At 73.2% G+C, this 56,465-nt stretch carries 48 protein-coding genes and 2 pseudogenes (1 of these 50 cut by a window edge); 14 read left to right on the top strand and 36 right to left on the bottom strand.

What is annotated here, in order from left to right; translation table 11 throughout:
* From ACZ6NC_RS01550 to ACZ6NC_RS01540, 3 genes are all read right to left on the bottom strand, one after another.
* Nucleotides 1–820 carry the 5' portion of an AAA family ATPase gene (locus ACZ6NC_RS01550; RefSeq protein WP_465727773.1) on the bottom strand. It extends 368 nt beyond the left edge of the window, so only the first 820 of its 1,188 coding nucleotides appear in the window; the start codon lies at nt 818–820; its stop codon lies off the left edge, out of view.
* Between the two features lie 142 nt (nt 821–962).
* Nucleotides 963–1,619: a GPP34 family phosphoprotein gene (locus ACZ6NC_RS01545; RefSeq protein ID WP_465727771.1), complete on the bottom strand. Its 657-nt coding sequence runs from the start codon at nt 1,617–1,619 to the stop codon at nt 963–965.
* A gap of 135 nt (nt 1,620–1,754) precedes the next feature.
* Entirely contained in the window at nt 1,755–3,077 is a 1,323-nt protein-coding gene (locus tag ACZ6NC_RS01540) for a YhgE/Pip domain-containing protein (RefSeq protein ID WP_465727769.1), read from the bottom strand.
* A 241-nt stretch (nt 3,078–3,318) separates the two neighbouring features.
* Here ACZ6NC_RS01540 and ACZ6NC_RS01535 point away from each other — a divergent pair, with 241 nt between their 5' ends.
* Entirely contained in the window at nt 3,319–4,329 is a 1,011-nt protein-coding gene (locus tag ACZ6NC_RS01535; RefSeq protein ID WP_465727767.1) for an NADP-dependent oxidoreductase, read from the top strand.
* 13 nt (nt 4,330–4,342) lie between these two features.
* Here the strand turns inward: ACZ6NC_RS01535 and ACZ6NC_RS01530 are convergent, their stop codons facing one another.
* From ACZ6NC_RS01530 to ACZ6NC_RS01490, 9 genes are all read right to left on the bottom strand, one after another.
* Nucleotides 4,343–5,812 carry a glutamate synthase subunit beta gene (locus ACZ6NC_RS01530; protein WP_465728303.1) on the bottom strand — a complete coding sequence of 490 codons (1,470 nt, stop codon included), beginning with the start codon at nt 5,810–5,812 and terminating at the stop codon, nt 4,343–4,345.
* A 164-nt stretch (nt 5,813–5,976) separates the two neighbouring features.
* Complete coding sequence (locus ACZ6NC_RS01525; RefSeq protein WP_465727765.1) at nt 5,977–6,504, bottom strand: hypothetical protein; 528 nt, start codon at nt 6,502–6,504, stop codon at nt 5,977–5,979.
* Nucleotides 6,505–6,632: 128 nt separating this feature from the next.
* The gene (locus ACZ6NC_RS01520) at nt 6,633–8,039 is read right to left on the bottom strand and encodes a DUF58 domain-containing protein (protein WP_465727763.1); all 1,407 of its coding nucleotides are present in this window, start codon (nt 8,037–8,039) and stop codon (nt 6,633–6,635) included.
* Nucleotides 8,040–8,221: 182 nt separating this feature from the next.
* A complete protein-coding gene (locus tag ACZ6NC_RS01515) occupies nt 8,222–9,298 on the bottom strand; it encodes an AAA family ATPase (protein WP_465727761.1) in 1,077 nt (358 codons plus the stop codon).
* Between the two features lie 112 nt (nt 9,299–9,410).
* On the bottom strand, nt 9,411–9,908 hold the full coding sequence (locus ACZ6NC_RS01510; protein ID WP_465727759.1) for a hypothetical protein: 498 nt from the start codon (nt 9,906–9,908) through the stop codon (nt 9,411–9,413).
* A complete protein-coding gene (locus tag ACZ6NC_RS01505) occupies nt 9,905–10,888 on the bottom strand; it encodes a DUF4129 domain-containing protein (protein WP_465727757.1) in 984 nt (327 codons plus the stop codon). The genes ACZ6NC_RS01510 and ACZ6NC_RS01505 overlap by 4 nt, the downstream gene beginning before the upstream one ends.
* 160 nt (nt 10,889–11,048) lie before the next feature.
* Nucleotides 11,049–12,110, bottom strand: coding sequence for a phosphatidylinositol-specific phospholipase C domain-containing protein (locus tag ACZ6NC_RS01500; protein ID WP_465727755.1), 1,062 nt, complete (start codon nt 12,108–12,110; stop codon nt 11,049–11,051).
* Nucleotides 12,111–12,284: 174 nt separating this feature from the next.
* Nucleotides 12,285–14,771: a hypothetical protein gene (locus ACZ6NC_RS01495; protein ID WP_465727753.1), complete on the bottom strand. Its 2,487-nt coding sequence runs from the start codon at nt 14,769–14,771 to the stop codon at nt 12,285–12,287.
* 43 nt (nt 14,772–14,814) lie between these two features.
* Nucleotides 14,815–15,060 carry a hypothetical protein gene (locus ACZ6NC_RS01490; RefSeq protein WP_465727751.1) on the bottom strand — a complete coding sequence of 82 codons (246 nt, stop codon included), beginning with the start codon at nt 15,058–15,060 and terminating at the stop codon, nt 14,815–14,817.
* A 115-nt stretch (nt 15,061–15,175) separates the two neighbouring features.
* Here ACZ6NC_RS01490 and ACZ6NC_RS01485 point away from each other — a divergent pair, with 115 nt between their 5' ends.
* Nucleotides 15,176–15,841 (top strand): response regulator, encoded by a 666-nt coding sequence (locus ACZ6NC_RS01485; RefSeq protein ID WP_465727749.1) that lies wholly within the window; start codon nt 15,176–15,178, stop codon nt 15,839–15,841.
* A gap of 7 nt (nt 15,842–15,848) precedes the next feature.
* Here ACZ6NC_RS01485 and ACZ6NC_RS01480 read toward each other — a convergent pair whose 3' ends face one another.
* From ACZ6NC_RS01480 to ACZ6NC_RS01455, 6 genes are all read right to left on the bottom strand, one after another.
* Entirely contained in the window at nt 15,849–17,081 is a 1,233-nt protein-coding gene (locus tag ACZ6NC_RS01480; protein WP_465727747.1) for a sensor histidine kinase, read from the bottom strand.
* A 106-nt stretch (nt 17,082–17,187) separates the two neighbouring features.
* Nucleotides 17,188–18,579: an FtsX-like permease family protein gene (locus tag ACZ6NC_RS01475; protein ID WP_465727745.1), complete on the bottom strand. Its 1,392-nt coding sequence runs from the start codon at nt 18,577–18,579 to the stop codon at nt 17,188–17,190.
* Nucleotides 18,580–18,764: 185 nt separating this feature from the next.
* On the bottom strand, nt 18,765–19,517 hold the full coding sequence (locus tag ACZ6NC_RS01470) for an ABC transporter ATP-binding protein (protein ID WP_465727743.1): 753 nt from the start codon (nt 19,515–19,517) through the stop codon (nt 18,765–18,767).
* Nucleotides 19,518–19,690: 173 nt separating this feature from the next.
* Nucleotides 19,691–20,131: a nuclear transport factor 2 family protein gene (locus ACZ6NC_RS01465; RefSeq protein ID WP_465727741.1), complete on the bottom strand. Its 441-nt coding sequence runs from the start codon at nt 20,129–20,131 to the stop codon at nt 19,691–19,693.
* A gap of 36 nt (nt 20,132–20,167) precedes the next feature.
* Nucleotides 20,168–20,962, bottom strand: coding sequence for an MBL fold metallo-hydrolase (locus ACZ6NC_RS01460; protein ID WP_465727739.1), 795 nt, complete (start codon nt 20,960–20,962; stop codon nt 20,168–20,170).
* Between the two features lie 52 nt (nt 20,963–21,014).
* Nucleotides 21,015–21,590 carry an NADPH-dependent FMN reductase gene (locus ACZ6NC_RS01455; protein ID WP_465727737.1) on the bottom strand — a complete coding sequence of 192 codons (576 nt, stop codon included), beginning with the start codon at nt 21,588–21,590 and terminating at the stop codon, nt 21,015–21,017.
* Between the two features lie 159 nt (nt 21,591–21,749).
* On the opposite strand from ACZ6NC_RS01455, the gene ACZ6NC_RS01450 reads away from it, so the two are divergent.
* Both ACZ6NC_RS01450 and ACZ6NC_RS01445 read left to right on the top strand, forming a co-directional pair.
* Nucleotides 21,750–22,670 (top strand): pirin family protein, encoded by a 921-nt coding sequence (locus ACZ6NC_RS01450; protein WP_465727735.1) that lies wholly within the window; start codon nt 21,750–21,752, stop codon nt 22,668–22,670.
* 110 nt (nt 22,671–22,780) lie between these two features.
* Nucleotides 22,781–23,458: a TetR/AcrR family transcriptional regulator gene (locus ACZ6NC_RS01445; protein WP_465727733.1), complete on the top strand. Its 678-nt coding sequence runs from the start codon at nt 22,781–22,783 to the stop codon at nt 23,456–23,458.
* A gap of 35 nt (nt 23,459–23,493) precedes the next feature.
* On the opposite strand, the gene ACZ6NC_RS01440 is transcribed toward ACZ6NC_RS01445, so the two are convergent.
* Complete coding sequence (locus ACZ6NC_RS01440; protein ID WP_465727731.1) at nt 23,494–24,132, bottom strand: maleylpyruvate isomerase N-terminal domain-containing protein; 639 nt, start codon at nt 24,130–24,132, stop codon at nt 23,494–23,496.
* Nucleotides 24,133–24,277: 145 nt separating this feature from the next.
* Here ACZ6NC_RS01440 and ACZ6NC_RS01435 point away from each other — a divergent pair, with 145 nt between their 5' ends.
* Together ACZ6NC_RS01435 and ACZ6NC_RS01430 are read left to right on the top strand one after the other, a co-directional pair.
* Nucleotides 24,278–25,144, top strand: coding sequence for an alpha/beta fold hydrolase (locus ACZ6NC_RS01435; RefSeq protein WP_465727729.1), 867 nt, complete (start codon nt 24,278–24,280; stop codon nt 25,142–25,144).
* Nucleotides 25,145–25,357: 213 nt separating this feature from the next.
* Nucleotides 25,358–25,972 (top strand): thiaminase II/PqqC family protein, encoded by a 615-nt coding sequence (locus ACZ6NC_RS01430; RefSeq protein WP_465727727.1) that lies wholly within the window; start codon nt 25,358–25,360, stop codon nt 25,970–25,972.
* Nucleotides 25,973–26,007: 35 nt separating this feature from the next.
* Here the strand turns inward: ACZ6NC_RS01430 and ACZ6NC_RS01425 are convergent, their stop codons facing one another.
* From ACZ6NC_RS01425 to ACZ6NC_RS01415, 3 genes and pseudogenes are all read right to left on the bottom strand, one after another.
* Nucleotides 26,008–26,829, bottom strand: a complete 822-nt coding sequence (locus ACZ6NC_RS01425) for a hypothetical protein (protein WP_465727725.1) — start codon at nt 26,827–26,829, stop codon at nt 26,008–26,010.
* 126 nt (nt 26,830–26,955) lie between these two features.
* Nucleotides 26,956–27,132, bottom strand: a pseudogene (locus ACZ6NC_RS01420) (ribonuclease BN); the annotation flags it as partial.
* 7 nt (nt 27,133–27,139) lie between these two features.
* Nucleotides 27,140–27,502, bottom strand: a pseudogene (locus ACZ6NC_RS01415) (glutathione-dependent formaldehyde dehydrogenase); the annotation flags it as partial.
* On the opposite strand from ACZ6NC_RS01415, the gene ACZ6NC_RS01410 reads away from it, so the two are divergent.
* A complete protein-coding gene (locus tag ACZ6NC_RS01410; RefSeq protein WP_465727723.1) occupies nt 27,443–28,303 on the top strand; it encodes a LacI family DNA-binding transcriptional regulator in 861 nt (286 codons plus the stop codon). The pseudogene ACZ6NC_RS01415 and the gene ACZ6NC_RS01410 overlap by 60 nt on opposite strands.
* A 14-nt stretch (nt 28,304–28,317) precedes the next feature.
* Complete coding sequence (locus ACZ6NC_RS01405) at nt 28,318–28,536, top strand: hypothetical protein (protein WP_465727721.1); 219 nt, start codon at nt 28,318–28,320, stop codon at nt 28,534–28,536.
* A 113-nt stretch (nt 28,537–28,649) separates the two neighbouring features.
* Here ACZ6NC_RS01405 and ACZ6NC_RS01400 read toward each other — a convergent pair whose 3' ends face one another.
* A complete protein-coding gene (locus ACZ6NC_RS01400) occupies nt 28,650–29,768 on the bottom strand; it encodes a fatty acid desaturase family protein (RefSeq protein WP_465727719.1) in 1,119 nt (372 codons plus the stop codon).
* 7 nt (nt 29,769–29,775) lie between these two features.
* Nucleotides 29,776–30,831 carry a ferredoxin reductase gene (locus ACZ6NC_RS01395; protein ID WP_465573964.1) on the bottom strand — a complete coding sequence of 352 codons (1,056 nt, stop codon included), beginning with the start codon at nt 30,829–30,831 and terminating at the stop codon, nt 29,776–29,778.
* An 87-nt stretch (nt 30,832–30,918) separates the two neighbouring features.
* On the opposite strand from ACZ6NC_RS01395, the gene ACZ6NC_RS01390 reads away from it, so the two are divergent.
* Nucleotides 30,919–32,058, top strand: a complete 1,140-nt coding sequence (locus ACZ6NC_RS01390) for a PucR family transcriptional regulator (RefSeq protein WP_465727717.1) — start codon at nt 30,919–30,921, stop codon at nt 32,056–32,058.
* A 102-nt stretch (nt 32,059–32,160) separates the two neighbouring features.
* Nucleotides 32,161–32,298 (top strand): hypothetical protein, encoded by a 138-nt coding sequence (locus tag ACZ6NC_RS01385; protein ID WP_465727715.1) that lies wholly within the window; start codon nt 32,161–32,163, stop codon nt 32,296–32,298.
* Nucleotides 32,299–32,742: 444 nt separating this feature from the next.
* Here ACZ6NC_RS01385 and ACZ6NC_RS01380 read toward each other — a convergent pair whose 3' ends face one another.
* The gene (locus tag ACZ6NC_RS01380) at nt 32,743–34,740 is read right to left on the bottom strand and encodes a glycoside hydrolase family 31 protein (protein ID WP_465727713.1); all 1,998 of its coding nucleotides are present in this window, start codon (nt 34,738–34,740) and stop codon (nt 32,743–32,745) included.
* Between the two features lie 134 nt (nt 34,741–34,874).
* Nucleotides 34,875–36,431 (bottom strand): alpha-L-arabinofuranosidase B, encoded by a 1,557-nt coding sequence (locus tag ACZ6NC_RS01375; RefSeq protein ID WP_465727711.1) that lies wholly within the window; start codon nt 36,429–36,431, stop codon nt 34,875–34,877.
* 392 nt (nt 36,432–36,823) lie between these two features.
* On the opposite strand from ACZ6NC_RS01375, the gene ACZ6NC_RS01370 reads away from it, so the two are divergent.
* Nucleotides 36,824–39,559: a beta-L-arabinofuranosidase domain-containing protein gene (locus tag ACZ6NC_RS01370; protein WP_465727709.1), complete on the top strand. Its 2,736-nt coding sequence runs from the start codon at nt 36,824–36,826 to the stop codon at nt 39,557–39,559.
* Between the two features lie 189 nt (nt 39,560–39,748).
* Here ACZ6NC_RS01370 and ACZ6NC_RS01365 read toward each other — a convergent pair whose 3' ends face one another.
* From ACZ6NC_RS01365 to ACZ6NC_RS01345, 5 genes are all read right to left on the bottom strand, one after another.
* Nucleotides 39,749–41,221 (bottom strand): glycoside hydrolase family 10 protein, encoded by a 1,473-nt coding sequence (locus ACZ6NC_RS01365; RefSeq protein WP_465727707.1) that lies wholly within the window; start codon nt 41,219–41,221, stop codon nt 39,749–39,751.
* A 207-nt stretch (nt 41,222–41,428) separates the two neighbouring features.
* Entirely contained in the window at nt 41,429–43,816 is a 2,388-nt protein-coding gene (locus ACZ6NC_RS01360) for a beta-xylosidase/alpha-l-arabinosidase (RefSeq protein WP_465727705.1), read from the bottom strand.
* The gene (locus tag ACZ6NC_RS01355) at nt 43,813–44,631 is read right to left on the bottom strand and encodes a carbohydrate ABC transporter permease (RefSeq protein WP_465727703.1); all 819 of its coding nucleotides are present in this window, start codon (nt 44,629–44,631) and stop codon (nt 43,813–43,815) included. Before ACZ6NC_RS01355 ends, ACZ6NC_RS01360 begins: the two co-directional genes overlap by 4 nt.
* A complete protein-coding gene (locus ACZ6NC_RS01350) occupies nt 44,631–45,566 on the bottom strand; it encodes a carbohydrate ABC transporter permease (RefSeq protein WP_465727701.1) in 936 nt (311 codons plus the stop codon). Before ACZ6NC_RS01350 ends, ACZ6NC_RS01355 begins: the two co-directional genes overlap by 1 nt.
* An 11-nt stretch (nt 45,567–45,577) precedes the next feature.
* Nucleotides 45,578–46,822 carry an ABC transporter substrate-binding protein gene (locus tag ACZ6NC_RS01345; protein WP_465728301.1) on the bottom strand — a complete coding sequence of 415 codons (1,245 nt, stop codon included), beginning with the start codon at nt 46,820–46,822 and terminating at the stop codon, nt 45,578–45,580.
* Between the two features lie 208 nt (nt 46,823–47,030).
* On the opposite strand from ACZ6NC_RS01345, the gene ACZ6NC_RS01340 reads away from it, so the two are divergent.
* On the top strand, nt 47,031–48,056 hold the full coding sequence (locus ACZ6NC_RS01340) for a LacI family DNA-binding transcriptional regulator (RefSeq protein ID WP_465727699.1): 1,026 nt from the start codon (nt 47,031–47,033) through the stop codon (nt 48,054–48,056).
* Nucleotides 48,057–48,338: 282 nt separating this feature from the next.
* Here the strand turns inward: ACZ6NC_RS01340 and ACZ6NC_RS01335 are convergent, their stop codons facing one another.
* Nucleotides 48,339–49,688: an extracellular catalytic domain type 1 short-chain-length polyhydroxyalkanoate depolymerase gene (locus tag ACZ6NC_RS01335; RefSeq protein WP_465727697.1), complete on the bottom strand. Its 1,350-nt coding sequence runs from the start codon at nt 49,686–49,688 to the stop codon at nt 48,339–48,341.
* Nucleotides 49,689–50,268: 580 nt separating this feature from the next.
* Between ACZ6NC_RS01335 and ACZ6NC_RS01330 the strand changes: the two genes are divergently transcribed.
* Nucleotides 50,269–51,702, top strand: coding sequence for a non-reducing end alpha-L-arabinofuranosidase family hydrolase (locus ACZ6NC_RS01330; RefSeq protein ID WP_465727695.1), 1,434 nt, complete (start codon nt 50,269–50,271; stop codon nt 51,700–51,702).
* A gap of 63 nt (nt 51,703–51,765) precedes the next feature.
* Here the strand turns inward: ACZ6NC_RS01330 and ACZ6NC_RS01325 are convergent, their stop codons facing one another.
* The gene (locus ACZ6NC_RS01325; protein ID WP_465727693.1) at nt 51,766–52,182 is read right to left on the bottom strand and encodes a LacI family DNA-binding transcriptional regulator; all 417 of its coding nucleotides are present in this window, start codon (nt 52,180–52,182) and stop codon (nt 51,766–51,768) included.
* Nucleotides 52,183–52,198: 16 nt separating this feature from the next.
* On the opposite strand from ACZ6NC_RS01325, the gene ACZ6NC_RS01320 reads away from it, so the two are divergent.
* Nucleotides 52,199–53,170 carry a glycoside hydrolase family 6 protein gene (locus ACZ6NC_RS01320; RefSeq protein WP_465727691.1) on the top strand — a complete coding sequence of 324 codons (972 nt, stop codon included), beginning with the start codon at nt 52,199–52,201 and terminating at the stop codon, nt 53,168–53,170.
* A 51-nt stretch (nt 53,171–53,221) separates the two neighbouring features.
* On the opposite strand, the gene ACZ6NC_RS01315 is transcribed toward ACZ6NC_RS01320, so the two are convergent.
* From ACZ6NC_RS01315 to ACZ6NC_RS01305, 3 genes are all read right to left on the bottom strand, one after another.
* Complete coding sequence (locus tag ACZ6NC_RS01315; RefSeq protein WP_465727689.1) at nt 53,222–54,265, bottom strand: LacI family DNA-binding transcriptional regulator; 1,044 nt, start codon at nt 54,263–54,265, stop codon at nt 53,222–53,224.
* Nucleotides 54,266–54,330: 65 nt separating this feature from the next.
* Nucleotides 54,331–54,933 carry a non-reducing end alpha-L-arabinofuranosidase family hydrolase gene (locus ACZ6NC_RS01310; protein WP_465727687.1) on the bottom strand — a complete coding sequence of 201 codons (603 nt, stop codon included), beginning with the start codon at nt 54,931–54,933 and terminating at the stop codon, nt 54,331–54,333.
* A 287-nt stretch (nt 54,934–55,220) separates the two neighbouring features.
* On the bottom strand, nt 55,221–56,195 hold the full coding sequence (locus ACZ6NC_RS01305; protein ID WP_465727685.1) for a glycoside hydrolase family 11 protein: 975 nt from the start codon (nt 56,193–56,195) through the stop codon (nt 55,221–55,223).
* Nucleotides 56,196–56,465 lie beyond the last annotated feature (270 nt).

Raw genomic sequence — 56,465 nt, 5'->3', positions numbered from 1 at the left:
CGGCCGCGGCGACCAGGTTCTGCGACCGCACCGCCCGCCGGTCGCTGACCGGCACCCCGGCCCCGCGCAGCCGGCGCAGTGCGGCGCCGAGCAGCGGGGTCACCTCGTCCAGGTCGCACTCACGGGCGGCGGCGGCGAGCCGGTCGACGGCACCGAGCAGGTCGCCGGGGTGGACCGGGGCGGCGGCCGGGCGGCGGCCGGCCTCCAGCAGCTCCTCCAGCCGGGCGTCGGCCACCGGCTCGACGAAGACCCGGGCCAGGAAGCGGTCGGCGAAGGCGGCGAGCGCGGGATCGTCCGGCAGGTGGTTGGCGGCGCCGACGCAGACCCGCAGCGGGCTGGCGAGGACGGTGCGGCCGCGGCGGAAGACCCGCTCGTTGAGCAGGCCGAGCAGCGTGTTGAGGACGGCGGTGGAGCCGAGGAACACCTCGTCCAAGAAGGCGATGTCGGCCTCGGGCAGCATCCCCGCGGTCTCGAACTCGACCCGTCCCTCGCGGAGTCGGCGCAGGTCGACCGGCCCGAACAGCTCGTTGGGCTCGGTGAACCGGCCGAGCAGGTACTCGAAGTAGCGCCCGCCCAGCTGCCCGGCGACCCGCCGCACCGCCTCGGACTTGGCGGTGCCCGGCGCTCCGACCACCAGCAGGTGCTCACCGGCGACCGCACAGAGCGTCACCACCTCGGCCACCGTCTCACGGTCGATCATGCCCCGGCCGGCGGCGGCCACGGCGGCGCCGATCAGCCCGGCGTCCCCGGCGGGGGGCGAGGGGTGGGTGGTGGCGGCCGGGTGGACGGCGTCGGTCGGGTGGGTGCTGGTCTCGGTCACAGGCACCGGAGTCTACGGGGGCCGTACCCGCGCCGACGAGCGGGTTTCCGGTTGGACGGCCGCGCAGGGGCCGGACCGCTCAGTCGCCCCGCCCCAGGCTGGTCGAGCTCCTCTGACGGCCCGTGTCCCGGGAGCGCCCGTCTCAGCCGCCGCTCCCCATCCCGCCCTGTGCGGCGACCATCGTCATCCCCAGGCCTGCCACCGCCCGGGCCAGGCCCGGTGCCCGTTCGGCCAGTCGGCCGGTGAACTCCGCGACCCGGTCGGCGTGCTCCCGCCGGTCGTGCCGGGAGACCACCAGCCGTAGGTGACCGTGGGCCGCCAGCGCGGCCAGCACGGCGTCCGCGAAGGGCACCTCACTGACCGGGCCGGCGCCGCGGACGGCCTCCGCCACCCTCAGCTGGAGGTCCTGCGCCTCGCGCGGATCCTTCACGGCCACCGACCGAAGCGGCTTGACGGCGCCGTGGGGATCGCGGTCCTCCACGGTCAGCACGCCGAGCACCGCGAGCCGCTGTTCGACGGCGTCCAGCGTCTCGTCGCGGCTCCGTCTGATCCACGACTTCCAGCTGCGCGGCCGGGTGTCCAGCTCGGCGAGCAGCGCGTCGAGGACGCGGTCCTCCACGGGGGTGGTCGTCACGACCCGTACCCGGCCGGCCCTGTCCTCGGCGATGTCGCCCCGGTGGACGAGCTCGGCCAGGGCGGCCGCGCGCAGCAGGAAGCCGGCCCGGGTGCGGTCCTGGAGGGACTGGGCCCGGGTGTCGAAGGCCAGCAGGTACGCGGCCAGGTGCAGCGGTCGGCTCATGGCATCGACGATACGGCGCCGCGCGCGGCCCGCCATCCGCCCGCAGGAGGGAGTCGTTCTCCGACCCCGGGACCACCCGGCGCGGTTCGCTCCTCCCCCGGTCCCGCCGAGGCCGGCGGCGTTGTCGACGGCCGCTCAGCTCACCTCGGGGTGGAAGCGGTGCAGGCCCTTGCGGTCGTAGTAGGTGGTCATCGCGAAGCCGAAGACCAGCGCGGCCGTCAGGCCGATCGCGATCATGATCCAGGCCCGGGCCAGCCCCGCGTCCGCCTGTGCGTCGAAATAGAGGATCGACCGGACGCCGTCGCTGAGCTGGCGCATCGGCTCGAACACCGCCAGTCCCCGGTAGAAGTCCGGCAGCGCCTGCAGCGGGATGGTCGCCCCGGAGGACGGCAGCGACAGCGCGATGAAGACGAACATGCTGATCAGCTGCCCGATCCCGCCGAACGCCGCGATCAGCGCCTGCGCGCCGAGCCCCACCGCCGCGCTGGCGCAGACCGAGAAGACCCAGAGCAGCGGCAGGTGCGAGGCGTCCATGCCGAGCACCACCACGGTCGCCAGCATGACCAGACTGGACGTCAGCACCGCCAGCCCGACCGACATCACGCAGGTGACGACCAGCGTCTGGGTGCGGCTGATCCGCACCAGCGGCCGCTGGGTGCGCAGCGGGCCCAGCTCGCTGGCCGCGTAGCCGAGCGCCACGTCGACGCCGTTGCTGATCACGTTCGCGCCCAGGAAGCCGCAGAGGACGAGCAGCAGGGTGTAGTAGAAGGCGGTCAGGCCGAGGCCGCTGTGCGGGCCGATGGGGTGGCCGACCTGGACCTCGACCGTAACCGGGTCGGCCAGTTGGAGCGCTGCCGCGTTGGTCGCCGCACCGTCCTGGGCCGGCGGCTGGCCCGGCGGCTGGGCCTGGGCCTGCGCCTGGGCCGTGAGGGTCTTGCCGAGCTGTACCGAGGCCTGCTGCGCGGCCGCCTGGGAGATCGAGGAGGCCAGCGAGGAGGCCAGGCTGCCCACCCCGGGGTTGGTCAGGACGGTCATCGTGGGGCGGGCCGGCGGTTGCGGCCCTGCCGGGGCGCCCATGGCCGCCACGGCGGCGGTGAAGCCGGCCGGGACCTCCAGCGCGCCGGCGAGCTTGCCCGAGGACAGCTGATCATCGGCGCCCGCCCGGTCGAGCACCCGCCAGTCGATCTGCCCCTTCGGGTCCGGCGCGGTGGCGATGCCGGCGGTGATCTGCGCGCCGAGGTTCAGCTGCTGCCCGCCCACGGCGGCGCCCTCGTCGGAGTTGACCAGGCCGATCGGCAGCCGGTGCAGGTCGGCGCGCGGGTTGACGATGCCGCCCATGTAGAGCAGCGACAGCAGGAACGCCACCGTACCGATGATGATCGTCGGCACCATCCAGACCTTGGGGTTGCGCAGCACCTGCGAGGCCCGCACGCCGCCCTCAGGCCGGTTCGAAGTCATGGCTCTCCCGTGGACGTCGTTCGGTCGGCCCCCGCCCGAACGTAGCCGCCCGCCTCCACCCGGCCGTGGCGCCTCGCCCGTACCGCCCGCCGGGCCGACCCGGTCGGCCGGTGCCCGGGAGGAGCGGTGGGCGGGCCGGAATCAGGCATGGATCGGTAGCCGCAACCGGTTGCCCCTGGCGCACTGACTAAGCGCTTGCTTAGAATCGGCTCCGTCGTACGTCCACCCACCGGGAGCCGCCATGTTGTCCGCAGAGAACCGTCAGATCCGCCTCGCCCGGCGCCCGGTGGGCGAGGTCGGCCCCGAGGACTGGGAGCACGTCACCGAGGCGGCCGCGGCGCCCGGCGAGGGGCAGTTCGCCGGCCGCACCCGGTTCGTCTCGCTCGACCCGGCCATGCGCGGCTGGCTGGACGACCGCCCCTCCTACCTGCCGCCGGTCGGCCTCGGCGAGGTGATGCGGGCCGGCTCGGTGGTCGAGGTGACCGAGTCCAACCACCCGGGCTTCCGCATCGGCGACCTGGTCGCCGGCACCTTCGGCGTCCAGTCGCACGTGGTCTCCGACGGCAAGGGCACGCTGAAGATCGACGCGTCCGCCGCCTCGCCGTCGACCTTCCTCGGCGCGCTGGGCATGCCCGGCATGACGGCCTACTTCGGGCTGCTGGACGTCGGGGCGCTCAAGGAGGGCGAGACGGTCGTGGTCTCGGGCGCCGCGGGCGCCGTGGGCACCATGGCCGGCCAGATCGCCAAGGCGAAGGGCTGCCGGGTTGTCGGCATCGCCGGCGGGGCCGAGAAGTGCGCCCTGCTGACCGACGAACTCGGCTTCGACGCCGCCATCGACTACCGCACCGAGAACGTCAAGAAGGCGCTGCGCACCCATGCGCCGGACGGCATCGACGTCTACTTCGACAACGTCGGCGGCGAGATCCTGGACGCCGCCCTGGCCAACCTGGCGATGCGCGCCCGGGTGGTGATCTGCGGCGCCATCAGCCAGTACAACACCACCACGGGCGTCCAGGGCCCGTCGAACTACCTGTCGCTGCTGGTGTGCCGGGCCCGGATGGAGGGCTTCGTGGTCTTCGACTACGCGCCGCGCTTCACCGAGGCCGCCCGGGAGATCGGCGGCTGGATCGCCTCCGGGCGGATCAAGGTCCTGGAGCACGTGGTCAAGGGCACCGTCGACGACTTCCCGCAGACCCTGCAGATGCTCTTCCGCGGTGAGAACACCGGCAAGCTCGTCCTCGAACTGGTCTGACCGCTCCGCCCCCTCAGACGGTGAGCGGCCCGTCCGAGGGGGCGACCGGGGCCGGGAGGTCGGTACTGCCGCGCAGGTAGCGGTCGACGGCGGCGGCCGCCGCCCGGCCCTCGGCGACCGCCCAGACGATCAGCGACTGCCCGCGCCCGGCGTCGCCCGCGACGAACACACCGTCCGCCCCGGCCGCGAAGCCGTCGTCGCGGGTGAGCCGGCCCTGCCGGTCGGCGGCCAGGCCCAGTTGGCGGGCCAGGCCGCTCCTGCGCCCCGGACCGTTGAAGCCGAGGGCCAGCAGGGCCAGTTCGGCCGGGACGGTCCGCTCCGTCCCCGGCCGGGGGCGGCGGTCGCCGGGCCGCGCCTCGGCGAAGCGGACCGCCGCCAGCCGCCCGTCCGCGCCCGCCTCGAACCCCACCGTCGCCGCCGAGAACACCCGCGGCTCGGCCGCCGAGCCGCCGGCCTCCTCGTGCGAGGTCGTCACCCGGTACACCTTGGGGTGGACGGGCCAGGGCTGGCCGGGCGCGCGGCGTTCGGGCGGCCGCGGGTTGATGTCGAACTGGGTGACGGCGGCCGCCCGTTGGCGCAGCACCGTGCCCAGGCAGTCGGCGGCGGTGTCGCCGCCGCCGACGATCACCACGCTGCGCCCCTCGGCACTCAGCGGGGAGGCCGGGCAGTCGCCCTCGTCGACCCGGTTGGCCAGGGTCAGATAGGTGATCGCCTGGTGCACCCCGGGCAGCCGGCGGCCGGACACCGGGAGGTTCCGGCAGGCCGTGGCGCCGACCGCGACCACCAGCGCGTCGTGCCGGGCTCGCAGGCCGTCCGCGGACACGTCCCGCCCGACCGCCACCCCGGTGCGGAACCGGGTGCCCTCGGCCGCCATCTGGTCGATCCGCCGGTCCAGGCGGTGCTTCTCCAGCCGGAACGGAGGGATGCCGTACCGCAGCAGCCCACCGATTCGGTCGGCGCGCTCGTACACGGTCGTGGTGTGCCCCGCCCGGGTCAGCTGCTGGGCGGCGGCCAGGCCGGCCGGACCCGAGCCGACCACCGCCACCCGCAGGCCGCTCATCCGCTCCGGCGGCTGCGGCCGGTCGTACCCGTCCTCCCAGGCCCGGTCGGCGATCGCCAGCTCCACGTTCTTGATCGTCACGGCCTCGGCGTCGATCGCCAGCACGCAGGCGCTCTCGCAGGGGGCGGGGCAGAGCCGGCCGGTGAACTCGGGGAAGTTGTTGGTGGCCAGCAGCCGCGCGGCGGCCGCACCCCAGTCGTCATGGGCGACCAGGGTGTTCCAGTCGGGGATGACGTTGCCCAGCGGACAGGCGTGGTGGCAGAACGGCAGCCCGCAGTCCATGCAGCGGGCGGCCTGGGCGCCGATGACCGGCAGCAGCGCCCCCTCCCGGTAGACCTCGTGCCAGTCCCCCAGCCGCTCCTGCGGGGCCCGGCGCTCGCGCGCCCGGCGGGGCGTGGTGAAGAAGGCCATGCGGTCGGCCATGGAATCAGCCATCGCGGTCTCCGGCAGGGCGTGCCAAGGCGGGGCGGTGACGCCGCCGTACCGGGCCGGCCGGGCGCGCCGGCGGGTTGCGCGCGCCACCGTGCTGGCCACGGTACGCCTGCGAACCGCCCGGCGGGAGGGGGTGGGGGCCGCGGGCCCGCGCGCTACTCCCGTACCCGGCGGCGCCGATGGGGCCAGAGCGCCAGGCCGATGCCGCCGGCGGCGGCCGCCACCCCGAGCAGGGCGACCGGGCGCGACCACTCGCCCGCCGAGGACGGCGCGAAGGCCACCGGCAGGACCAGGACGGACGCGGCGACCGCGGCCACGGCGTGCGCCGGCCCGACCGTGCGGCGGTGCGCGCCGAAGGCATCGACCAGCAGCAGGTAGCCGGTCAGCAGGACGGCCACCGCCGCGGCCTGCCAGAGCGGCGGCTCGCCCGGCGCGGCGAGCAGCACCGCCCCGGCGGGCAGCACGGTGGCGCGGCCCGCCAGCAGCCGGGCGGGCCAGCCGACCGGACGGCGCGGCGTGTCCACCGGCGGCACGGCGGCCGCGGCGGCGAGGACGACGGCGGCCACCGCGGCGGCCGGCCCGAACCGGTCCACCGCGCTGCCGGGACTGCCCACGGGCCCGGCAGCGGCCAGCGCCAGGGCGGCGCCCGTGGCGCGCAGCACGGCGCGCTCCGCCCAGGGCATCGGCGGCACGCTCCCGGTACCCCTCGCGCTTCCGCCGGCCGGCTCCGCGTACCTCGGCTCCACGGTCCTCGGCTCCACGGTCCTCGGCTCCACCTTCCTCGGCCCCACGGTCGAGTTCGGACTCGCGGTCATCGGACTCCTCCCCCGATCCGGCGGCGCAGCAGGGGTGCGAGCGCCAGGTCGAGCGCCTCGCCGGGAATGTAGCGGGCCACCGGGATGCCCTTCATCCGCAGGGCCGAGCGCATCGCCTCGCGTTCGGCGTGCCAGAGCCGCAGGGCGAGCGCGTCGATCTCGTCGCCGGGCTCCACCGGCGGCTCGCCGGCGGGGATCTCCACCACCACCAGCGGATTGCCGCGGTCGCGGATCTGCCCGAGCACCTCCAGGATCCGCTGGTCGGCGAGCGAGGTGAACGCGTACACCAGCGCATGGCCGGGCAGTGCGGGCAGCGGGAGCCGCGGGAGGGCGGGGCCGCGGTGGCGGCGGTCCTGGCGGACCTCCAGCACGCTCTCCACCATCCGGTAGAACTGCCGGTCCCCGGTGCCGGCGGTCAGCCAGCGCAGCTTCCCGCCGACCGCGATCAGGCCGACCCGGTCGTGCCGGCGCAGGTAGGCGCGGGTCAGCCCGCCGGCCGCGCGCAGCGTCTCGTCCAGGCTGGACAGGCCGGTGGCGGTGTCCCGGAAGTCGGCCAGCGCGTCCAGCAGGATGACCGCGTCGGCGGCCCGCTCCGCCGCGAACTGGTTGATCTGGACGGCGTCGCGGCGGGTGGTCGACGGCCAGTGGATGCGCCGCTGGCGTTCGCCCGGCACGTGCGGGCGCACGCCGACCACCTCCACGCCGGTGCCTTCCTGGGCGGTGGTGTGCTCGCCGAGCCGTTCGGGCAGCCGGACCGGGATCGGGGTGAGCCGGGCGGCGCTGGGCACCGGGAAGACGTCCACCTCGCCGAGTTCGGTCCGCACCGTGCGACGGGTCAGGCCCCCGGCGTCGTAGACGTCGAGGTCGACGGCGCCCAGGGTCCACCGGCCCCAGCTCCGGGCGCGGAGGACGAGGTCCACCTCGGCCGCGCCGACGGTGAGCGCCTCCAGGGCCACGCCGGGGCCGAGCGCGATGGTCGGGTCGAGCGGGCCGATCCGCCCGTCGTGCCGGACGGTGATCCGCACGGTGATCGGCTCGCCCTCGAAGCAGCGGCGTGGTTCGGCCGTGCCGTCGGCGGTCAGCCGGGACGGCCTGCTGCGGCCCGGGGCGGCCAGCGCCAGCAGGACGGCGGGGCCGGCGGCCAGGGCGAGCAGCCAGGCGTGGCCGGTGACGAGCGCGGCAACGGACGCGACGGCGGCCACGGTGAGCAGGCGCAGGCTCTGCTCACCGACCCGCCAGTGCGGCGAGGGCGGGGTGCTCGGCAGGCCGGCCACGGTGGCCCGGGCGCTCCGGGCCAACAGGCGGGCGGTGACGCGGTCGTGCGCGCGGGCGGGGGGCCGTGCCGTGGTGGGGGCGGAGGGCTTGCGGTCGGTGCTCGCGGGCGCCGAGGCCAGCCGCCGCACGGGGCGGCGGCCGGGGCCGGCGGTCTGCGCGGCGAGCCGCCGGGCCCGCTCCCCGGCACGGTCTCCGGGCGGCCCGGCGGGGCCGGGGTCTCCGGCAGGCCGGTTGGCTCCGGCGGGTCCGGCGGGTCCGGCACGTCCCGTGCGTCCGGCAGGTCCAGTGGGTTCGGCCGGTGGCGCGGGGCTCACCGGGCGCCGCCCGGTATGCGGTCCGCGTCCCCGGCCGCGGCCCTCGGCAGGGTCTGCGGCGCGGGGACGGTGGCGACCAGCCGCGCCAGCACGTCGTCCGCCTCGATCTGGCGCACCCACAACTCCGGCTTGAGCGTGATGCGGTGGGCCAGGGCGGGCACGGCGAGCGCCTTGACGTCCTCCGGCGTGAGGTAGTCGCGGCCCTCCACCATCGCGCGGGCCCGGGCCAGCTGGATCAGCGCGAGACCGCCGCGGGGCGAGGCGCCGACCTGGATCTGCTGGTCGTTGCGGGTCGCGTCGACCAGCGCGACCACGTACTCGACCAGGTCGTCGTCCACCTCGACCTGCTCCACCGCCGCGCGCATGGCGAGCAGTTCGGCCGGGCTGCTGACCGTCTCCAGGACCGGCTCGGGCGCCGACCGGTCCAGCCGGGCCCGGAGCATCGCGGCCTCCAGCCCGGTGGACAGGTACCCCATCCGGACCCGGAGGAGGAAGCGGTCGAGCTGTGCCTCCGGCAGCGAGTAGGTGCCCTCGTACTCGATCGGGTTGGCGGTGGCGATCACCGCGAACGGCTGCGGCAGCCGGCGGGTGGCCCCGTCCACGGAGACCTGTCCCTCGGCCATCGCCTCCAGCAGCGCCGCCTGGGTCTTCGGCGGGGTGCGGTTGATCTCGTCGGCCAGCAGGAGCTGGGTGAAGAGCGGGCCGGGCTTGAACACCATCTCCCCGCTGCTCCGGTCGTAGAACGGTGCGCCGGTCACGTCCGAGGGCAGCAGGTCGGGGGTGAACTGGATCCGGCGGAAGTCCAGGCCGAGGGTGGTCGCGAAGGAGCGCGCCAGCAGGGTCTTGCCGAGCCCGGGCAGGTCCTCGATCAGCACGTGACCGCCGGCCAGCACGCCCAGCATCACCAGGCGGAGGGCCTCGGGCTTGCCCACCACGGCCCGTTCGATCTCCTCGACCACCGCGCGGGCGCGCTTGCCGGCCTCCTGCGGGGTCAGCACGGCGGCCGGCGCGGCCGGGGCCTCCGGGGTGGGCGCGGCGTCCGGGGCGGCGGGGGCCTGGGGAACGGCGGTCATGGCTCTCCTGAAGGGGGCTGCGGTTTCGGTGCCGTGGGGCTGCGGTTTCGGTGCCTTGGTGGGGTGGTGAGGTGCCGTGGGGTGGCGGTGCGGGGCCGGGCGGGCTCCTGGGCTACAGGGATTCGAGCCGGTCGACGAGGGCGAGCAGGACCGGCGCCGGAACGGTCTCCGCCGGGGCCGCGGCCTCCGGATCGATCCAGGGCCAGAGCCGGGGGCCGACCAGTTCGGCGGCCCGGTCGCGGTCGGCGGGGAGCGAGAGCCCGTGAGCCTCCGACAGCCGTGCGGCGTAAAGCCGTTGGAGCCGGCCGCGCAGCGGCCGGCCGTCGCCCTGCGGGTCGAGCCCATGGCGGATGGTCCAGCGCCAGTCGCCGAGCCCGGGCTCGTGCGCCTCCATCACCCGCGCGCGCTGCCGCAGGCCCTCCTCCCCGGACCCGGCGCCGGCGACGTACCGGCCGGTGACCAGTGCCACGACGGTCAGCAGGACCGCCCCGGCGCCGGCCGCGGGCGCGCCGCCGACCAGGGCGAGCACGATCTCCGCCAGGACGGCCACCGCGGTCGGCTCGATCAGGCTGTGCCGGACCGAGCCGGCCAGCTGCTGGTCACTGCTCACCGGCCGTCTCCTGTCCTGCCCTCGGCCGCGACGGGCCCGGACGGCTCCTCCACGCGGCTCGCCAGGTGGGCCGCGATGGCGTCCAGGGCCGTCTGCGCGCGGCGCACGTGGGCGTCGTCCATGGGGTGGGTCGAGTAGCGCGCCTCCCGGAACAGCTCGGTGAGCGCCTCCGCGTGGAAACGGTCCACGCGGTCGTCGGCCACCGCCCGCTCCAGCAGCTCGGCCGGGCTGTCACAGACGCGCCGGGACACTCCTGAGGCCGCCAACGAGCCCTCCATCGCGGCGTAGCAGGCGATCACCGCGGCCCGCGCGTCGTCACCGGTCAGCGCGCGGCGGCCGGTGGCCACGGCGGCCGCGAGAACGTCCTCGGGGCGCGGCGGAGCGGCGGGCAGCGACGACGCCGGCCCCTCCCGGCGCAGGCGCAGGCGCCGCAACCCCGAAACGAGGACCACCAGGAGCACGATCACCGCCGCGACGGCCAGCACGGCGAGCAGTACCAGGAACAGCACTCCGAACAGGCCCCCGGAACCCTCGTCGACGGCCATCGACGGCGGCGGTTCCGGCGAGGTGGAGACGGTCGGCAGCGGCTCCAGGGGCAACACGGGTGGATCGTCCGACCCGGAGGCCCGGGTGTGGAAGAGGTACATCAGCACCGGCACCGTGACCGCGGCCCCCGGCAGCAGCACGGAGGCGGCCTGCCGCAGCCGCTCGGCCCACGGCGTCGGCCCGTCCAGGTGGCGGACCTCCTCCCGGAACCGCACCGCGAACCGGCCGACGACGATCCCCCATCCGCCCGCGAGCAGCGCGACCAGCCCGGCGGATCCCACCGGCCCGATGGCCGGCGTCCCGAGCAGTCCCCCGTCCGGCCGCAGCGCCGCCGCGGCCACCAGCAGCCCGGCCGCCACCAGCACACTCGCCGGCCAGCTGGCGGACCCCCGCCCGGCGCGCTCCGGCGCGCCCGACGGCACTTCGTCGCTCATGCGACCCCCCGGTCCTCCGCAGCGCGGATGATCACGCGCGAGGTGCAGCGTCGCACACCAACTGTCGCGTTGTCATCCCCCGGGAGGCTGCCGGAGGACCGCGGCCGGCTGTGCCGCCGGACGAGGGTGATCGGCCTCGGGGTGATCGGCCTCGGGGCCGTCAGCCTCGGGGGAGGACGAGGGACTGGACGGCGGGGAGCTTGCGCCAGTCGCTGGAGACGATGCTCGCGTGGGCCCGGGCCAACTGCTCGGTGCGGGTGCGGGCCTGGTCGGCCGTCGGGTCGGTGGCGCTGATCGCGGGGGCGACGTTGTGGGCGTCGGTCATCGTCAGCAGATAGTGCCGGCTGTCGTACCAGGAGGTGTCCGTCCCGCCGGTGTACGCGGCGGCGTCGCCGTCGAAGACGACGAACCAGGGGCGGATCGCCGACTCCGCGTACTTGGTGCGGGGGTCGCCGGCGGCGGCGCCGTGGACGGCGGGGAACACCTGGGCGTCACCGATCCGGCCGGCCGCGGCGAGGTCGCGCAGGTGCCGCCCGTACTCGACGTCGGTGAGCAGGGTGTCGAAGGGGTTGCTCTCCTCGAGCGACCCGGGGATCACGTACACCAGCACCCGGCCGGCGAGCGCGGCACGGCTCGGCCAGTTGCCGGCGCGGGCGGCCTCGTCGGCGTTCGGGTAGCTGCCGCCGCCAGGCTTGGCGAGCAGGTCGGCGGGGCGGAAGACGGCGGGGCCGAGGTGCGCGGCTATCAGCGAGTCGAGCTGGGCGGGGCCCATGCCGCGGTTGGCGGCGAAGCCCGCCTTCAGCTCCAGCTTGACCACCAGCGGGCCGGCGGCGGGGTGGGCCCCGAGCCAGATCCGGACGTCGTCGAGGCAGGTCTCCAGGTTCTTGTTGGTGCCGCCGGTGTAGAGCTGCGCGGGCGTGGTGGCGGCTGCGCAGTTGTTGGCGTTGCCCAGCGGGTTGGAGTGGCTGACCTTCCACTCCTTGGTGACGGTGTCCGTCCACGCGTCGAGCTCGATCATGCCGGTGCCGGTGTCCAGGCCCTGGGCGAGGTGGCCGAACGCGGCCGGGTCGTAGGTGTTGTGGATCCCGACGGTGGTGGCCGAGCCGAAGGGCAGCTCGGCGGGCCCGCTCGCGCCGGCCGACGTGGCCGGCAGGAGGGCGGTGGCGGCCGCGGCGAGCAGACCGGTGGCGATGGTGCCGGCGAGGGCGCGGCGTGCGGTCACGATGACTTGTCCCCTTGTCAGAACGCGTACGGCGGTCGTCTGTGGACGATGCCGGACCTGAGCATCCCTCATGTGAAGGAGACACAACAACATCGTGACGGCCGCGGGACAACTCCGACCGGTCCCCACGCCCGGCCCGGCCCGCTGCCCGACGGCGCGGACCGGGCCGGGGCGTCACTCCGGGACGACGGCCACCTGCCGGGCGGCGTGCCGGACGTCGGACACCGGGTGCACGCGCAGCGTGCGCAGAGCGGCCCGCCACCCCTGCGACCAGTGGAACGCCGGGCCGAAGGCCTCGGCCAGAGCGGTGGCGAGGAGCCCCTCCGCGAGGCCGTCGCCGGCCGACAGCCGCCGCACCGCCTCCAGCATCGTGGCCTCGTCGACCCCTCGACTCCGGTTGTACGCATGGTTGTTGCACAGGTGGGTGGCGGTGGCGGCGGCCAGCGCGGGGTGGCCGTCCAAGGCGGCGGCCAGGGCACGGAGGGCGGCCACCAGCTCCGGCAGGTCGGCCCGCACGTCCAGCGCCCGGGTCATCGCCGAGAGCCGCGCCGGGAGGAGATCCGGCACGTCCGCGAGCAGGCCGGCCACGGCCGTGAGGACCTCAGGCCCGCTGACCGCCATCGTGACCAGGTGGTGCAGGCGCCGGAAGGCCGGCAGATCGCGATCGGCCTCGTCCGCCGGCTCCCCGGCCCGGACGACGCCCAGCAGTTCGGTGACGGTGCGGTGCAGCAGGCTGCCCGGAGCCGCGCCGCCGACCGGGTGCGGCAGGCCCGAGCCGGCCAGCGTGCCGATCACCCCGACGGCGTGGTGCCATCCGGAGCGGCTGCGGGTCAGGTCGGTGGCGACCCGCAGGACGGCCTCGGCGGCCTCCGGCGCGTACGCGGCCCAGAGCTCGAGCGCGGACAGCGCGCCGCCCGCGACGTCGTGGTCCGCGGCCTCGGCGAGGCCGGCCAACAGCCGGGTGTAGCGCGGACGGTGGGCGGCCGGGAGGTCCAGCGGACGGGCCGCGAGCAGGGCCCAACGCACCTGGGGCGCGCTGTTCCCCGCGGCCTCGTCCAGCAGCTCCCAGACCCCGGCGGCGGCCTGCGGGCCGGCGGCGAGCAGACCGAGCGCGCAGCGGACGACGGCGGCCTGCACATCCGGGTGCTGCTGCGGGGTGCGGTACGCGGTGGCGAGCAGGCCGGCCGCCTCGGCGGGCGGCAGGTGGCGCGCGGCGAGGCGGGCGGCCTCCTTGCGGCTGGTCACCTTCACGCCGGCGGTGGCGGTCAGCAGCGCGCCGAGCGGGCCGGAGAGCGCGGCCGCCGGGGTGCGGGCGGCGACGCGGTCGGCCGCGTACACGGCGACCCGGGCCCGGTCGCCGCCCGCATGCGCGAGCAGCACGGCGAGGTCCTCGGACGGCTCGTCCGTCCGCGCGAGGGCGGCGAGGGCCGCCTCGGCGAGCAGCACCTCCTCCGAGGCCGCGAAGTCCAGTGCGAGGGCGCGCCCCTGCTCGGGAACGGCGGCCGCCGAGGCGACGACGCCCGCCCGCTCCACCAGCGGCCGGCTCTCGTCCCCCGCCGCGTCGCGCGCCAGCCGGGCCGCCGCCGCCTGCTGCCGGGGCAGCCACCGGTCGGCGTACTCGAAGCCGGGCAGCGGCCGGCGGGCCCGGCCGGGCAGGAACCGGCCGTACGGCGGCTCCTCGGCGAGCAGGGTGTCCAGGAGATCGGTACGGCGGGCGGCCAGTGCCTCCCCGACGGCCGGCAGGACGGCGGCCGAGGGCTCCAACGCCAGCAGCTCCGCCACCCGTTCATCGCGGGTCGCCGGATCGGCGAGCCACCTCCAGGCGGCGGCGCGGAAGGCGTCGTCGTCGCCCTTGCGCAGCGCCTCGCCCAGCAGGTCCCGGAGCTCGGGCAGACGGTGCGCGCGCCGGCCGAGCGCGCCGTGGAGTGCGAACAGCAGGCCGTACTCGCCGTGGTCGGCGCCGGAGCGGAGCCACGGCCGCAGCGCGGCGACGACCAGCTCCTCCTGGCCGCGGCGCAGGGTGTGGACGAGCCCACCCAGGTCGACGCCGCCGGTTCGGCCCGCGAGCCGGCCGAGGGCGCGGGCCGCCCAGTCGAGGAGCTCCGGCTCCCCGGCGGCGGTGTGGTGGCGCAGGACGCCCAGCGCGAGGTCACGCAGCGCGTTGCGAGTGGCCCACGAGCAGTCGCGGGCCTGGACGGCCGCGAGGGCGATCCGGTCCAGCAGCGCGACGTCGGCCGCGGTGAACGGCGCACCCGGCACGGCGGCCAGGGCCTTCAGGGCCTGCGACCGGATCTGGTCCCGCTCGTTGCGCAGCCGGCCGTCCATCAGGACGAGCACCTCGTGCAGGGCGGCGTGGTCCCGGGCGTAGCCGGCGTTGGCGACGAGGTACGGCCACGCGGTCGCCCGGTCCTCCGGGTCGGAGGCCCGGACCGCCGCCTGGAGTTCGGGCCGGGCCTCGGCCACCGGCAGGTGCGCGAGCGCCGCCAGGACGTTGCCGATCCACCACTCCTCGGCCCGCCCTCTGGCCGCCGACTCCCGTGCCACGGCCGTGCGGCGGCCCCGCGGCAGAGCGGCCAGCAGGGGCTCCGCGACGGACGTCCCCTCCAGCGGTACCCCCGCCGTGACGGTGTCGAAGAACGCCTCCCGCCGGTGCGGCGGCATCGCCCGCAGCAGGGCCGCCAGGTGCTCCGGGCGCGTCAGCCACTCACGCGCGAGCCAGGTACGACGTCTGTCCGCCCGTCAACGCGGCGAGCGCCGCCAACCGCCGCTCGTACCGCCCCCGGCCGGCCAGTACGGCCAGCACGGCGGGCAGCTCCCCGCGCCCCGCGAGGGCGTGGGCGGCGCGGGCCAGGTGCCGCAGGCGGGCGGGGTGCGGGAGCGGATCGAGCTCGGCGAGGAGACGGTCGGCGGCGGGCTGGGCGGAGGCGGGTCCGTCGGTGGAGCGAGACATGGGGGTGATTCTGATGTAGCCGAACGCCTGGTCGCGAACGGTTTCCCGCACCACCGGCAGCCAGCGCTTCCGGCCCGCGCGGACCGACGCTCCCTGGCGGCCCGATAATGGCGTCATGATCGACAGGCAGTTGCGCGTGGTACTGGCCGAGGACTCGGTGATCCTCCGGGAGGGGATGGTCGAGTTGCTCGGCGCCCGTGGGTGCGAGGTGGTCGCTGCGGCCGGGACGGCGCCGGAGCTGCTCGCCGCCGTGGCCGAACACCGGCCCGATGTCGCGGTGGTGGACATCCGGATGCCGCCCACCCACACCGACGAGGGCATCCGCGCCGCCGTCGAGCTGCGCGCGACCCTACCGGAGGTCGGCATCCTGGTCTTCTCGCAGCACGTCGAGACCGCCTGGGCGTCCCGGCTGCTGGCGGGCGGCGCCGCCGGCGTCGGGTATCTGCTGAAGGAACGGGTCGCCCGGACCTCCGAGTTCGTGGACGCGCTGCGCCGGGTCGCGGACGGCGGGACGGCGCTGGACCCGGAGGTGGTGACCCGGCTGATGCGGGGCGGGCGGCGCAGCCGGGTGGACGCGTTGACACCGCGCGAGCGCGAGGTGCTGGAGCTGATGGCGCAGGGGCATTCCAACCGCTCGATCGCCGGGCGGTTGGTGGTGTCGGAGCGGGCGGTGGAGAAGCATGTCGCCGCCGTGTTCACCAAGTTCGACCTGCCGGCCACGGATGCTGACAACCGCCGGGTGAAGGCGGTGCTCACCTACCTCTCCGAGACGAGTGGCTGACGGTCGGTCACACACGGCTCGGGAGCACCGCGGTGACGACGGTGGGCCCGCCGGCCGGGCTCTCCACCCGGAGCACGCCGTCCACGGCGGCGAGCCGCTCACTGAGACCGGCCAGCCCGGTCCCGCCGTCGGGCCCGCCGGGCACGGCGCCGCCGCGGCCGTCGTCGCGCACCACCAGCCGGACCCGGCCGTCGGCGGCGGTGGCCGACAGCTCGGCCGTCCGGGCGCCGCTGTGCTTGGCGAGGTTGGTGAGCAGCTCGGCCGCGCAGAAGTAGACGGCCTGTTCGATCGCCGGGTCCGGCCGTTCGCGCAGGTCGAGGCGGACGGCGACCGGGACGGGCGAGGTGGCGGTCAGCCCGGGCAGGGCCTCGCCGAGGCCGCCGTCCAGCGCCACCGGGTGGATGCCCCGGGTGAGCCGGCGCAGTCCGGTGATGGTGTCGTCGGTCTGGCCGCGGGCGCGGTCGACCAGGGTGCGCAGGCGGGCGAGGTCGGGGCTCCCTGGTCCGGCGCCGGGAGCGAGCGCGTCGTCGGCCAGCGAGAGGGTGATGGCGAGGGCGACCAGCTGGGCCTGGGTGCCGTCGTGCAGGTCGCGTTCCAGGCGGCGCAGCCGGTCGGTGTTGTCGGCGAGGAGCGTGGCGCGGGCGGATTCGAGGGCGCGGACCCGCTGCTGGGCGCGGGGCGGCCCGAGGAGCAGCCGCGCGATGCTCCGGTTGGCCGAGCCGAGCGCGTGGTTGGCGAGCGGGACGGCGGCCAGGACGGCCAGGCCGAGCAGCACGGCGGCCGCGTCCAGCCAGCCGGCGGGCCGCTCCCCCGGCTCCAACAGCCGTACCCAGAGCGGGAACCCGAGCAGCCAGCCGCAGCCGAGCGGCAGGGCGACGGCGGCGGCGAAGCCGAGCAGTCCGAGCGGCAGGCGCAGCAGCAGGTAGAGCAGCGCCCGCCAGGCGACCGGGTCGGCCAGGACGGCGCGGCCGCGGGCGAACGCGCCGTCCGGCCTCGGCAGCGGGGGCGGCGGTTCCACGTACTCGCCCAGCAGCCGGCCGACCAGCCGGCGGTGGAGCCCGCCGAGGCCGCGCGCGCCGGCCAGCGCGGCGACCACGAACGGCAGGCCGAGCACGGTGAGCGAGAGCAGCGTCCCGGCGTAGAGGACGGCGAGCGCGTAGGCGCCGCCGAGGACGGCGGGCGGCAGGCCCGCGACGGCGAAGAGCAGCTCGCCGCCGCGGACCGTGAAGTACCGCCGCACGGGCCGTGCTCGCGCCTCGCCGCGATCGCCGCCACGCCGTCGCAGACCTCCGCGATCGCCTCGACCACCTCGACCACCTCGACCACCTCGATCGGAGGACCGCCCGTCAGCCACGCTCGCCACCGGCCAGTTCCGCGGCCGGGCCGGTGACAGCGCGCACGCCGGGGCCCAGGATGCCGGGGACGGTCAGCGCGGCCGCGCCGGCCACGATCCAGCCGCAAGCTGCCACCGGGACGGTCGGCGCGGCGGAGCCGGTGACGGCCGTGCTGAAGGCGGCCGAGGCGACGGCGGCGACCGCCGCACCCAGCAGCACGCCCACCGCCGTGGTGAGCACCGCCTCGACGGTGAGCATCCGCAGCAACTGGCGCCGGGTGGCGCCGACCAGCCGCAGCAGCGCGAACTCGCGGCGGCGGTCGGAGGTCAGGGCGACCAGGGTGTTGACGGTCGAGACGGCGGCGAAGCAGACCAGCATGGCCAGCTCGGCCTGGCGGAGCCAGACGTCGGTCGCGGAGGTCACGGAGGCGGCCGAGGCGGCGGCCCCGGGGAGGGCGCGGGTCGCCGCGTGCCCGGCGGTGCTTGTCATGATCGACATGGTGCCCGAGAGTCCGACCAGGAGCGCAACCGGCACCACGGCGGAGGAGAGCCGGTGCGCGTAGCCGCGCAGGTTGGCGTCGGCCAGCCAGCCCGAACGGGGCGCCGCCCACCGCACCGGCGCGCCCAGCACGGCAGCCAGGATGCGGGCCGCGAGCGGTCCCAGCAGGGCGACCGCGACCAGCAGCACCAGCGAGGCGAGCAGGGCCGCCTGCCCGGCCTTGTCGAGCTGGTCGGCCGGCCGGGTCGCCGCCAGCCGGAGCAGCAGCACGCCGCCGGTCAGGGCGCCGGCGCCGGCCAGCAGCCGCAGGGCGCCCGTCCGGCCGTGCTCGGTCGAACCGGCGGTGAGGGCGGCGGCCGGCGAGATCCGGGTGATCCGCCGGGCCGCGACGGCGGCCGCCGCCAGGCCGACGAGCAGGGCAGCGGCGAGCGCGACCAGCATCGGCAGCGGCGTGCCCGGCACCCGGACGGCGGGCGCGGCCATCCCCCGCTCCTGCAGGGCGGCGAGGAACCCGCGGGCGGCGAAGGCCCCCGCCACCCAGCCGGGCCCGGCCGCCAGCAGGGTGGTCACGACCACCTGGCCGCGTACCAGCCGGCGGACCTGCCGGGGTGTGGCCGCGATGGTCCGCAGGAGCGCCAGCTCCCGGTGCTGCTGGCGCAGCGCGAAGCCGAGCGCGTTGACCACCACGAAGAAGGCCACCAGTACGGCGATCTCGCCGAACGCGCCCGCGATCACCATCAGGCCCGGCCCGGTGGGCGCCCGGCGGGCGGCGGCCGGGGCGGTGACCTCGGCGGCGAAGAGCGAACCGAAGAGCGTCACCGTGGCGACGGCGAGGAAGAGCGCCATGGCCAGCCCGGCGAAGGCGGCGGGGCGGCGGCGGAGCTGGCCGAGCACGAGGGCCGGCACCGGGCGGCCGGTACGGGCGGTCGAGCGGCCGGCGCGGGAGGCCGGGGCCGGCGACGTACTCGGGGCGGACCGCGGATCCGGGGCGGTTCCAAGCTCCGGGACGGACCGCGGATCCGGGGCGGTACCGAGGTCCGAGGCGGTACCGAGGTCCGAGGCGGTACCCGAGGGCTGGGGCGTCATCGCGCTCACCCGCCCAGCCGGCTCAGCCGCTCGGCGACCGACGCCGCCGTCGGGTGGGCCAGTTCATCGACCAGCAGCCCGTCGGCGAGCAGCAGGACGCGGTCGGCGTAACCGGCTGCCACCGGGTCGTGGGTGACCATCACACAGGTCTGCCCGTCCCGGTCGACGCCGGAGCGCAGCAGGGCGAGGATCTCGTGACCGGTGGCGCGGTCGAGCGCGCCGGTGGGTTCGTCGGCGAAGAGCACGTCGGGGCGGGTGGCCAGCGCGCGGGCGATCGCGACGCGCTGCTGCTGGCCGCCGGAGAGCCTGCCCGGCCGGTCCCGTTCGCGGCCGGCCAGTCCGACCCGGGCGAGCGCGTTCTGCACGGCCGCGCGGTCGGGGCGGTTGCCGGCGAGCCGGCCGGGGAGTTCGACGTTCTGGGCGACCGTCATCGCGGGCATCAGGTTGAACGCCTGGAAGACGAACCCGACCCGGCTGCGCCGCAGTTCGGCCAGTTTGCGTTCGGGCAGCCGGGACACCTCGGTGGAGCCCCACCGGACGGTGCCGCGGGTGGGCCGGTCCATACCGGCGAGGCAGTGCAGCAGGGTGGTCTTGCCGGAGCCGGAGGGCCCCATCACTGCGGTGAAGGTCCCGGGTGCGAACGCCACCGACACCCCGCGCAGCGCCCGTACGACGGCGCCGCCCCTCCCGTACTCCCGGTGCAGGTCGTCGGCGCGGGCGGCGGGTTCCGCGACCACTGTCATTCTCGTCTCAGCCATGGCTCCATGCTGGCCGGGCCGGGCGCGGCGATCGATCGTGCTCGCCCCCGAATCGGAGGTTCGGTTTTCCGAACCTCCACCCGAACGCCCAGGCCGCGGAGGTGGTGGTGGCCGAGGGGGAGGTCCCGGCACCGCCACTGACACGCTTCCTTCCCCGTAGGATTGACGAGCCGTCAGGGTTTTCCATCCCCGCGCGGCCCGTGGATGGTCCGGTCGGTCTCGGCGATGGGGACGTCGTTGATGCTGGCCTCGCGGCGTCGCATCAGGCCGTCGGGGGCGAACTCCCACAGCTCGTTGCCGTGGCTGCGCCACCACTGGCCGTTGTCGTCGTGCCACTCGTACTGGAAGCGGACGGCGATGCGGTTGTCGGTGAAGGACCAGAGCTGCTTGCGCAGCGCGTACTCGTGCTCCCTGGCCCATTTGTCGGAGAGGAAGGCGGCGATCTCCTCCCGCCCGTTGACGAACCGGTCGCGGTTGCGCCAGACCGAATCGGGCGTGTAGGCGAGGGCCACGCGCTGCGGGTCGCGGGTGTTCCACGCGTCCTCGGCCGCCTGGACCTTGGCGGCCGCGGTCTCCGCGGTGAACGGCGGGAGCGGGGGGCGTGCGGATGACATCTGGGGCTCCATGGTGGGAGGGCGTTGCGGGGTCGGTCAGAGGACTTCGGGCGTGCCCGGCGGCAGCCGGCGCAGGCGGCCGGCCAGGTCGGGGGCGGCGAACGCCTCGGCGATGCGGGCCGGGTCCTCGACGAAGTGCTCCCAGGACTCGAAGTGCAGCGGGACCACCTGGCGGGCGCCGAGCGTGCGGGCCAGCTCGGCGCCTTCGGCCGCGCTCAGGGAGAAGGCGAGCTCCCCGGTGCCGGGGAAGTGCGCGTCGCCCAGGTGCAGGAAGGCCGTGTCGATGGCGAAGCGTTCGGCGATCCCGTCCAGGGCGGCGTGGCGCGTGGTGTCGCCCGAGAAGTAGAGCGTGCCGCCCTCGTACTCCACGACGAACCCGGTGACCGGGCCGGTGACCGGCTCGGTGCCAGCCGGACCGTGCCGGGCCGGGGTCGCGGTCACCGTGACGGTGGTCGCGCCCACGGTGACCGGCACGCTCTCCCATGGGGCGAGGCCGGTCGCCCGGCCGCCCAGCCGGGCGGCGGCCTCGGGGGTGGTGAGCACCGCGCCCGCCCGGCCGGCCACATCCCGGCCGGTGCGGTCGAGGTTGTCGGCGTGCTGGTCGTGGGAGAGCAGGACCAGGTCGACGGGCGGCAGTTGCCCGGCGCCGAGCGCCGCGCCGGCGGTGCGGCGCAGCGGGCGGGCGGCCGGGTAGTCGCCCGGGTCCTGGTCGAGGGCGGGGTCGGTGAGGATCGTCAGGTCGCCGATGCGCAGCAGGATGGTGGCGGTGCCGAGGTAGGTGGCGGTGACCGGGGTAACGGTGTCCGGCGTTGCGGTGACCGGGGTGGCCATGGCGGACGCTCCTTCGACGGAGGTGGTGGGGTGAGTGAGGCTGGAGGCCGGGTCAGCGCGCGGCGGCGGCGTCGATCTTGACCTGCAGCGCCCGCAGCAGGTCCTGGAGCAGCCCGATGGTGGTCTCGTCGGTGAGGTTGCCTTCCCCGTCGAAGCGCTCGTGCGAGCGGAAGGCGATGACCTCGGGCTTGACCACGACGTCGCTGTCGGTCCAGACGAAGACCTGGCGCAGTGCCAGCTGGGCGCGGACGCTGCCGAAGTTGGTCGGGGCGGCGCCGAGGATCGCGGTGGGCTTGCGGTGCAGCGGCAGGCCCTCGGTCTTGGTCCAGTCGGTGCTCAGCCAGTCGAGGGCGTTCTTGAGGACGCCGGGGATGGAGTAGTTGAACTCCGGCGTGGCGATCAGCAGGCCGTCGGCGGCCTGGACGCGGCGGCGCAGGTCGTTGACGATGGCCGGCCGTTTCTCGGGGGTGTCGAGGTCCTGGTCGTACGCGGGGATGTCGCGCAGGCCGTCGTAGATCTCGATGTCCTGGCCGCCGGGGTTGAACTTCTGGGCGGCGCGCAGCAGCTGGGTGTTGTGCGAGTCGGCGCGCAGCGAGCCGGAGATGGCGAAGATCTTGGCGGTGGCCATGGTGGGACTCCTTCAGGAGGGTGACGGGGGAGGGAAGTTGTCGGACCGTCCGGTAGGCCGGGCGGCTTCGACTCCGAGAAAACTAAACCGCTCAGTTCATTATGTCAACCGAACGGTTCAGTCTTGACACTGAACTGAATCGTATAGTTCATTCGAGCCATGACCACATCGAGCGCCACCGCCGCCACCGCCATCGCCACGACCGCCGTCACCGCCCCCGGCACCACGCGGTCCACCGTCCGCGTCGTCCGCCCCGTGCACACCTACGAGGGCGCGGGCTTCCCGGTCCGCCGCCCCTTCCCCACCGCCGACCTGCCCTTCCTCGACCCGTTCCTGATGGTCGACCAGGTCGGCCCGGTCGAGCTCGGGCCGGGCGAGGCCAAGGGCGCTCCCCCGCACCCGCACCGCGGCTTCGAGACCATCCAGTACGTCATCGCCGGCGACATCGCGAACGCCGACTCCCGCGGCCACCGCGCCGTCGTCCGGGGCGGCGGCGTGCAGTGGCTCACCGCCGGCTCCGGGATCGTCCACGAGGCCCTGCCCACCGAGGAGTTCCTCGCCGAGGGCGGCCTCCAGCACATGCTGCAGATCTGGGTGAACCTGCCGGCCCGGCTCAAGTCCGTCCCGCCGCGCAGCCAGAACGCCGAGGCCGGAGACCTCCCCGTGGTCACCACGGACGACGGCGCCGAGCTCACGGTCATCGCCGGCAGCACCCACGGCGTCACCGGCCCGTTCGCGACCCACACGCCCGTCCTGGTCGTGCACGCCCGCCTCGCGCCCGGCACCCGGGCCGAATTCACCGCACCCGCCGGGCACAACGCCATGCTGTACGTGCTGTCCGGCGAGGCCGCCACGCCCGACGCGCAGCTCCCGGACGGCCACCTCGCGGTACTCGCGCAGGACGGCGAGCGGTTCACGGTCGAGGCCCGGGGCGGGGCGGCCGAGGTCCTGGTCCTGGCCGGTGAGCCGATCGGCGAGCCGGTGGCCCGCAGCGGCCCGTTCGTGATGAACACCGCCGCCGAGCTGCGCCAGGCCCAGCAGGACTTCAGCCTCGGCCTGATGGGGCGGCTCCCCTGTTGAGCCCGGACCGACCGCCCGGCACGTCCGCTTCGCCGCCTTTGCGAACCAAACCGTTCAGTTCATATACTGAGAAACCCCCACTCCGGACCAGAACGCAAGAGGACACCGCCATGGGCGTCGACACAGCAGGCACGGCTGACGCGACGGACGAATACGGCATCCCGATCATCCCGGACCCCACCGACGCCGCCCAGCGCAAGCGCCAGGCCATCATCGACTCGGCGCTCACCGAGTTCCTGGGCGCGGGCTACTCGGCCGCCTCCATGGACGCGATCACCAACCGCTCCGGCGTCTCCAAGGCGACCATCTACAAGCACTTCGGCAGCAAGGAACGCCTGTTCCTGGCCGTCATCGGCGGCATCCTGCCCCGCACCTACGCCGGGCTCGAATCCTGTACCTCCACCATCGTCGAGGCCCCCGACCTGCGGGCCGCACTGATCGACCTCACCACCGCCTGGGCCCGCATCCTGCTGCGCCCCGACATCATGTCGCTGCGCCGGCTGGTCATCGGCGAGACGGAGCGCTTCCCCCAGCTGGGCCAGCTCTGGTACCGGGTCAGCTACGACATGATCAACGGCCCGCTGACCGAGGCCTTCACCGAACTGGACCGGCTCGGCAGACTGGACACCCCCGAACCCGAGCTCGCCGTCCAGCAGCTCGTGGCCGCGACCCTCGGCGTCCCCCAGCTGATGGCCACCTTCGCCCCCGACACCACCCTCGACGAGGCGGACCTCGCCCACCTGATCACCTCCGGCGTCGACCTCCTGCTCGCCCGCTACGAGCGCTGAGCGGGCCGGCAGACCGTACACCGGGCCCAGGCCCTTCAGAACGCGGCGATCGACGCCGGCGCGCGCTCGGCACGGCTGAGCGCGCGCAGCACATCGGTGGCACCGTGCCGCCGGGTCGCCAGCCGGGCCAGCAGGGCGATCACCGTGTCGGCGGCGTCCCGAGTCAGTGCGGGTGTCGGGAGCCCCACACCGACCGCGAGGTCGTCGCTGTGGACGGCGAGCTCCATCAGCCGGGTGGTGACGAAGTCGTCCAGAGTCAGCGCGTACTGCCCCCAGACGGGCAGGTGGATGGTGCGGTCCGGCACCCCCGGCAGGGTCGCACGCAGCTCCCGGACGGTGTCCGCCGCACGAGCGGACAGTGCCGCCGGCCCGGCGGCCGCCGCCTCCCGGGCTCCCTGCCGGATCCGCAGGTTGACGGGGGCGTCCGGGCCGGCGCCGATCCACTGCACCCGGCCGTAGTAGTCGGCGAGCGGGATCACCGGCAGCCCGGAGACCGGGTGGGACAGCGCCTCGGGAATGAAGAAGATCTGCCAGGCCAGATGCCCGGCCAGCCCCGCCACACCGAACTCCCGCAGCGCACCCGGCTCATCCCAGCGCGCCGCCACCTCCGGAGCCGCCAGCAGTTCGGCGGCCGAGGCCGCGGTGTCGAGGTAGCTCGCGACGATGCTTCTCACAGTTTCTCCTCCTGAGTCGGCCAGGGCGTGCGGAGGGTCCGCGCCGGCCCTGGCAGAAATTGACTCCGCATCCGGGAATGAATGCTGGAGATCTAACCTTTACCAATGTGAGTATCAGTTAGAACCGATGGCAGGAGAACGTAGCATGACCGAGGTACGCCACACCACCGTCAACATCCAGGGCCGGCCGGTCTTCTACCGGGAGGCGGGCGATCCGGCCAACCCGACGCTGGTCCTTCTGCACGGCTTCCCCAGCAGCTCGGCGATGTTCCGCAACCTGCTGCGCGAGCTGGGCGACACCTACCACCTGATCGCGCCCGACCACCTCGGGTTCGGCCAGTCCGCGGCGCCGTCCGTCGACGAGTTCGAGTACAGCTTCGACAACCTCACCGAGTACACCCTGGCGCTGCTCGACACCCTGGGGATCGACCGGTTCGCCCTCTACATCCACGACTACGGCGCCCCGATCGGGCTGCGCATCGCCTCCCGGCACCCCGAGCGCGTGACCGCCCTCATCACCCAGAGCGGCAATGCCTACCTGGAGGGCTTCACCCCGTTCTGGGACCTCCTCTTCGCGCACGCCAAGGACCGGTCCACGCACGAGCCGGCCGTCCGACAGTTGCTCGAAGCCGACGCCACCCGGTGGCAGTACACCCACGGCGTCCCCGCCGACCGGACCGACCGGATCAGCCCCGACACCTGGACGCTCGACCAGGCCTACCTCGACCGTCCCGGCAACATGGAGATCCAGCTCCAGCTCTTCTGGGACTACCAGTTCAACCTCGACGGCTACCCCGACTTCCAGCGCTACTTCGCCGAGCACCGCCCACCGGTCCTGATCGCCTGGGGCGAGCACGACGAGATCTTCGGCGCCGCCGGCGCCCGCGCCTTCCTCCGCGACCTCCCCGACGCCGAACTTCACCTCCTCGACGCCGGCCACTTCGCCCTGGAGACCCACGGCCCCGAAATCGCCGCCCTCATCCGCGACTTCCTCGGCCGCACATTCACCTGACAGGCAGCCCCGGCCCGACCGGCAGGCCGTTCGCCGACCGGCGGGCCGGGGCTGGTCCCGCCCGGCGCGCCGCCACGCATCCACCTCGGCGCGCCCCGAGGCCGGAGGGGGCGGCCCCGCGATAGGAATGGCACCCGGGGGCCGGTCCGAGGTGGAGGCGCGAGCACGGTGAACCAGCGAGTCGATGCACAACTTCGGAGACTGCGAACCGAGTTGGCGCCGGGTGACACACCACCCACACTGGTCGCGGACGTCGCGTCCGGCCGCGCGCCGCTCGGCGCGCTCGCCGAACTGGCCGCCCAGCAGCAGCGGATCATCAGCTCCGACCGCCGCAGTCTGCTACTGCTCGCCACCCGGTGCGCCGACCGGCCCCTCGGCGCCTGGTTCGCCACCCTCGCCGAGGGCGAGAGCGCCGCGCTGCGCAGCCTGCCCGCACTCGCCGCCGCCTGCGGGCCCGACCCGGACCAGGCCGCCGACCACCCGCCACTGGCCGGCTGCCAGGCCTACCCGGCCTACCTGGCCTGGCTCGCGCTCAACGGCCGGCCCGACGCCGTCGCGGCCGCACTGGTCGCCAACTTCGCCGCCTGGGGCGGCTACTGCGCGGTCGTCGCGCAGGCGCTGCGCCGCCACTACGGCTACTCCGACGAGGCCTGCGCCTTCTTCGACTTCTTCGCCCAGCCCGCGACGGAGCTGGAGCAGCAGGCCGCCGACGCGCTCGGACCTGGCCGACTGGACGAGCCGACCCTGGCCGCCGCGCGCGAGTACGGGCTGCTGCTCCAGTCCTACGAGCACCTGTTCTGGGACACCCTGGGCGTGCTCGACCCCTGACGTCCGGGCCGCCCTCCCGGACGACCCGTCCCGCCTCAGGCCTGCCAGTGCGGCTTGCCGCTGACCATCCGGCAGTAGATCACCCGGCCGCTCGCGTCGTGCGTGCTCTTCCCCAGGTCGGCGTTGCGGCAGAACTGCCCGGCCTCGTAGCAGTTTCCGGCAGCCGACCGGATCTCGCAGCCGCCGCCGGCCGCCGCCGCGGTGTGCTCCGGCTGCGGGTCGGTCGGCGGCTGCGCGGTGGTCACCTTCGGCTGCGGGGCGGCCGTGGGCGCCGGCGGCTGCGACGGGGCGACGGGCGGCGCCGAGGGCGCGGCGGCGGCCGGAGGCGTGACCGGCGGGGCGGACGCGGTCGGGGCCGTCGCCGTGGGGGTGGCCGGCGGCGGGGGCGCCGCGGTGGTGGCGGGGGCGGTCGGCGTGGCCGACGCCGTGGCATCGCCGCCGGCGGCCGACGGGTCCCAACCGGTCAGTGCCAGACCGACGGTGAGGACGAGTCCGGCGAATCCGGCCAGACCGGCCCGGCGACGCCCGGATATCCGTGAAGCCATGGAGGAGAACGCTCCGTTCTGCGGGCTGGCGACCGTCCTGCTGGCCGGCGGAAACTCGGACGGAGCGGTGACCCCGGCCTCCGCGGGCACCGAGTCACCCTCGCAGAAGACCGCGGCCACCCCCAGCGGCCCCGCCTCACCGGCGCCGACCACAGCGGCACCCACCACGGCCCGGCCGCAGCCGTCGGCCACCACCACCCGTCCCAAGCCGTCCGGCAGCACGACCTCGGCCGCGGCGTCCGCCTCGGGCCAACCCGCACCCCACGTCCCGTCCCTCCGGCCCGTCCCCCGGCCCACATCCCGGCCGGACATTTCCACCCTAAGCGGATGCCACCCGCTCCGACCAGCGGAAACAACGGGCCATCAGCCGACCGGAGCGGTGACGCGCCGAACCGAGCAGGGCGGGCAGGGCGGGCGGGCGCCGCCCGGCTACTCGACCTCCCCCCCGGCCGGAGAGGCCGCGGCGATCACGATGAGCAGCGGCACCAGGGTCAGGAAGAACAGCGCTGCGAAGGCGAGTGACCGGTGGAACAGCTCGATCTCGCGGCCGCGCCGGCGGATCCGTCGGGACACGGTCCGCAGCCGGTTCCGGGTCGTTCGCTCGGGGACTGCCATGGGTGGTTCAGGGGCGGAAGAGGACCTTGCCGGCGCCGTCCGCCTTCTGCTGGAACATCTCGTAGGCAGCCGGTGCCTCGTCCAGGGGCAGGTGGTGGGTGGCGAAGGCGTCGACGCCGAGCGGGTCGTCGTCGGTCAGCAGGGGCAGCAGGTCGTCCACCCAGCGCCGGACGTTGGCCTGACCCATGCGCAGCTGGATCTGCTTGTCGAAGAGGGTGAGCATGGGCAGGGGGTCGGCCATGCCGCCGTAGACGCCGGACAGCGAGATGGTGCCGCCACGGCGGACGATGTCGATGGCCAGGTGGAGGGCGTGAAGGCGGTCGATGCCGGCGCGGAGCATGAGGCGCCGCGCGACGGCGTCGGGGAGCAGGGTTTCGTGGCCAGCGTGGTCGAAGCCGCGGCCCGTGCCGACCTGGACGTCCTGCTCTCCCCCTCCGGGGGCGACCACGACCGGTCGTTCGAGCGCCTCCTGTCCGGAGGGCGCGTCGACGGGGTGATCCTCATGGAGATCCGCCTGGAGGACTCCCGGGTCCGCAGACTTCAGCAGGCCGGGCTGCCGTTCGTCGGGATCGGACACACGGCCCGCGCCCACGAGATGTGCTGGATCGATGTCGACTACACCACCGTGATCAACCAGTGCGTCCACCACCTCGCGGATCTGGGCCACACCCGGATCGCGTTGATCAACCGTTCCGTCGAACTCATGGCAGCCGGCTACGGACCGGGCCACCGGGCTCGCGACGGCTTCACCGCGGCCGTCACGCTGCGCGGCATCCAGGGCATCGACCTGGAGTGCGGGGACGACGCGGCCGCCGGACTGGAATGCGCCACCCGGCTCCTGCGCGACCACCCCGACATCACCGCGGTCGCGACGATCAACGAAGCCGCGCTGCCCGGCTTCCAGCGGGGCCTGGAGGAGGCCGGCCGAACGGTACCGAGGGACTTCTCCATCACCGGCGTCGTCGGCCGGACCTGGGCCGAGGAGTTCCGCCCCCCGCTCACCGCCGCGGACGTACCGGCGCAGGACATCGGTACCAGGGCCATGGACCTACTGCTCGAACGCATGGCCGACCCCACCGCCCCCCTCCGCAACATCCTGCTGACCCCGCCGGTCTCCCTGCGCGGCAGTACCGGCCCCGCGCCGTCCGCGCAGCCCGGTGGCGGCTGCTGACCCCGGTCATCGCCGTGGGCAACATGTCGCTGACGGCGCACGTCGGGCACTTCGTGGCCTCCATGGCACTGAGCATGCCGCTCGGCGACAGCGGTCCGGCACCGGGTGCCCAGGAACCGGACGCGATCCGCGACGCCTCCCTCAGCCAGGCCGCTGCGTTGATGCACGTCAGCAACACCGCGCTGTGGCTGAGCGAGCACCTGCGTACGGGAGAAGCCCTCCCGTGGACATGAAGGCCGAGGAGTGACGGGTGGTTCCCGCCGTGCCGGCGACCGGCCGGCGGAGCGGGACGGTGCCGGCCCGGCGGTGCCGCCGGTACGGCCGAGCTCCGAACCGGTACCGGTGATCAGGCCGCGACGAGCTCCTGCTCGCGCTCCGGCGTTCCGGCCCTCGGTTTCCTGTTCGGCAGCGAGAGCCGGAAGACCTTGCGCCACGCGGAGAACACCTGCTTCGGCAGCGGCCCGGTGACGTACTCCAGCTCGTACTTCTCGAACAGCGCGCGCACCTTCACCGCGACCTCGGCGTAGCGGTTGCTCGGCAGGTCGGGGAACAGGTGGTGCTCGATCTGGTGCGACAGGTTGCCGGTCATGAAGTGCATGGCCCTGCTGCCACTGATGTTCGCCGACCCCATCATCTGGCGCAGGTACCACTGGCCGCGCGTCTCGCCCTCGATCGACTGGCGCTCGAAGACCTGCACGCCCTCGGGGAAGTGCCCGCACATGATCACCGAGTGGGTCCAGACGTTGCGGACCAGGTTCGCGGTGAAGGTGGCGGCGAGCGTGGTGAGGAAGGACGGGCCCGACAGCAGCGGGTGGATCACGTAGTCCTTGAGCACCTGCTTGCGGATCTTGCGGCCCACGGCCCTGGCCCGCGCGCGGAACTCCGGGTCCTTGCGGCGGCGCTTGCGCAGGTTCTTGCCGAGCTCCAGGTCGTACGCGGCGATGCCGTACTCGAAGAAGCAGGCGTTGACGAAGTTCCACAGCGGCTGGCCGAGGTGGAACGGGTGCCACTTCTGGTCCTCGTCGACGCGCATGATGCCGTAGCCGAGGTCGTTGTCCTTGCCGATCACGTTGGTGTACGTGTGGTGCAGCTCGTTGTGCGAGTGCTTCCACTGATTGGACGGCGCGACGTGGTCCCACTCCCAGGTGGTGGAGTGGATCTTCGGGTCCCGCATCCAGTCCCACTGGCCGTGCAGGACGTTGTGGCCGATCTCCATGTTGTCCATGATCTTCGCCACGGACAGACCGGCGGTGCCGAGCAGCCACGCGGGCGGGAAGATCGAGAACAGCAGCACGCCCCTGCTGACCAGCTCGATCTTGCGCTGCGCCGAGATGACCGTACGGATGTAGGCGGCGTCCTTCTCGCCACGGCCGGCGATCACCTCGTCGCGGATCGCGTCCAGCTCGCGGCCGAGCTCCTCGATCTGCTCCGCGGTCAGGTGGGCGGTGGGGTCGATGGCGGTCAAAGTGCTTCTACCGTTCGATGTCGCAGGGGCCCGCCGCGGCGGACACGCAGGTCTGGATGAGGACGCCCGGCTCGGCCTCGGTGATCTCGCCGGTTCGCAGGTCGCGGACGGCGCCCGCCTTGAGCGGCGTGACGCAGCCGAAGCAGATGCCCATGCGGCACCCGGAGGGCATGAGCACGCCGGCCTCCTCGCCGATGTCCAGCAACGGCGTGGCGCCGTCCGCGTCGACGGTCCTGCCGGTGGCGCTGAACGTGACCTCGCCGGCGTCGCCGGCGACGACGGTGCTCGGGCGGAAGCGCTCGGTGTGCAGGCGCTCGTGGACGCCGTGCTCGTTCCAGTGCTTCTCTGCGGCGTCGAGCAGGCCCGCGGGACCGCAGGCCCAGGTCTCGCGCTCGGCCCAGTCGGGCACGAGTCCGTCGAGACGGGCGATGTCGAGCCTGCCGTCCGTGTCGGTGTGCACCTCGATGAGGCGCAGTCTCCCGTCCGCGACCAGGCCGTGCAGTTCGGTGCGGAAGAGCACGTCCTGCGGCTGTGGCGCGAGGTGGACCATGACGACGTCGTCGAACTCGGTGTCGCGCAGCATGCCCATCACGGGCGTGATGCCGCTGCCGGCCGTCAGGTAGAGCACCTTGGCGGGCGTGGCCCGCGGCAGTACGAAGTCACCGGACGCCTGGTCGAGCTGGATCAGCGTGCCCGGTGTCGCCCTGCGGACCAGGTGGTTGCTGACCTTGCCGTCCGGGATGGCCTTCACGGTGATCGTGACGCGGCCGTCCTGGCGGTCTGTCGGCGAGGTGATCGAGTAGGCACGCCACAGGCGCCTCCCGTCGACATCGACCCCGATCCGCAGGTACTGACCGGCCGTGTGGCCGCGCCAGCCCCGTCCCGGCCTGATCACGATGGTCGCGGCGTCGCCCGTCTCAGGGTGCACGGCCTCGATGCGCCCCCGCAGGTCGGCGCCGGTACGCAGCGGGCTGACCAGGTCGAGGTAGTCCGAGGGCAGCAGCGGCGTTGTGACCATCTCCAGCAGTTTCCACGCCCTGCTGCGGAGTGTTGCACGCGTCATGACTCCAGCTTGCGGCGCCTCGGGGCGTAAAGTCCTGACCGTAGGACGTGAAACTGATCGGCTGAATTGTTCGCAGGAAACAAAAACGTGAGCCATGCAATCCGGAAGGCCGGCGAATTGGCCCTGGATGAGACGACGGTCACAGCACTTCGGGCCGCGCTGACGACCACCGCCGACGAGGTCGTCCAGGCGATCATCGACGAGGTCCCTCCCTACGCCAATGCCCTTTCGGGCCCCATGGGCGGCACCATCCGCCGGGCCGTCCGCACTGCTCTGGGGAACTACCTGGACCTGGCGAGCGGGAACGACACAGGCGGCGACGCCGGTGACGCGGCCTACGAGCTGGGTCGCGGCGAGGTTCGCGACGGCCGTTCGATGGACGCCCTGCTCAGCGCCTACCGTGTCGGCGCCCGCGTGGCCTGGCGATGCCTGGCGGCGGGTGCCGTACCCGCAGGTCTGCCCGCCGCCGAGGTCGCCAAGTTCGCCGAGCTGACCTTCGCCTACATCGACGAGCTCTCCGCCGCGAGCGCCGCGGGCCACGCCGACGAACTGGCCGCCCGGGGCAGGGCCCACGAGCGCCATCTTGAACACCTGGCCCGCGACCTCCTCGCCGGCGCGAACCCGGACGTGGTGATGGCCTCTGCTCAACGGGCCGGATGGCAGCCTCCGGTTTCGCTGACCGTGGTCCTGCTGCCCGCGGTCCAGGCCCGGCCTGCCTACCGCGCGCTCGAGCCGAGCACCCTGGTCCTCGACGATCTGCCGGACGCCACCGGTGTGCTGCTCGTCCCCGATGCCGACCGGTCGCGTCTCCTGCGGCAGCTGACCGACCGCACCGCCGTGGTCGGCCCGGCCCGGCCGTGGACTCGTGCGTCCGCCTCGTACGCACGAGCCGTACGCGCGCGTTCCCTCTCCGCTGACATCCGGGACACCGAGGACCACCTGCCCGAGCTGGTGCTGAGCGCCGACGCGGACGCGTTCGCAGACCTGCGTGCCCGAGCCCTCGCACCGTTGCGGACCTTGCCCGACGCGACGGCGCAGCGGCTGGAGGAAACGCTCCGGGCGTGGCTGCTGCACCAGGGCAGGCGGGAGGAGGTGGCGGCGGCGTTGTTCGTCCATCCCCAGACAGTCCGATACCGGATGTCGCAGCTGCGGGAGCTGTTTCCGGATCTGGCGTCGCCCCACCGGGTCCTTGAGCTGACACTGGCCGTGGGTCTTCGGGTCAGCTGACGCGCTGCTTCCGACCATCCAGCGGGCCCCTCGCGAAAGTACTTTCCAAAATGGAAAGTAGATGCCACCCCCTGGAGGTAGTTGCCGCATCAAGGGGGAACCATGGACCGCCCGCTTACGCCCGCCGAGGCGCTCGAACTCGCCAACCGGGCCACCGCCACCGCTTCCCGCCCCGTACCGCCGCCCGACTGGTACGGGCCCGCGATCGGGGCGGTCTTCCTGGTGCAGGAGATCGCATAGCCTCGAAGAACCGTCCGATCCCCAGCCCCGCGTGAAGGTCCGGCAGGTTGGGCCAGGCATCCGACACCACCGCCATCCGCACGCCCCGGCGGCTGAGCTCTTCCAGGGTGCCCACGACCTCCGGGCAGGTCTCCAGGAGCGTGGCCGCCGGGACCTCGCGGCACAAGTCGGCGAGGAGCTCCGAGGACGGTTCCACCCCGACGTGACGAAGCATCAGCCGGTGGTAGTCGTCGGGCGCGGGCTCGGGCGACGAGGCGGCGAGGAGTCGGTCGCCCGCGGCGACGGCTGCCGCGAACTGTTCCGACGTGATCGAAGGTACGTGGGCGAGAACGGTCTGCTCGAAGTCCGCCCGCGGGTTCCACCGGCCGCCGATCGGCTGCATCAGCACGCCGCCCGAGTCGAAGAGAACGGCGCGGAGGTCCTCCGGAGGACGGGGTCGTGTCGTCATCGGATGCCTCCGTGTGTCAGCCGGGCCGTGACGTCGGCACCTTCCCGTACGAAGACCGGGATGCGCTCCAGCGGGGCCTCGGCGTCGAGCGTCGTTCCGCCTTCCAGCACGCGGCCGGTGGCCGGGTCGCGCCAGCGGGTGCCGGACGGCAGGTACACCCGACGGGCCCGGACACCGGCCTCGTACACGGGGGCCACCAGCAGGTCGGGGCCGAGCAGGTACTGGTCGTCCACCTCCCAGGCGTGTCCGTCCTCGGGGAAGTCGAAGAACAGCGGACGCATGGGCGGGGCGCCGGTGCGGTGGGCGGCCTCGGACAGGCCGTGCAGGTACGGGCGCAGGCGCTCGCGCAGCGACAGGTGGTCACGGAGGATGCCGTACGCCTGCTCCCCGTACGACCAGATCTCGTTCGGCCCGCCGGTCATGTCCGTGGCGAAGGCGGGGTGGTTGGGCTCGCGGTCCCCGTGCAGCCGCATGACGGGGCTGAAGGTGCCGTACTGGAACCACCGGATCAGCAGCTCACGGTACGCCGGGTCGTCCGGGTCGCCGCCGAAGAAGCCTCCGATGTCCGTGTTCCACCAGGGGATGCCGCTCATCGCGACGTTCAGTCCGGCCCTGATCTGGCGCCCGAGGGAGTCGAAGGTCGTGGGGATGTCGCCGGACCACAGCAGGGCCCCGTACTTCTGGCTGCCCGCCCACGCCGAGCGGGCCAGCGACAGCGGCCGGTCCTCACCCTCCGCGCGCAGGCCGTCGGCCACCGCGCGGGCGTGCTCCAGCGGGTAGAGGTTCGCGGCCTCGGCGGCCGGCCCTGCCGCGTAGACGGCGCGCTCGGCGAGGCCCGGGGGCACGTCGGGTTCGCAGGCGTCCAGCCAGAAGCACGCCACGCCCAGCGAACGGTAGTTGTCGTTCAGCCGCTGCCACAGCGCGGTGCGCGCTCCGGGGTGGGTGGCGTCGTAGTACGCCATCGGGCGGATCAGGGCCTCGCCGCCGTACCGGGACGGCCACGGGAAGGTGAGCAGACCACCGCCGGTGTCCCGGACGAGGTGCCCGGACGAGCGCAGCGCGTCGTACGCGTCGCTGTCGGGCTCGACGGTGGGCCACACCGAGACGGCGAGCTTCACGCCGAGGTCTGACAGCTCCTTGACCATGGCGGCGGGGTCGGGCCACTCGCTCTCCTCGAAGCGCCAGTCGCCCATCCTCGGCCAGTGGAAGAAGTCGCAGACGATGACGGACAGCGGAAGTCCGCGGTCCTTGTACTCCCGGGCCACGGCCAGGAGTTCGTCCTGGGTGCGGTAGCGCAGCTTCGACTGCCAGAAGCCCGAGGCCCATGCGGGCAGCAGGGGCGGACGGCCGGTGGCCCGGGTGTAGGAGTCCAGGATCCGGGCCGGGGTGTCGCCGGCGGTGATCCAGTAGTCGATGCGCCCGCCGCCGTCGGCGGTCCACCGGGTGGTGTCGGCGCCCAGTTCGACGCGGCCCGTGGCGGGGTTGTTCCAGAGCAGTCCGTAGCCGCGCGAGGAGTGCAGGAAGGGGACGGCCGCCACGGTGTTGCGCTGGACGAGGTCGATCACACAGCCCTTCTGGTCCAGGCGTCCGTGCAGGTGCTGCCCCAGGCCGTGCAGCCGTTCACCGTCGTAGGCCTCGAAGGACTGCTCCGTCCGGCCGCCGGCCGCGTGGACGCGCGGGTCGGCGTGGAGCGCGTGCGGGCTGCGCTCGGCGAGGAGTTCGCGGCCCGAGACGGCGTGGCGGAATCGCAGCCGGCCGTCCGCCGAGGCCTCGACGGCGATGCTGCCGTTGACCAGACGGGCACTGCCGTCGTCCGACACGGACACCTCGGCGTGCGGGGCGGGCCGCGGGTTCTCCAGCGCACCGGGGGCGGTGGGGTCGATGGTCCCGGACGAGGCCCGCACCCGGACGGCGTCCGGTCCCCAGGGCTCGACGCGGAGGATCTCTGCGGCGGTGTGCCGTTCCAGGGCGCCCGCGCGGATGCTGTAGGACAAGGTCGGTTCCTCTGCTCCTGGGGTCGGTCGGGTGGTGTCACCGTCGCTTCCGGGCTCCTCCGTCGCGCGAGCCGGACCCGCCACCGCCGGCGAGGCGGTGGCGGGCCGGTGCACGGTGGTGCTGCCGCGGTGGCTCAGCTCCAGGGCTGGGCGGTCGTCCAGCTGGTGTCGTCGGCCCAACTGGTGGTGCTGTCCCAGCTGTTGGTGCCTCCGTTGGACGCCACGTAGGCGGTGTAGTTGTAGTGGCGGAGGTACTTCGTCGGGAAGTTGACGGACTGGAAGGAGGTGCCCGTCCCGCTGTTGCCCTTGGTCGGGCAGAAGGTGGCGTCCTGGGCGAAGGCGCCCGCGCCGTCGTCGACGTTCAGGTACAGCTGGTAGTTGAAGTGGCGCAGGAACTGGCCGGGGCTGTTGGCGGACTCGAAGGACACGCAGGAGCTGTTGGCCAGGCCGGCGCGGACGATCCAGGTGGCGTCGGCCTTGTCGGTGGCCGAGCTGGCGGCGGTGGTGCCGGAGATGACGACCTTGGTGTCGGCGTCGTCGTGGCGCAGGTAGTGGGAGGTGCAGCAGGGCGCGGTGGTGGCCTGCAGCGAGATCCGGGAGCCCGGGGTCAGCGTGCCGGTGCCGGTCGAGCCGCTGGCGTAGCCGGCGGCGGCGATGTTGGCCTGGACGGCGTTCTCGGTGGCGTCCGACGGGTAGCCCGAGGTCATCACGCCTTCGTAGAAGGTGCCCTGGGCCCACTTGCTGTTGTCACCGCCGATGCCGAGGATGATCGCGCCTTCCTTGTGCATCGGGTTGTAGCCGGTGGCGTTGGGGCGCACGCCGTTGTAGAAGGTGGACAGGCCGCCCGACTGGGCGTCGCCCCCGCGGAGGGCCCACTGGTTCGGTCCGCCCTTGAGCATGGCGGTCAGGAAGCGGTTGTGGACGCTGGGGTCGTTGGCGTTGGATCCGCGGTTGACCCCGGAGAACAGGCCGTTCTCCAGGTCGGCCATGACCCAGGGTCCGTTGCCGCTGCCCGAGCCCCAGCTCTTGTTGTCGCCGAAGTAGAGGGCCTCCATGTGGCCGTTGCCGGTGTCCAGGTTGTTGGTCTCGGCGTTGCCGTAGTCGAAGCAGCAACCGCCGTTGAAGTGCGTGCCGTCGAAGATGGCGTACATGCCCTCGGGCTGGTCGCCGGTGGCGACGCCGTTGGTGTTGTTGTTGCGGTAGCCCGTCCCGGGGGCGACGTAGACGCCGTACGCCTTGTGCCCGCCGACGGTGACCGGCGCCTCGAAGGCGTTGGCGAGATTGTCCGGACCGCCGGCCGCCCCGCCGGCAGGAGCCTGGGTGAGGTGGTTGCCCTTGCCGGACTGGTCGTAGAGGACGGTGATGACGCAGCTGGTACCGGCACAGAAGGAGTCCTGCGCGGCGGCGTCGGCGTATCCGCCGGCGCTCAGCAGGCCGATGTCCCTGGTCGCGTTGTCGGAGGCACGCTTGACCTGGTACAGCGGCCCGCCGTAGGAGCCGTACAGCGCCCGGGTGGTGCTGTGCGCGGCGACGCACGGCGTGTTGCCGGCGGCGTAGATGTCGCACGGCCCCTGGGTGGCGGCCTGCGAGGTGGCGGCGGTGCCGGTCAGGAAGCCGGCGGTGAGGGCGGTCGTCAGGGCGGCCCCCAGAACGGTCTTCCGGGCACGGCGGATCAACTGACGATACGTCATAACAGCTCCCTGTGCGGGCGGAGGAAGGGGAGTCTTGTTAACGCTAACAATCTGCGGCTGCGGATGCGGGCATGCCGGAACGCTCACGGAGGTGAGTCGCCCCCGCCAAGCGACTCACCACTATCACCACCCGCAGAGACGGCGTCAAGACGTCCCGCGCGGACAACAGGCCTGCGTCAGCGCGCCTCTGGACGGGATCCCGCGCCCGGAGCTATAAACGTGACACCTGCCGAAAGGTCGGATTTCACACTCCTCGCACCCCCGGCAGCCGCTGACGGCACCTCCGGAACTCGCCGACCCACCCCCGTCGACCCACCACCCGCCGACCCGTCTTGTTAACGCTAACGGCTCGCGCCGGCCTCCTCCCCCACCCGGAAGGACCAGATCCCCCGATGCCGCTCCCTCCCCCGAACCGCCGCAGCCTGCTCAAGGCCACCGGCGTCCTGGCCCTCGCGCCGACCATCGGCCTCGCCCTCACCCCGGCCGCCGCCGAAGCCTCCGCGGCCCCCGGGGCCGGAACCGCCGAAGCCGCCGGCTCCTCGATCCAGCCGTTCGACCTCGGCCAGGTCCGGCTCACCGCCGGCCGGTTGCGCGACAACCTGGACCGCACCCTGGCGTACCTGCGCTTCGTCGACGTCGACCGCCTGCTGTACAACTTCCGTACGAACCACCGGCTTTCCAGCAACGCCGCTTCGGCGAACGGTGGTTGGGACGCGCCCTCCTTCCCGTTCCGCACCCACGTGCAAGGACACTTCCTCAGCGCTTGGGCCCAGGCGTACGCGGGGACGGGTGACACCACCTGCCGCGACAAGGCCACCTTCATGGTCGCCGAGCTCGCGAAGTGCCAGGCCAACAACGCCGTCCCGGGGTTCTCCCCAGGCTACCTCTCGGGCTTCCCCGAGAACGACTTCGCCCAGTTGGAGACCGGCACCCTCAAGAACGGCAACGTCCCCTACTACTGCATCCACAAGACGATGGCCGGCCTGCTCGATGTCTGGCGCCTGTTGGGCAGCACCCAGGCCCGGGACGTCCTGCTGGGCCTGGCCGGCTGGGTCGACCAGCGCACCGCCCGGCTCACCCGGGGCCAGATGCAGGCGCTCCTGAACACCGAGTTCGGCGGCATGAACGAAGTCCTGGCCGACCTCCACCTGCAGACCGTCGATCCGCGCTGGCTGACGGTCGCCCAGCGCTTCGACCACGCCGCCGTCTTCGACCCGCTGGCCGCTGATCAGGACCAGCTGAACGGTCTGCACGCCAACACCCAGGTTCCCAAGTGGATCGGAGCCGTCCGCGAGTACCGGGCCACCGGAACGGCGCGCTACCACGACATCGCCGCCCGGGCCTGGAGGTTCTGCACCGGGAGGCACAGCTACGCCATCGGCGGCAACAGCCAGGCCGAGCACTTCCGCGCGCCCGACGCGATCTCCTCCCAGCTGACCAACGACACCTGCGAGCTGTGCAACTCGTACAACATGCTCAAACTCACCCGTGAACTCTGGCAGCTGGACCCCGAGCAGGCCGCGTACTTCGACTTCTACGAGCGGGCCCTGCTCAACCACGTCGTCGGTGCGCAGAACCCGGCCGACCCCCACGGGCACGTCACCTACTTCACCCCGCTGAAGGCCGGTGGCCGCCGCGGTGTCGGCCCGGCCTGGGGCGGCGGCACCTGGAGCACCGACTACGACTCCTTCTGGTGCTGCCAGGGCACCGGCCTGGAGTCCAACACCAAACTGGCGGACTCCGTCTACTTCCGCGACGGCACCACCCTGTTCGTCAACCTGTTCGTGCCCACCGTCCTCAGCTGGCCCGAGCGCGGCCTGACGGTCACCCAGAGCACTTCCTACCCCGCGGACGACACCACCACGCTCACGGTCACCGGCAGCGCCGGCGACATCTGGTCGATGCGCGTCCGCATTCCGGCCTGGACGTCCGGTGCCACCGTGAGCGTCAACGGCACGGTGCAGAACATCGCCACCACGCCCGGCGGTTACGCCACCCTCACGCGCGCCTGGACCTCCGGGGACACGGTGACCGTCAAGCTGCCGATGCGGGTCGTGCTCCGGGCCGCCAACGACAACCCGGACGTCGCCGCGGTCACCTACGGTCCGGTCGTCCTGTGCGGCAACCACGGCGGCACCGCCCTGTCCGCCCTCCCGGTCCTCGATCCGGCGTCGATCTCGCGCACCGGCACCACGGGCCTGGCCTTCACCGCGACCGCCAACGGTTCGACCGTCGGCCTCGGCCCGTTCCACGACGCGCAGGGCTTCAACTACTCCGTCTACTGGAACACCCGTAGGACCAGCGGCTTCCGCCTGCTCAACGCGGGCAGCGGGCTCGTGCTAGGCATCCAGGACATGTCCACCGCGGACGGCGGGCTCGCGCTCCAGTGGAGCGACAGCGGCACCGCCGACCACGACTGGGAGCTCGTGGCCGACGGCACCGCGCTGCGGCTGCGCAACGTCAACAGCGGCAAGGTCCTGGGTGTGCGGAGCATGTCCACCGCCGACGACGCCCCGGTGCTCCAGTGGTCGGACAACGGCACCGCCGACCACCGGTGGACCGTCGTCGAGACGGCCGACGGCGCCCACGGCCTGCGGAACGTCAACAGCGGCAAGCTGCTCGGCGTCGCCGGGGCCTCCACCGCCCAGGGCGCCTTCGCCGTGCAGGTCCCGGACACCGCCTCGGCGACGAGCCGGTGGCGGTTCGTCCCGACCGGCACCCGGCGCATCCAGAACGTGGGCAGCGGACTCCTGCTCGGCGTGTCGTCGATGTCGACCGCCGACGGCGCCCGGGCGGTCCAGTGGGGCGACAACGGCACCGCCGACCACCTGTGGACGGCGGTGGTCGGCTCCGGAGGAGACCTCCTGCTCAGGAACTCCCACAGCGGCAAGGTCCTCGCCGTCGAGGGCGGTGGCACGGCCAACGGCTCCAGGATCGTCCAGTGGAGCGACGACGGGGCCGCGGACCACCGGTGGCGCCTGCGGCACGGCGGCGGCGACACCTTCCGCATCCAGTCCGCGGTCAGCGGCCGCGTCCTCGGCATCGCCGGCGCCTCCGTCTCCCAGGGGGCCGAGGCCGTCCTGTGGGACGACAACGGCACCTCCGACCACCTATGGCGGTTCCTCTGACCGGTGACGGGGAGCGCCCGGCCGCGGCCGGGCGCTCCCGATCCCGGTTCGGTCGGGGCGTCCCCACCCGCGGCACCGCCCTCGCCGCGTGGCCGCGCCCGTCCTGACGGCCCTTCGCCCCGCCGCACGGAGCGACGGGGCGAAGGGGTGGTGGGTGTGGGGTGTGGGGGCGTGCGGGTCCGGAGGGGCTCAGGCCGCGCTGCAGGTGACCCCGTTGAGGCTGAACTGGCCGGCGGGGCCGGCGTTGCCGGTGTGGGTGGCCTGGAAACCGAAGGAGACCGAGCCGCCGGGGGCGATGGTGCCGTTGTAGCCGAGGCTCCGGGCGGTGACCTGGCCGGCGGCGGGGCTGACCGTCGCGTTCCAGGCGCCGGTGATGGTCTGCCCAGCGGGCAGGGTGAAGGACAGTGCCCAGCCGTTGACGGCCCCGGAGCCGGTGTTGGTGACCGTCACGCTCTCGGTCAGGCCGGTGTTCCAGGCGTTGGGCTCGGCGGTCACCGCGCAGGCGGCGCCATCGGTCGGATGCGGGGTGGGAGTCGGGGTGGGGGTGGGAGTCGGAGTGCGGGTCGGGCTCGGCGACGGGTTCGAGGCGGAGCCTCCGAGGGCGTCGACGGAGGCGTGGTAGGCGGGCTTCGGCTGGTAGGCGTTGTCGTACATGGTGCCGGCTCCCTCGCCGGGGAAGGTGCCGGGGATCCACGAGTCGGCGTCGCCGACATCCCACTGGGTGAGGCCGACACAGCCCTTGACCGCCAGGCAGGTGGTGACCACGCTCGCGTAGTCGCGCGCCTGCTGGGCCAGCTTGCTGCCGTCCTGGGGCAGTTGCATCCGGTCGTCGAGCTCGGTGATGGCCACCTCCAGGCCGAGCGCGGTGAACCGCTCCAGGTTCGCCTTCAGGCTCGACGGAACCTGGCCGACGATGAAGTGGGCCTGGAAGCCGACGCCGTCCAGCGGGACGCCCTGGCTCTTCAGCGACTTCGCCAGGTTGTACATCGCGTCGCTCTTCGCGTTCAGTCCCTCGATGTTGTAGTCGTTCAGGTAGAGCTTGGCGCCCGGATCGGCGGCCCGGGCGGTGCGCAGCGCGTCGGCGACGTAGCTGCTGCCCATCGCACGGTGGAAGGGGTCGTCGCGGAAGGTGCCGTTCTCGTTGAAGGGCTCGTTCACCACGTCCCAGGAGTAGAGCTTGCCCTTGTAGTGGCCGGCCGTGGTGGTGATGTGGTTGCGCATCGCGGTCTGCACCTGGCTGCCCGGCAGGTTGTTCATCCAGGAGGGCAGTTGGCTGTGCCAGACCAGGGTGTGACCGCGCAGCTTCATCGCGTGGGCCTGGCCGAAGGCGACGATCCGGTCGCCGGGGCCGAAGTTGAAGCTGCCCGGCGAGGGCTCGACGGTCTCCCACTTCATCTCGTTGGTCGGGGTGAGCATGCCGAACTGGGTGCTCGCGACGCTGGTCAGGGCGGCGTTGTTCAGGTCGCCCTGACCGATGGCGGTGCCGAAGTAGATGCCCTTCGCCTCGGCGAGGGTGCGCAGACTGCCCGCCACCGCGCCGGCCTGGCCGGCGGGGAGGAGGGTGGCCGCGGCCACCACGGCGGCGGTGGCGGAGGCGGCCAGGGCGCCGAGGGCGCGGCGGGAGCGCCTCGGGTGGGGGGTGCGGAACGTGCGGACAGGCACCGGCGTGGTCCCTTCTCTTCTCGAGTGGGGAAAGAGCTGGACGTGCGGTGGAGCTGGGAGGGATCGGCCGGGCCACGACGCCCGGGTTCGAAACTTTCGATCGTAAGGCCGATCCGATCGGTGACCCTAGGGGTGACCCGGCGGCCCGTCAATACTCGGGACCGACGGTGTCGGCGTCACCCGGAGGGCGGCCACGGCGCGGGCCGGTCAGGCCAGGCCAGGCCAGGCCAGGCGGAATTCCGCGTGCAGGCGCCGGGTGTGGTCGACGACGCGGACCGGCCCGTCCAGGCGGACCGTGGCGGTCAGCCGGACGTCGGTGCTGGACGCGGCGATCCGCAGCTCCAGCTCTCCCGGCTCCACGACGCGGCGGCCGTCACGCCCCGTGAAGGAGGCGAGGTCGGCGGGGACGGTGATCCGGGCGCGGGTCCGCTTCCCCGGGTCGAGGCTGATCCGCTGGTACCCGATCAGCCGCTGCACCGGCTGGACCACGCTGGCGACGGGGTCGTGCAGGTAGAGCTGGACGGTCTCGCTGCCGCTGCGGTCCCCGGCGTTGCGCAGGGTGAAGGACAGTTCCACCGTCCCGTCCGTCGGGGCGACGGCCCGTTCCACCTCCAGGTCGGTCCAGCCGAAGGTGGTGTAGCCGATGCCGTGCCCAAATCCGAACGCGGGCGTCGGATCGGTGCTGGAGACCTCGCTCGGTCCGGCCAGGCGGGCCGCCAGGTAGGTCGAGGGCTGGACACCGGGCCGGGCCGGAATGCCGATGGGCAGCCGGCCCGAGGGGTTGGTCCGGCCGCTGAGCACGGCGCCGACCGCCTCGGCGCCGGCCTCGCCCGGGAAGAAGGCCTGCACGACGGCCGCCGCCTCGGTCACGGCGCGGCCGAGGGCGTAGGGCCGGCCGGCCAGCAGCACCGCTACGACCGGCGTGCCGGTGTCCAGCAGGGCGTCCAGCAGCTGCTGCTGGACGCCGGGCAGTTCGAGGGATTCGACGTCGCAGCCCTCGCCGCTGGTGCCGCGGCCGAACAGTCCGGCCCGGTCGCCGAGGGCGACGATCACCACGTCGGCCCACCCGGCCGCCTCCACGGCCTCGGCGAAGCCGGAGGTGTCGGCGCCGTCGATGTCGGCCCCGGGGACGGTCCGGATCTCGCCGCCGGGGAACTCCGTCGCCAACACCTGTCGCAGCGTGGGCAGTTCGATGCCGGCCGGGACCTCGGGGTGCTGGCTGCCGACGTGCACGGGGAAGGAGTAGCACCCGAGGACGGAGGTCGGGGTGTCGGCATTGGGGCCGATCAGCGCGATCCGGCGAGGCGCGCGCAGCGGCAGGGTGCCGTCGTTGGTCAGCAGGACGATCGCCCGTTCGGCGATCTCCCTGGCCAGGGCGCGGTTCTCCGCCTGGTCCAGGTCGATCGCCCCGCGCAGCGCCTGCGGGTCGTCGAGCCCGAGCCCGGCGAGCGCCGCGGGGACGGCGTCCCAGTCCTCGTCCAGCAGGCCGAGTCGGGCCTTCTGCGCCAGGACGCGGCGCAGTGCCCGGTCGACCAGCGCCTCGGGGACGGTGCCGTCCTCGACGGCGCGCAGCAGCGGCTCGCCGAAGGTCTTGACGGTGGGCAGTTCCACGTCGACGCCGCCGGCGAGGGCGAGTGCCGCGGCCTCGGCCCAGTCCCCGGCGACGCCGTGCAGCACTTTGAGGAAGGCGATGCCGAAGTAGTCGGCGACCACCGTCCCGTCGAAGCTCCAGGTGTCCCGGAGCAGTCCGGTCAGCAGCGCCTCGTCGGCGGCGGACGGGATGCCGTCGGTGTCGGTGTAGGCGTGCATGACGGAGCCTGGGCGGCCTTCGCGCACGGCCATCTCGAACGGCGGAAGGATCACGTCGGCGCGTTCGCGGGGGCCCATGCCGACGGGGGCGAGGTTGCGTCCGGCGCGCGAGGCGGAGTAGCCGGCGAAGTGCTTGAGGGTGGCGACGATGCCCGCGGACTCCAGGCCCTGGACATAGGCGGTGGCCACCGTGCCGACCAGGTAGGGGTCCTCGCCGATGGTCTCCTCGACCCGGCCCCAGCGGGCGTCGCGGACCACGTCGAGGACCGGGGCCAGGCCCTGGTGGACACCGACGGCGCGCATGTCGCGGCCGATCGCGGCGGCCATCCGCCGGATCAGCTCCGGGTCGAAGGTTGCGCCCCAGGAGAGCGGCACGGGGTAGGCAGTGGCGCCCCAGGCGGCGAAGCCGGCCAGGCACTCCTCGTGCGCGACGGCCGGTATGCCGAACCGGTTGGCGGCGGCGATGCGCTGCTGGCTGCGGGCGAGCGAGAGCGCGCCGAGCGCCGGGTCGACGGGGACGGTGCCGAAGGGGCGGGTCAGCTGGCCCAGCCCGGACGGCAGCAGGTCGTCGAGGTCGGGCGGTTCCTCCATGTCGTGCTGGTGCGGGGCGACCTCCCCGCCCTCGTCGGAGGCGCCGACCCAGACGCCGACGAGCTGGGCGAGCTTCTCCCGCGGCGTCATCTCGGCGATCAGGGCGTCCGCGCGCTCCTCGGGGCTGAGGGCGCGGTCGCGCCATCGAACGGTCCGGTCCGCGGACGGGGCGGCGAGGTTCAGGTGGCCGGTCATTTTCCTCCGACGCCCATCAGGCCCTGGATGAGGGCCCGCCGGGCGAACAGGTAGACGATGAAGATCGGGAGCATCGACAGCACGACGGCGCTGAGCAGGCCGGGCACGTCGACGCCGTGCTCGGTCTGGAAGTCGTACAGGCCGAGCGTGATGACCTTGGTGCTGTCCGACTGGGTGAGGATCAGCGGGAACAGGAAGCCGTTCCACGCCTGCAGGGCGGCGAAGACCACGACGGACGACAGGCCGCCCTTCGACAACGGCACCACCAGCTGCCAGAACACCCGCCAGGGGGTCGCGCCGTCCATGGCCATGGCCTCGTAGAGCTCGCCGGTGATGTCCCGCATGGCGCCCGTGAGGACCAGCGTGCACACCGGCAGGCAGAAGGCCGCGGTGGGCAGGATGACGCCGAGCAGGTTGTCGTACAGGCCGGCCTTGCTGATGACGTAGAACATCGGCACGATCACGGCCTGCGCCGGGATCGCCAGACCCAGCAGGAAGATCCGGAAGACCGTGGCGATGGTCCTGCCCCGGGCCCGCACGATCGCGTAGGCGAGCGGGGGCACGACCAGCAGCACGATCGCCACCACGCACACAGTGACCAGGAGGGTGTTGAGGAAGTCCCGGCCGAAGCCGTCGGAGAAGTCGTCGACGTAGTTCTGCACGGTCAGCTCGGAGGGGAAGGTGAGCGGCCCCTGCGAGGAGTAGTCGGCACGGGTGCGGAACGTCGAGATCAGCAGGACGTACAGGGGGAAGCCGACCAGCACGAGCCACAGCGACGAGCCGAGCCCGGCGAGGAGGTTGGGGCGCCGTCGCATCACAGTCCCTCCGTGGTGCCGCGCATCTTGTCGTAGCCGGACAGGCGCACGACGGCGAGCGAGATCAGGGTGGCCACCACCACGAGGACCAGGGCGACGGCCGAGCCCGCGCCGAAGTCGAAGCTCTTGAACGCCTGCCGGTACATGTAGAAGGCGCTGTTGGTGGTGTCGGTACCGGGGCCGCCCTGGGTGAGGATCAGGACGGTGTCGAAGGTGGTGAGGCCGCCGACCAGCATCAGGATCACCGAGGTGATCATGGTGTTGCGCAGTTGCGGCAGGGTGATGTGGAAGAACTGCCGCACCTTGCCCGCGCCGTCGATCGACGCCGCCTGGTAGAGCACCTGCGGGATCGCCCGGGCCCCGCCCTGGTACAGCAGGGCGTGCATCGGCGTCCACTGCCACATGCCGACGAAGGTGAGCACCGCGACGGCGCCGGCCTGGCTGCCCATCAGGTTGCCGTCGCCGAACAGCCACTCCAGCTGTGAGGGCACCCCGAAGTTCGGGTCCAGGATCGCGCGCCAGACCACGGAGACCGCGGTCGCGGACAGCAGCAGGGGGACGAAGAAGATCGCGGACAGCACGGCGCGGTTGCGCTGGTGGCCCGCCGCCCACACGCCGAGCAGGATGCTCACCGGGGTCTGCACGACCGCCCCGGCCACGGTCAGCACCAGGGTCAGCCGGATGCTCTGCGTCATCACCGGGTCATGCAGCAGCCCGGTCCAGTTGGCGAGGCCGTTGAACGTCGGGGCGTCGACGCCGTTCCAGCTGGTGAAGGAGAGCACCGCGACCAGTACCAGCGGCACGATCGCGAACAGCAGGAAGAAGACGGTCGCGGGCACCGCCCAGGCGAGGCCCGGACGGGTCACCCCGACCCCGGTCCGGGCCTCCGCCCGGAGGCGGCGGCCGGACCGGGAGGGGAAGGAGAGAGCACTCATCGCGACTCGTCTCAGGAGGCGGGGAGGGCCTGCATGGCCTTGACGAAGCCGTCCACGTCGAGCTTGCCGTCGAAGAACTGCTGGACGGCGGTGTGGATCGGCGTGTTGGCGGCCGGCGGGTACGCCTGGTCCCAGGACAGCTGGAACGACGGGGCGGCCTTGACCAGGTCGTACTGGTACTTCGAGTAGTCGGGGTTGGCCGCGGTGCCGAGGAACTGCTCGGTGTTGGTGGTGGTCGGCAGGTTGCCGATCGCCAGCTGCGCCTTCACGAACTCCTCGGAGTACATCAGCTTCAGGAAGGCGGCCGCCGCCTCTGGGTGCTTGCTCTTCTTCAGCACCGAGTAGAAGTTGTTCGTGTTGCCGACCACGTTGGCCGGGTCGCCCTTGCCACCGGGGATGCCGGGGAACGCGCCGTACCCGAGCCGGCTCTTGGCGAAGTCGGGGTTGGCGTCCTGCTGGGTGGCGTACTCCCACGACCCCATCAGCTCGAAGGCCGCCTTGCCCTTGGCCAGCAGCGCCGGGGAGCCGCCGTCGGTGAACTTGACCGAGTCGAAGTTCGGGCCGAAGGCGCCGGCGTCGACCAGCTGCTTGAGCATGCCCAGGGCCTTCTTCGCGTCCTCGCTCTCCCAGGCGCTCTTGTCGCCGGACAGCGCCTTCTGGAACAGCTCGGGGCCCGCGACGCGGTCGAAGACGTACTCGAACCACATCAGCGTCGGCCACTGGTCGCCGCCGCCGAGGGCGAAGGGGGTGATGCCCTTGGCCTTGAGCGTCTGGACGGCGCCCAGCAGCTCGTCCCAGGTCTTCGGGACACTCAGGCCGGTGTCGGCCAGCACCTTCTTGTTGTGGAAGAGCAGCACGGGCTGGGTGCCGCGCATCGGGATGCCGTAGGACTTGCCGTCGATCACCGCGGTGTTGAACACCGACGGCAGGAAGTTGCTCTTCAGCCCCGGGTCCGCGGCGATCATGTCGTCCAGCGGGAGCAGGAGGTCGGACTTCACGTAGGGCTGGATGCTGCCGCCGCCCCAGTTGAAGAAGACGTCCGGCGCCTGGGGCGTGTTGATGACGGTGTTGAGCTTGGCCTGGTAGTCCGCACCGGGGATGGTGTCCAGGACGGCCTTGACCTTCGACGTCTTGTTGAAGGTCTCGACGATCTGCTTCTCGACCTTGTTGCTGGCGTCCCCGTAGGCCAGCACGTGGATCGTGCCGGAGTCCCCGCCGCCGGCGGCGGAGGAGCCGGCGCTGCCGCACGCGCTCATCCCGAGCAGGGCCGACGTCAGACCGAGTGCCACAGCTAAAGCGCGTTTCTTCACAGGACTCTCCAGAAAATTTCGGGCCACACGTCGAAAACTTCGCTTGCCCGGGACGGTAAGTTGCGAGGATGTTTCGGGTCAACCCCTCCTGCCGAGGGTTACGGAAGCGTGACGAGCCGCCTGCGCGGCATCGCCCGTGACCTATGCTGGGCCCATGGACAAGGGCGATGAGCTGGGACGAGTCACCCTCGCGGACATCGCGAGCGAGGCCGAGGTCTCCGTTTCGACGGTTTCGAAGGTTCTCAACGGCCGTGCCGACGTCTCGGCCGCCACCCGGAACCGTGTCGAACGGGTCCTGCGCGCGCACGACTACCAGCGCACCGCCCGCACCACCGGCGAGGCACCCCTCGTCGAGATCGTCTTCCACGAGCTCGACAGCCTCTGGGCGATGGAACTCCTGCGCGGCGTCGAAACCGTGGCGGCCGAACACGGGGCGGCCACCGTGGTCACCCACAGCGGTTCGCGCCACGCCCCGGGGCCGGAGTGGATCGAGGCCGTGCTGCGCCGGCGCCCCCTCGGCGTCGTGCTGGTCATCTCCAGCCTGCCGCCCGGGCTCAAGCGCCAACTGCGCGCGCGCTCCATCCCGTTCGTGATCATCGACCCGGCGGGCAACCCCGATCCGGACGTGCCCTCCGTGGGCTCGGCCAACTGGGCCGGCGGTCTCGCCGCCACCCGGCACCTGATCGAACTCGGCCACCAGCGCATCGCCATCGTCACCGGCCCCAAGGACATGCTCTGCTCCCTGGCCCGGCTGGACGGCTACCGCTCCGCGATGTCCATGGCCGGGCTCGGCACCACTCCCGAGCTGACGGCCTTCGGCGACTTCCACGCCGAGGGTGGACTCGCCCAGGCCAAGCGGCTGTTGGAGCTTCCCGACCGCCCCACCGCGATCTTCGCCGGCAGCGACCTGCAGGCACTCGGCGTGATGGAGGCCGCCCGGGTCCGCGGCCTGCGCGTGCCCGAGGACCTGTCCGTCGTGGGCTACGACGACCTGGACATCGCGAAGTGGACCAGCCCAGCGCTGACCACCGTCCGCCAGCCCCTGCGCGAGATGGCCGAACAGGCGACCCGGCTGGTCCTCGCGCTGCGCACCGGAGAGGCACCACCGGTCTCGACCCGCCTCGAACTGTCGACGTCCCTGGTGGTGCGCTCCAGCACGGTGGCACCCGGCCGGCCCTGAACGGAGCAGCACCGGGACGCCCCTGGCCAGGGCCGTCCCGGTGTCCGGCGAGCCGCTCCCGACGGCCGCCGGGCCCCGGGAGCGGCTCGAAACCGCCGAGACCCACGCAGCCGTCAAAACCCTCGAAGCCCTCGACGGCCCGTGGCGTCACCTGGTGGCCACGCGCTCCGTCCCGGTCCCCCGGTCACCCGGCCACCCGCTCGCCGGAGACGCCGGAGACCCCGGAGGCACTCGGCGCATCGGCCGCCCCTCCGGGCGGCCGGGACCGGTGCCCACCCGTTCTCATCCGAAGGTCCACTGCTGGTTCCGGCCGCCGCTGCAGGTCCACAACTGGACCGGGGTGCCGTCGGTGGTGGCCAGACCGGCCACGTCCAGGCAGAGTCCCGACTGCGCCCCGGTGATGGTGCCGTCGGAGCTCAGCTGCCACTGCTGGTTGGCCTGGCCGCTGCAGGCCCAGACGATGGCGCTGGTGCCGGGCGTGGTGCCGCGCCCGGCGGCGTCCAGGCACAGCGTGCTGCCGCCCACGGTTACGGTCAGCTGGCCGGCGGAGGTCCTGGTCCAGGTCTGGTTGGCGGCACCGGTGCAGGCGTAGATCTGCTGCTGCTTCCCCGACGCGGTGCTCGCATCCGTCAGGCACTTGCCGGCGTCCACCGCGCGCAGCGCGCCGGTCGTGCCGCCACCGGAGGACCCCGCAGCGAGGCCCATGAAGCGGATCGCCTCGGCGGCCATCGTGGAGCCCTTGACCGGTAGTTCGTGCCCGGCACCGGCGAGGCTGTACGCCTCCACCTGGGTGGCGCCGGCGCCGTTGTCGTACCGGGTGCGGGTCCAGTTGGCGACCGGGCTGTCCGTGGCCGACGGGGTCTGGCTCACGCCCAGGACGTCGGTCCACTGCTTGACCTCCTCGCCGAGGTTGTTGTGGCTCAGGATGGTGTCGGCGGTTCCGTGCCACAGCTGCACGCGCGGACGCGGCCCGGTGTAGCCGGGATAGCCGGTGTTGCGCACCAGGCTCCCCCACTGCTGCGGGGTCTTGGAGGTCTGGCCCTGGGCGCAGGCCGAGTTCCAGCCGCGGACCGAGCCGGTGTAGAAGCAGTGGTAGGGCACTCCCATGAACGCCGCGCCTGCCTTGAACACGTCCGGGTAGTCGGCGAGCATCACGTTCGTCATCATCCCTCCCGACGACTGCCCGGTCACGTACACGGCGTTGGCGTTGCCGCCGTAGTGCTGCTCCGTGTAGGTGATCATCGACATCAGGCCGACCGGGTCGCTGCCGCCGTTGCGGGTCAGCGCCTGGTCGGAGGAGACGTCCCAGCAGCTCCCGCCGGGGTTGGTCGAGGGGTAGATGACGAGGAACCCGTACCGGTCGGCCAGCGACGCGAAGTCGGTGCTCGAGTACAGGTAGGGGCCGCTCCCCTGACACCCGTGCAACGCCAGCAGGATCGGCGGGTTGGCCTTGACGCTCGCCGGCACGTACAGGTTCATCACCAACCCGGTCGGATTGGTGCCGAAGTTCGTGATCTGGGTCAGCGACGCCGCGGCCGTCCGGGGGGCGGTCTGCAGACTCAGGCCCATCGCGAGGCAGAGCACGGCGATGACGCCGAGCAGCCGGGCGACGAGCGGGCGGGATCGGGGCATGGGACCTCTCCGTCTGGATTGCCAGATCGCGAGGAGGTTCCCGCGCCCACCGCGGAACAACACCACCGATGGTCGCGCCGGTCCACCCCTGCCGTCAACGGCCCCCGCACAGGGCGCGTGCCGGAGGACCTGGGTGTCCGTGGCCGGGAACGGTCCGGCGTGGCCTGTCAACGCCGTTTCCTGCTCGTGGTGTTGACAACCCGCACGAGGTTGCTGGAGATTTCCCCCTGGCAGTCCCAGGTTTCTGCCAGGTAAATTGTGAACGCTAACAGACGTGTCCGAGGATCCGGCGCCCACCTATCCCCTCGCCGTCCCGCACGCACCGCACTCCTTGCCCCGTCCGCCCGGAACGCCCTGACGACGCGTGCGCTCGCACGGTCCCCGATGCACGGTTCCTGCCCCCACCCCGCACGCGGCCTTCCCGGACGTGAGCGCCGGAGCGACGCCCCGCTCCGGCGCGACGTGACGCACAGCCACGTCAGGTCCGAGGACGGCGGTTCGGGTGAGGAGCCGTGTCCGGCGAGCGGCCGTCGCGGCGGTGTGCGGCGGCCCCGTCCGTCCACCGAGAGAGAGGCCCCCCATGCACAGCCGCAATCCCAGTCGCAAGAAGCTGTCCGCACTGCTCGCCACCACGGCCGCGGCCGCGGTGGCGCTGTCGGCGACGCTCGTCGCCGGCCCGGCCCAGGCGGCCACCACCGGTGCCCTGCGCGGGGTCGGCTCCGGCCGCTGTCTCGACGTGTCGAACGCCAGCCGGTCCGACGGTGCCGGCGTGCAGATCTACGACTGCTCGGGCGGTGCCAACCAGCAGTGGACGTCGACGTCCGCCAACCAGCTGACGGTGTACGGCGGCAAGTGCCTGGACGTTCCGAACCACGCCACCACCGCCGGCACCAAGGTGCAGATCTGGTCCTGCAGCGGCGGGGCCAACCAGCAGTGGCGGGTGAACGCCGACGGCACGGTCGTCGGCGTCGAGTCCGGGCTCTGCCTGGACGCCGACGGCGCGGGGACGGCCAACGGCACGGCGGTCCAGCTCTGGACGTGCACCGGCGGCAGCAACCAGAAGTGGACCGGCCTGTCCGGGACGACCCCGACGCCCACGCCGACGGGCGGCTCGTGTGCGCTGCCGTCGACGTACCGGTGGTCGTCCACGGGTGCGCTGGCGCAGCCGGCGAACGGCTGGGGCGCGCTGAAGGACTTCACGGACGTGGTGTACAACGGCAAGCACCTGGTCTACGCGTCGAACGTGTCGGGTTCCTCGTACGGCTCGATGGCGTTCGCCCCGTTCACCAACTGGTCGGACATGGCCTCCGCCGGCCAGGTCGGGATGAACCAGAACGCGGTCGCCCCCACCCTGTTCTACTTCGCGCCCAAGAAGATCTGGGTCCTCGCCTACCAGTGGGGCCAGTGGCCCTTCATCTACCGCACCTCCAGCGACCCAACCAACCCCAACGGCTGGTCCGCCCCCCAACCGCTGTTCACCGGCGGCATCCCCGGCGCCGCCCCGATCGACCAGACCCTCATCGCCGACGACCAGAACATGTACCTGTTCTTCGCCGGCGACAACGGCAGCATCTACCGGGCGAGCATGCCCATCGGGAACTTCCCCGGCAACTTCGGCTCCTCCTACACGACCGTCATGACCGACACCGTCAAGAACCTCTTCGAGGCACCCCAGGTCTACAAGGTCAAGGACCACAACCAGTACCTCATGATCGTCGAAGCCCGCGGCGCCAGCGAACAGCGCTACTTCCGCTCCTTCACCGCCACCAGCCTCAACGGCACCTGGACCCCCCAGGCCGCCACCGAGAACAACCCCTTCGCCGGCAAGGCCAACAGCAGCGCCACCTGGACCAACGACATCAGCCACGGCGACCTCGTCCGCAACAACCCCGACCAGACCATGACCATCGACCCCTGCAACCTCCAACTCCTCTACCAGGGCAAGTCCCCCAACGCCACCGGCCCCTACGACCAACTCCCCTGGCGCCCCGCCCTCCTCACCCTCCAGCACTGACCGAGACGAGACCGCACCACCGGCCAGGCCGGGCCGACACGGCCACCGGGACGCCCCCGACCGTCAGGACGACCCGTCGGGGGCGGACTCCCGCACGACCAGGCGGGTCGGCAGGATCAGCGGGCTCGGGTCCCGCCCCTCGACGGCGCCAACCAGCATCCGGGCCATCTCCTGCCCCAGCGCCCGCACCGGCTGGTGGATGGTGGTCAGTGGCGGGCTGGAGTGCCGGGCACTCGCCAGATCGTTGAACCCGATCACGGCGACGTCCTCCGGCACCCGGAGCCCGTGCTGCCGCAAGGTCCGCAGGGCACCGATCGCCGTGGCGTCGGAAGCGGCGAACACCGCGTCCGGGTCGCGGTGTTCGCGGAGCAGCCGCTCCATCGCCTCCGCGCCGCCGTCCTCGGTGAAGTAACCGGGCTCGACCCCGAGCAGCGGTACGCCGGCCAGCGCCAGCCCCTCTGCGAAGCCCTGCGGCCCCACCCCCGGAGGAAGAACCGTGCGCAGCTCCGTCCGCACCGCAGCCGCCCTGCTGGCGAGTGCCCTCACCGCCGCCCTCGCCGTCGTCAACGCCGGCCCGGCCCATGCCGCCGACCCCGCCGGCATGACCAGCGGCTTCTACACCGACCCCGACAACTCGGCACTGCGCTGGGCCGACGCCAACCCGGGCGACGGCCGCGCCGGCGCGATCCGGTCCTCCGTCGGCAACACGCCGGCCGGCCGCTGGTTCGGCAACTGGAGCGGAGACATCGGCGCGGCCGCCGGCGCCTATGTCGGCCGCGCCGACTCCGCCGACAAGCTGCCGATCCTGGTCGCCTACAACATTCCCAACCGGGACGTCTGCGCCGGCCAGTCCGGTGGCGGCGCGGGCAGCCGGGCCGCCTACGACAGCTGGATCGCGGCCTTCGCGAGCGGCATCGGCAGCCGGCCGGCCCTCGTCGTCCTGGAACCCGACGCCCTCGGCCACGAGAGCTGCATGACGTCCGCCCAGGTCGCCGAGCGCAACGCCATGCTGAAGAACGCCATCGCCCAGTTCAAGGCCAAGGCCCCCAACACCTGGGTCTACCTCGACGCCGGGAACCCCGGCTGGATCGCCGCCCCGGCCATGGCGCAGCAGCTGGCCGCCGCCGGTGTCAGCGGAGCTCACGGCTTCTCGCTGAACGTCTCCAACTACTTCGCCACCGGCCAGAACACCTCCTACGGCAACGCCGTCAACGCCGCCCTGAGCTCCTTCGGCTACACCAAGCCCTTCGTGGTCGACACCAGCCGCAACGGCAACGGCTCGAACGGCGAGTGGTGCAACCCGGCCGGCCGCCGGATCGGCACCCCCACGCAGCGCGGCGGCGGTGCCGAGATGCTGCTCTGGATCAAGATCCCCGGGGAGTCCGACGGAAACTGCGGCGTCGGCGGCGGCTCCTCGGCCGGACAGTTCCTGCCGGAGGTCGGCTACAAGATGATCTACGGCTACTGAAGCTCCCGCCCGGGCCGCGACCGGCACCGGCCCTGCCCGCGCTCCCGGCGGTCACCCTGCCTCCGGCGACCCGTCGCCGACCGGCCCGGCCGCCTCCCGCGGCGGAGCGGTGCTGCTGCGCTCGACCAGGGTGGTGGCCAGGTCCACCCGCAGGGCGGCGGGCCTGGCCCCCCGTCCGAGGTCGATGACCAGGCGGGCCGCGACCTCGGCCATCTCGGTCAGCGGCTGGCGGACGGTCGTCAGCGGCGGACCGACCCAGCGGGCCAGCGGCAGATCGTCGAAGCCGACGACGCTGAGGTCCTCGGGGACGCGCAGCCCCAGCTCCCGGGCGGCCTCGTAGAGCCCGAGGGCCTGGAGGTCGTTACCCGCGAACACCGCCGTCGGCCGGTCCGGTCGCCCGAGCAGTTCGAGCCCGATCCGACGGCCCGCCTCGTGGTGGAAGTCCCCCTCGCGGACCAGCTCCGGGTCGTACGCGATTCCCGCCATGTCCAGCGCCGCCCGGTACCCGTCGGCCCGGGCCCGGCTGCACATCATCCGGGCCGGCCCGCCGATGAGGCTGATCCGGCGGTGACCGAGGTCGAGCAGGTGCCGGGTGGCCGCCAGGCCGCCGTCCCAGTTGGTGGTGCCGACCGCCGGCACCTGCCGGCCCGGGTCGCCCGCCGGGTCCAGCACCACGAAGGGGATGCCGCGGCCCGTCAGCTGGTCCTGCTGAGCGCGCTCCAGGCCGGACAGCACCAGCAGGGCACCGGTCGGCCGGCGGGCGAGCACCCCGTCCACCCAGGACTGACCAGGCGTGGGCCGGCCGGCGGACTCGGACAGCACGATGCTCAGGCCCTCCTCGCGCGCCACGTTCTCGACGCCGCGGATCACCTCCGTCGCCCAGGAGCTGTCCAACTCGTGAAAGACCAGGTCGAGCAGCGGGCTCGTCCGGCTGTCGCCGCCCCGCCGGCGGTAACCGTGCCGGCGCAGCAGCTTCTCCACCCGCTCGCGGGTGGCCGGGGCGACGTCGGCCCGGCCGTTCAGGACCTTCGAGACGGTCGGTGCCGAGACGCCCGCCTCCTGCGCGATCTCGGCCAGGGTCGCCACTCTTGTCACCAGGTCCTCCTGCACGCCCCGCCGGGCGAACTCCGCTGCTGTGATCCGGCCGTACGGGACGGATGCTAACCGCTCGGCCTCGCGGGACGAACCCCGCCGGAGCCCTCGGCCGGCGCGAACGGCACAGCCGGCTCTTCCGCGGCCTGCGGACCGGCCGGCACGGCGTTCGCCCGTCGGTGCCGAACCGACCGCGCCACCGGCCGCTGGGGTGGCCGGTGGCACGGGGTCCTCGGAGAGGCGGGGAGGCGGGAACGGATCAGCAGGTGCTGTTGGTCTGGGTCAGCAGGCCCATCCGGTAGGGGAGTTCGATGTAGGGGGGGTCTGCCAGGGGTGGTGGGGTCGACGTCCTGGTAGACGTACTGGAGCTTGCAGGGGTTGACGGTGAGGGTCTGGCCGTTGGAGGCGCGGACCAGCTCCCCGTGGCTGAAGTCCTGGGTCCAGGCGGTGCCGTTGAAGGTGACGTTGCTCCGGCAGGCGAAGGGCTCGCTCTCGGTGGCCGCCAGCGGGGTCCAGGTGCCGGTCAGGCTGGTGGAGGTCCAGGACCGGAAGTAGCGGCGGCCGTTGGCGCCGACGGCCTCGACGACCATCAGGTACGCCTGGGACCAGTCGGAGAAGCCGAACTGCTCCAGGGACCAACCGCCGGACTTGCTCGCGGTCGTCGCGTACACGATCCACTTGTCGTTGCACGGATGACGGAGAAGTCCTTGTGAGCGCCAACAATCAGAATCTTGATCATCCGGCGTGTGCAGCGAGAAAGCACGGGTGCCGATCGGCCGTCAAGTGCTCCCGCAGGACCGGACCCGCACCGCGAACCGGCTCACCGGCGGGCCGGCCGTGCCGGTGCGCCCCGGCCGCGAGGGGCGCACCGGCACTCCCCCGGACGCCGCCGCCGGGCGAGGGCCGCGGAGACGGTCAGTCGGGGCAGTGCCGGGGGGAGGCGGTCAGCCGGGGCGCGTCAGGCCGCGGCGCAGGTGACGGTGGGCCAGGTCCAGTTGCCGTTCGGCTGGATCGTCACCCCGAAGGTGTTCCCGTTGCCGTTGGGCTTGGCCACCAGGACCTGCGAACTCGGGAAACCCGCGGCGGTGTTCCAGGTCGACAGGACCTTGGCCGGCGACGGCACGTTCATCGTCACCGTCCAGTTGCTCGCGCCGCTCACCGCGACGTCGAGGTTGTAGCGGTCGCTCCACGACTGACCGGCCGACAGCGTCGCCGCGCAACCGGCGCCACCGCCGCCCGTGCCGGCGGCGTCGACCGTGATGTCGGAGCTGCCACTGCTCCGGTAACCCTCGGTCGCCAGGATCATGTAGTTCATGGTGCCGAGCGGCATCCCGGCCCGGGCCCAGGCGTCGAAGTGGTTGCCGGTGGTGATGGTGCCCCCGGTCCGCTTCGTCTGCCGCACGCTCCAGTACTGGTTAAAGGTCTTGATCCCCTCGATCGAGGGGGCGTTGTACCTGGTGGTCTCGTAGATGTCGTACGTGCCGCCGTCGCTGGTCACGGCGCCCTTGAAGGTGCCGGTGGGCCGGTAGGTCCCCCAGTTGTCGACGATGTAGTACTCGACCAGCGGGTTGGTGGACCAGCCGTAGAGCGACAGGTAGGCGTTCCCCGAGGGGTTGAAGCTTCCCGAGTAGTTCACCGCCCGGCGCCCCCCGGTGGCCCAGCCCTTGCCGGCCACGAAGTTGCCGGTGTTGCTCCACCGGGTGCCGTAACGGCCCCCGGAACTCAGGTTCATGGAGACCGATCCGGGGCTGTCGGTCCAGAACGAGTAGTAGTAGCCGCTGTCCGTACCGGTCCGGTTGGACGTGACCACGGTGTCCGCCCGGGCGGTGGCCGGCAGCACCAGGGCGACCACGAGGGCCAGCACGGCGGCGCACGTGCTCCTGACGAGCCGCCGGGGGCCGCCCGGGTCGCTGATCCGAGCCAGCGTGTCCATGCGCCAACTCCTCTCATCAGTGGGTGGGTTGGAACGAGGTGGTCGAACAGTGCGCCCGCCCGTCATCCACTGTCAATACATTCGACATGTTCACCGAAAGATTCGGCGCCCCCGGGACCGCCCTGGCGGCACGGATCCCCAGGTCAACGGCGCTACGGCCGCGGGGGGGGGGGGGGGGGGGGGGAAAAAGGGGGGAGCTCCCCCCAGAACGGGGAAGAACGACGGAAAACGCTCGGCCCGCAACAACAGCCAAGAGATCCCCCCGAGAAA

It is taken from the genome of Kitasatospora sp. NPDC041988 (genome assembly GCF_055588525.1).
Note: the sequence above shows the minus strand (reverse complement) of the source record. Positions and strands in the feature narration are given on the sequence as shown.

Coding starts and splice junctions, on each gene's coding strand:
- ACZ6NC_RS01545 (WP_465727771.1), bottom strand. CDS start 1,619: ATGAGCCGACCGCTGCACCTGGCCGCGTACCTGCTGGCCTTCGACACC.
- ACZ6NC_RS01540 (WP_465727769.1), bottom strand. CDS start 3,077: ATGACTTCGAACCGGCCTGAGGGCGGCGTGCGGGCCTCGCAGGTGCTG.
- ACZ6NC_RS01535 (WP_465727767.1), top strand. CDS start 3,319: ATGTTGTCCGCAGAGAACCGTCAGATCCGCCTCGCCCGGCGCCCGGTG.
- ACZ6NC_RS01530 (WP_465728303.1), bottom strand. CDS start 5,812: ATGGCCGACCGCATGGCCTTCTTCACCACGCCCCGCCGGGCGCGCGAG.
- ACZ6NC_RS01525 (WP_465727765.1), bottom strand. CDS start 6,504: ATGCCCTGGGCGGAGCGCGCCGTGCTGCGCGCCACGGGCGCCGCCCTG.
- ACZ6NC_RS01515 (WP_465727761.1), bottom strand. CDS start 9,298: ATGACCGCCGTTCCCCAGGCCCCCGCCGCCCCGGACGCCGCGCCCACC.
- ACZ6NC_RS01505 (WP_465727757.1), bottom strand. CDS start 10,888: ATGAGCGACGAAGTGCCGTCGGGCGCGCCGGAGCGCGCCGGGCGGGGG.
- ACZ6NC_RS01495 (WP_465727753.1), bottom strand. CDS start 14,771: ATGCCGCCGCACCGGCGGGAGGCGTTCTTCGACACCGTCACGGCGGGG.
- ACZ6NC_RS01490 (WP_465727751.1), bottom strand. CDS start 15,060: ATGTCTCGCTCCACCGACGGACCCGCCTCCGCCCAGCCCGCCGCCGAC.
- ACZ6NC_RS01485 (WP_465727749.1), top strand. CDS start 15,176: ATGATCGACAGGCAGTTGCGCGTGGTACTGGCCGAGGACTCGGTGATC.
- ACZ6NC_RS01470 (WP_465727743.1), bottom strand. CDS start 19,517: ATGGCTGAGACGAGAATGACAGTGGTCGCGGAACCCGCCGCCCGCGCC.
- ACZ6NC_RS01465 (WP_465727741.1), bottom strand. CDS start 20,131: ATGTCATCCGCACGCCCCCCGCTCCCGCCGTTCACCGCGGAGACCGCG.
- ACZ6NC_RS01460 (WP_465727739.1), bottom strand. CDS start 20,962: ATGGCCACCCCGGTCACCGCAACGCCGGACACCGTTACCCCGGTCACC.
- ACZ6NC_RS01455 (WP_465727737.1), bottom strand. CDS start 21,590: ATGGCCACCGCCAAGATCTTCGCCATCTCCGGCTCGCTGCGCGCCGAC.
- ACZ6NC_RS01450 (WP_465727735.1), top strand. CDS start 21,750: ATGACCACATCGAGCGCCACCGCCGCCACCGCCATCGCCACGACCGCC.
- ACZ6NC_RS01445 (WP_465727733.1), top strand. CDS start 22,781: ATGGGCGTCGACACAGCAGGCACGGCTGACGCGACGGACGAATACGGC.
- ACZ6NC_RS01435 (WP_465727729.1), top strand. CDS start 24,278: ATGACCGAGGTACGCCACACCACCGTCAACATCCAGGGCCGGCCGGTC.
- ACZ6NC_RS01425 (WP_465727725.1), bottom strand. CDS start 26,829: ATGTCCGGCCGGGATGTGGGCCGGGGGACGGGCCGGAGGGACGGGACG.
- ACZ6NC_RS01395 (WP_465573964.1), bottom strand. CDS start 30,831: ATGACGCGTGCAACACTCCGCAGCAGGGCGTGGAAACTGCTGGAGATG.
- ACZ6NC_RS01385 (WP_465727715.1), top strand. CDS start 32,161: ATGGACCGCCCGCTTACGCCCGCCGAGGCGCTCGAACTCGCCAACCGG.
- ACZ6NC_RS01375 (WP_465727711.1), bottom strand. CDS start 36,431: ATGACGTATCGTCAGTTGATCCGCCGTGCCCGGAAGACCGTTCTGGGG.
- ACZ6NC_RS01370 (WP_465727709.1), top strand. CDS start 36,824: ATGCCGCTCCCTCCCCCGAACCGCCGCAGCCTGCTCAAGGCCACCGGC.
- ACZ6NC_RS01360 (WP_465727705.1), bottom strand. CDS start 43,816: ATGACCGGCCACCTGAACCTCGCCGCCCCGTCCGCGGACCGGACCGTT.
- ACZ6NC_RS01355 (WP_465727703.1), bottom strand. CDS start 44,631: ATGCGACGGCGCCCCAACCTCCTCGCCGGGCTCGGCTCGTCGCTGTGG.
- ACZ6NC_RS01350 (WP_465727701.1), bottom strand. CDS start 45,566: ATGAGTGCTCTCTCCTTCCCCTCCCGGTCCGGCCGCCGCCTCCGGGCG.
- ACZ6NC_RS01345 (WP_465728301.1), bottom strand. CDS start 46,822: ATGAGCGCGTGCGGCAGCGCCGGCTCCTCCGCCGCCGGCGGCGGGGAC.
- ACZ6NC_RS01340 (WP_465727699.1), top strand. CDS start 47,031: ATGGACAAGGGCGATGAGCTGGGACGAGTCACCCTCGCGGACATCGCG.
- ACZ6NC_RS01335 (WP_465727697.1), bottom strand. CDS start 49,688: ATGCCCCGATCCCGCCCGCTCGTCGCCCGGCTGCTCGGCGTCATCGCC.
- ACZ6NC_RS01330 (WP_465727695.1), top strand. CDS start 50,269: ATGCACAGCCGCAATCCCAGTCGCAAGAAGCTGTCCGCACTGCTCGCC.
- ACZ6NC_RS01305 (WP_465727685.1), bottom strand. CDS start 56,195: ATGGACACGCTGGCTCGGATCAGCGACCCGGGCGGCCCCCGGCGGCTC.